Raw genomic sequence first — 47,556 nt, 5'->3', positions numbered from 1 at the left:
TGCCACTTGTTTTCCTGAGGCGCTGAAGGGTGTATGGGCCGAGGGTATAGAGGTAAACAGCATAACGAAAGGAGGAGCCGCTCCCAATCGGGGCGGCTCTTCCTCATTTTTATCATGTTGTTCTGGGTTTCCGTGTGTGCATCAATACCGTTCTCCTCGTCCGATGAAGAGTCAAACGGATCTCATTAAAATTTAAGAAATGGCAAGGCCGCCGTCTCCTTCTGGTTTTTTCATTAGGTCGATGGACAACAGCTCTCTGGGGTTCTCCCTGAGTCCACAGATATTATCTCAGCCATGATGGATACCGCGATTTCCTGGGGTGAGCCGGCCCCGATGCTGAGACCGATGGGGGTATGGATCCTCTTCAGATGGGTTTCCGAGACCCCTTCCCGCCGAAGCCGTCCCCACAAGGTGGCGCCCTTGGTTTTTGAGGAGAGCATGCCGATGTATGATGGGTTCGTCCCCTCCAGAAGCCGGACAACGTCGCCGTCTTTACCGTGGGCCCATGTGCAGATCACAACAGACACGCCCTGTTCCAGACGGAGCTCCTGTATCGCCTGGGGAAGGGGTATGGAGATGAATTTGGCCCCTTCCAGAGGTGGTGATGTGATGTCTTCTCGATCATCCCAGAAGGTCACCCCATATCCGCAGAAAGACGCCAGGGTCCCTACGGAGTGCCCCACGTGCCCAGCCCCAAAGATCACCACCTCCCGCCGACGTCCCATGACCTCCAGAAACAGGGACGTTGCTCCGCCGCAGATCAGGCCCTCCGGGTGTTCTGTATCGGGCTCCATATGGTATGACAAAAGGTCATGAGGGATTCCTTTTCTGAGAAGCTCCAGAGCCCGGGCGATGGTCTGGCGTTCTAGGTCGCCGCCTCCTACCGTGCCGGTGATGGAACCGTCGGGAGCCACCCACATTTTTGAACCCACCCGGCACGGGGTTGAGCCGTTTTTCCCGACGACGGTACACAGGACCCCGGTATTTTCGCCGTTCAGAGCGAGGCGCATATTGTGAAGGATGTTTTTGTCCATGAACTATGCCTCCGTTTCTTTTTCGTTGCAGCGTATGGCTGGGTCGTTAGATGACCGAGGGACGCCAGTTGACCCGGATGAGGTGTACTCCCGCCTTCCCGTATTCTAGGACGTGGATACCGCAGTGGTCCTGTGCTATGGAGAACGTGGTCTTCAGAGGAATGTTCAGTTCTCTCCAGAGGACGGCTCGAAAGACTCCCAGGTGACCGAAGACGACCAGAACTCCATCCGAAGAACTCACCAATTGCCTCAGGGCTGGGATGGTTCTATCGGCCAGGTCCTGAAAACTCTCGCCACCGGGGGGGCGGAAGGTCTCCAGATGCTTCCATCGATCCTGGAAAGCCTGGGGATCGTGTTGCTTCAGGTCCTGAGACGATATCATCTCCCACGTTCCCAGATGAATCTCCCGAAAACCGGGGATCGTCTCGGGAGGCAGTCCTGTGGCCTCGGCGGTACTTCTGGCACGACGTAGAGGGCTTGATAAAACCTGATGTACGTCGAGGTTCCCCAGGATTGGTGCCAGATTTTTGGCCTCCTGAACGCCCTCGGGGCTCAGGGGAATGTCGGTGCTCCCATAGAGGATCCCGGAGGCGACTGCGGGCTTAGCATGGCGGATGAGCAGGACGAAGGTATTCATCGAAGGAATTTCATTGGATCGTTCCCAATCAGGTCGGCCATGTCGTTCAGTATGCTCCGGGCCTTTGCCAGTCGTCTTTTGGCGCTTTCCCGAGCCGTTGGACGGTCTTGAAACTTGGACAGCATCCTCTGAAGGCGTTCGTCCAACGAGCAAAGCCTGTCGTCGCAGGTGAGCTTGTCGGCCAGGTAGAGGATGGCCCCTTCGTCCAGTACTCCTCGGTAGGGGTAGTCCATGTGGTGGGCCACGATGTTTGCCAGAAGCTCGAAACCGTGTTCACGGAGCATGGAGGCCCCGGCAGCGCCGTGGTCTTTCTCGATACGACACAGATCGTGGAGGAGCCCCGCTGCGATGAGAGCCTCCTGGTCTATGGGGAGTCCCGCCCGTTTTGCGGCATTCCCCAGGATAGCGGCTGTTTCGGCCACTTTCGCCTCGTGGCGCCTCACCCGTTCGGGGGTACCCGCCAGTGACTCCAGCGCCCAACGCTCGTCTGAGGTGGGGATATCCCTCCGTCTGGCCATCTCTCGAATCTTCTTCAGGTCGTCCTGGTCGTCCATGTCAAGGATCGTCCCCTGGTCGGACACGGGAACCTGGATCGCTCGGCTTTCGAAGCTTCTCAGAGCACCCCGAAGCCCGTCCTCTCCGTACCAGTCCAGGACGACGGAGGTAATGTCCCGATGGAGCAGGGGAGGGTGTCCCCTCTGTCCGTTAAAGGTGGGGTAGATCACGGAGCCCTCCTGTCTGGTCAATCGTCGCAAGGTCGCAGGACGGACGAGAGGAATGTCAGCTGGGAGGAGAAAGATGCGATCCCAGTGGAGCGGCATGGCTTTGAAGCCGGTCACCACCGACGAGAACATCCCCTGACGGTAGTTGGGATTGTGGACCATCTGGCATCCCATAGAACGAGCCAGGGGGGCCACCTCGTCCCGCCAGTGACCGGTGACGACCAGGCACTGGATTCCTGCCGTATGGAGGGATCCCACGACCCAGGTCAGAGTCGGTCGTCCCAGGAGGTCCATTGAGGTTTTACACAGGCCCATCCGGGAAGAGAGGCCGGCTGCTGGGATCAGGGCGCCGATTGTCACTGTCAGCGTGCTCCCTGGTATGAGGTGATGTGAAGGGCATTCACGTTTTCCTCATCTTCTTTGATACACTCGCCGCAGAGGCCGTATCCCACACACTGTTTCCCCGTGACGGTCCATCCATCGGGAGCTTTGATTATTGGCAAAGGCTGGTCATCAAGGCAAATCATCTTGCCGCAGTTCGTGCAGACGAGATGTATGTGATCACCGGGGCAGCCTTTGGGGTGAGAATCGTGCCGACAATGACGCCAAACTCCATCCAACCCAAGAACCCGGTGTAGTAGTCCCCGTTCTTCAAGCACGTTCAGGGTCCTGTACAGGGTCACCCGATCAAAATCCTTCAGACTCTCGGCTCTCTCCAGGTCTCCATGGGTCACAGGGGTCTTCCGACGTTTCAGCTCCCGAAGCAAGGCGATTCGGCAAGATGTGGCTCGAAGGCCGGCCTTTTTGAGCGCTCGATTTTCGTCAGAGGCCATAACGATCTCTTTTCATAACTTTGATGATGCCCCAACACCGGGTATCGCCGAAGGACGGCGTTATCTTTGAGGAGAGAAGGTGTCTCGCAGCTTCATCAATGGATACAGAAATGACCTTCATGTCAAAGCCCCCTGTCTTGAAACGACACTTTGGTATTGATTCATATTGTACAACTTAATTATATTCTTTGTGAGTATAGCATCCATCCTGTAAAAAGGTAAAAATAGCGAGAGCCTGTATTTCTTCGTGCTTGTGTAAAAATAGTCTTACTTCTATCCTGTGGAGTGCTGTGATATAGTTTAAAAGTGGTCAGATGAGAGTTGGATCTTTGCTGACGATCGTCGAACGAGAGAGGAGAGGCAGCGGTGATGGAAAGAGTGCGGCAGTTGGAAAAAAAATACAGGAAACTGTATATGAGCTATCGGGAAACTATCCATCGCCATCCCGAGTTGAGCTATCATGAGGAGCGAACGGCGGCTTTGGTGGCCAATGTCTTGAAAGATATCCCCATAGAAGTCCGTACCGGAGTTGGAGGACACGGAGTTGTCGGGGTTCTCCGGGGACGGGGGGATGGACCTGTGGTCGGTCTTCGAGCCGACATGGACGCCCTGTCCATTCAGGAGAAAACCGATGTTCCCTGGCGATCCGAGGTCGACGGTGTCATGCACGCCTGTGGTCACGATACCCATACGGCAATGCTCCTGGGAGTAGCTCATGTTCTGGCAGACTTGGCCGAACAGTTCGACGGAACAGTGGTGTTCCTTTTTCAGCCTGCGGAGGAGTCGGCTCCCACCGGTGGAGCTCCCTACATGATCGCCGATGGGGCTCTGAATGATCCTAAGGTGGACGTGGTACTGGGGCTCCACGTCTGGCCTACCCTGAAAACCGGGACCATCGGCCTTCAGCCCGGGGCTGTCTCCGCCGCATCTGATCGTCTCAGGATAACGGTCCACGGTAAGGCCTCTCACGCCTCCATGCCCAACCTGGGTACGGATGCCGTGGTGGCGGGCTCGGCTATGGTGATGGCCCTGCAGACCATCGTTTCACGAAACATCAGTGGGACCCAGGCGGCCGTGCTCACCCTGGGGACGGTCTCCGGCGGTGATCGATATAATATCGTGGCCGATAAGGTGACCTACGACGGAACCGTCAGGACCTTCGACCCCGCCGTTCGAGCCGATATGGACCGGCTGATCCATCGGGTCGCTGAGGGAACGTGTCTGAGCCTGGGTGCCCGATGTGAGGTTGACTATCAGTACGGCTATCCCTCGACTATGAACGATCCTCAGGTGACTGCCCGCGCACAGGAAGTTGTCTCTGTCCTTTTGGGAGAAGAGAATCTCCTGAGTGGTTTGCCGGTCCATCCTGGCGGTGAGGATTTTGCCTTCTTTGCCGAGAAGGTCCCATCGGCTTTTGCCTGGCTGGGGTGTTGCCCTCGGGATGTCCCTTTGAGTGACATGCCCCCCATCCACAACGACCGCTTCCTGCCGGATCCCGAGGCCCTCCCCCTGGGTGTCGCGTACCTGTCTGCTGGAGCTCTGGAGTTTATGAAAGGAGCCGCCCCGTCATGAGAGAGGGGGTTGCAGGTACTATGGAGGAGATGATCCGAATTCGTCGGGAACTCCACCGTCATCCCGAGGCGGGATGGACCGAGTTCTGGACCACCGCCTACGTAGCCGGTGCCCTGGAAGCCATGGGCTACGATGTGGCTGTGGGGCGGTCGGTGGTGGATGAGAACTCGATCATGGGGCGTCCCGAGGATCTGGAGCCCTTTATCCAACGGGCGGTTAGCCAGGGTGCCGACCCCCGGTGGCTACGGGAGATGGATGGCTATACCGGCGCCGTCGCTATTGTGGAGACAGGGCGTCCTGGACCGACTGTGGCCCTGCGGTTTGATATAGACTCGGTGGAGACAACCGAGGCTGATGGGGGGGCTCATCTGCCGTTTCAGAAGGGGTTTGCGTCTCAAAACCCCGGATGTATGCACGCTTGTGGTCACGATGGCCACACCGCTATAGGGCTGGCTCTGGCACGATTCCTCATGGAGGAGAAAAATCGGCTCCGAGGTCGGATCAAGCTTCTCTTTCAGCCGGCCGAGGAGGGCGTTCGTGGCGGATACGCCATGACGGCCAGGGGGCTTCTGGACGACGTGGATTTCTTCGTGGCTGCCCATCTGGGCTTGGGCTTCCCCACCGGAACGATCGTTGCCGGTACCAGGGGGTTCCTGTGTACTACCAAGTTTGACGTGACCTATCGGGGGCAGGGAGCCCATGCCGGAGCCGAGCCCCACAAGGGGAAAAACGCTCTGTTGGCCGCCGCTACGGCTGCCGTCAACCTTCACGGCATTGCCCCTCATAAGGATGGTCTCAGTCGAGTCAATGTAGGTGTGCTTCAGGCTGGGGAGGGACGAAACGTGGTACCATCCCGGGCGTCCATGAAGGTGGAGACCCGGGGCGAAACCAACGACATTGCCCAGTACGTCTACGGTCGGGCCGAGACCATCGTTCGCTCGGCAGCAGAAATGTACGACGTGGGGTGGCACGTGACCAAGATGGGGGAGGCCATCACAGCCTCAAGTGATCCCGAGGCGGTGGAGGTGGTCGTTCGGGCGGCTCAAGACGCGGAGGGGGTGATGCATGTACTGGCTGAGGCTCTCATGAGCGGCAGCGACGACGCCACTTGGATGATGGATCGGGTGCAGCGTCGAGGAGGTGTGGCGACGTATGTCATCGTCGGGGCCGACTGTTCGGCGGGGCATCACAACGAGGCTTTTGATTTTGACGAACGAGCCATGGGGATAGGTCTTGATGTCCTGGCAGGTGTCGTCTCCGACGTTGCCAAGATCGATTAAGGAGGGTACATATGACTGAAAATGCACGGGCAAAAGAAGGAGTTCTCGTCAAGATTATCAAGGGGATTGAGGTCGCTGGGAACAAGCTGCCTCATCCGTTTTGGTTGTTCATAGGCCTATGGGCCCTGGTTCTGATCCTCTCGGCGCTCTTCGAGGGCGTGTCCGTGACCAAGCCTGGAACCGACACGTCGGTGGCGGTCGTGAATCTGCTGTCCCATAAGGGGTTCGATTGGACAGTACGTAACATGGTCAAGAACTTCGCTAAATTCCCCCCTCTGGGGTTGGTTCTGGTGATGATGATTGGGCTGGGGGTCACGACCAAGTCGGGGTTCCTGGAGAACCTCATGAAGAATATCTCGAACGTTCCGGAGAAATTCGTCATTTTTGCCGTGTTTCTCTTTGGAATCTGCGGTAACCTGGCCTCCGATGCGGCTATCGTCATCGTGCCGCCCCTGACAGCGTCTTTGTTCTTCTCCATGAAAAAGAACCCCATTTTCGGGCTGGTGGTGGGGTACGGTGCTGTCTGTGCCGGGTTCACCGCCAACTTGTTTATTGCCGGAACCGACCTCCTTCTTGCAGGGATCACGACAACGGCGTATCAGATCGTCAAGCCCGGCGCCGAGGTGTACCCCACGGCGAACTATTTCTTCATGATAGCTTCAACCGTGGTGATCTCGGCTCTGGCTGCGGTGTTCGTCAGCAAGTTCATGATGCCCACCTTCGGCCAGTGGGATGAGAAGTTCGAACACTGCGAGGCCGCCAGGGAGATGCGCCACGGCGGCGCCGGATTTGAGGTCTCCCCCGAGGAGGCCAAGGCCTTCCGGATGGCGATGTTCTTTACAGCTATCTACTGGATCGGCATTATCGGTTATGCTTTTGTACCGGGAAGCATCCTTCGGGACCCCGTGAAGGACGTGCTTATCCCCTCGCCCCTGATCAAAGGGTTGGTCCCCATCCTGCTTCTGTACTTTATCCTGGTAGGTCTCATCTACGGGAGGAAAGCGGGGACGATCACCTCGGCTAAGGAGCTGGTCGCTTCAATGGTCTCAGGGGTTGGCGGTATGGCCAGCTATATCGTCATCATCCTGCCCATCGCTAATTTCATCGCAGCCTTCACAAAATCCAACATGGCCATCGTCATGGCGGTGAAGTTGGCCGGTGCGCTTCAGTCCGCAGGGTTCACGGGGTTCAGTCTCTTGGTGATGATTATCCTGTTTTCTACTTTTGTTAACCTTTTTGTCACCAGCGGGTCCACCAAATGGGCTTTCATGGCCCCGGTCATCGTACCCATGTTGTACTACCTGGGCTACTCGCCTCAGCTGGCCCAATTGCTCTATCGTATCGGTGACTCGTGTACCAACTCTATCACGCCTATGATGCCCTACTTCCCCATTCTTCTGGGCTTTGCGGCGAAATACGACGATGAGGCAGGAATCGGTACCATCGTCTCTCGTGGGGTTCCTCTGTCCCTGTTCTTCATGGCCATTTGGATCGTGCTTTTAGCCGTATGGTATTTCCTGAACCTGCCTCTTGGGCCGGGTGCGTCCATTTTTATCGGGTGATCATGATTGACGTAGGAGTTGCTGTGCGGTTGGATCGATAGATCCCACCCAGATCGTGAATAGACCGCCCTGACGTTGAAACTGCACGTACACGTCGGGGCGATTTTTGTCTTCTGTGGCCTTCATGGTCTTTTGATTTTCATTCCTGGTATCACCATCGCCGACGTTGATGACGCCTAAAGCCTTTGGAGAAATCTCCCTGTACGCGTTTTCCGCATATCACTACAGGGCCCCTCTAAAAACCTGCATCCGACTCTCCCAGCCTCAGATCGTTTTGCCAGAGTCCTCTCTCGCCCCCAAACGTGTTTTTGACCTGCCTACTCCGTACCGTCGCCTCGAAGGGTATCTCCTGTGTCCTCTCGGCTTGGGACGATGTCTGCCTCGCTCACATAACGAAAGGAGGTACCCCCCTGAGCCAGAGTGGCACCTCCTTTCGTCTACGGTACGGTCAGGTGGTTCATACTGGATGTGTGCCTATCTATCTATCATGAATTTTTGGCACCTTCCCGATTATATTGATCGGTTTTTTTGCTCTTTGAAGGCTTTCGTGATTCGAAGACATCCATATGTTCCAAAGAGGATCGTGTATAAAGCCAGTTCAAGAGCTCTTTTTTTAAGGTCAAAAATGTACATAACCGCCACGTGGCAATATATACCTCCATAAAAAACGTACGCCCACCGTTGGAGTTTTTTCCAGCGTCGAGGCGTCATTGTGCGCCGAACGGAGGGAAACGAGGTGATGAAAAGAGGGATCATGATCGTGAGAAGGAGAAGCGTGATCAGGGTCGCGATCCCATATTGTATGGGGACTCCCTTAAACCCCGTCATCATGGCTTTGAAATAGACCTTCCCATATGTGATGTTATGACTCAAGGTTATAATGCACGCTGCGATGGAGAATTCCGTCCGGATTCTCATGAGTTTTTGAGTGATGCGGTTCTGTATGGGCAACGCACCGGCGTACATGACGCAGATGAAAAGCGCTGTGGGAAAAGTCCCACGGAGCATTGAATCGAGCACGAGCTTGTCGCACCAGTCAGGGAACAACGAGCTCCACTTCAGGGGATAATAGAACAGACTCAGCAGAGCCACCAGAAGAGCTCCGGCATAAAAAACCCAGGGGTGTCTTTTGATGGGGGTGTTTAAAATTACAGCTATCACGAGGCACACAAGTAGAGAAAATAGAATTTTTAATTTAGCAAGAGTGTGAACGACGACATCGGCGCTCAGCGTCTCGTTCTGTATCTCGGGGGAAGCTTGCTCTGATGCCTTCTCAAGGGCTTGGGCAACGGCCTTTAAAATTCCCTTGCTGCTGCTGGTTGCCCCCCCCACCGTGTCCACATCCGTGCTTTGCTTATCGATCACGTCCTCCAGCAGAGAGAGGGCCATGTCCATATATTCGATATCCTCTGCGTCTTCAATGATTTTTAATTGAGTGATTTTTCCTTCGGAGACGGTCACCTCTACGACGATTCTGTCGACATATCCAATGGCTGATCCCGTGTAGATCCCGTCTTTCAGTTCCTGAGTTTTCTCCTTCGGAGATGAGGTGTCTGTGCTGCCGTGGCCCGCCAGGGCCGTTGAGCTTTGACAGCACAGACACAAAACAAGAGCGAGGAGGATCAGATACATCCGTGATGCCATAAGAGATGGAAAATTTTTCTTCATGATATCGGTGTTCCCTTTCCCCTCCTCGTGCCGGCAAAGCCGCCAGGACGTTTATTTCGATTGGAGAAGCACTAGAAGTTAAATTTCTATTGGTCTCATGGGCGGCTTTGCCGGGAGAAGAGGTCTTGTAATAAGCCCCAGTCGGCTTGATTACGTGATTAGCCGGTCCGTCTTAACAGGACGCTTATACCTCGCTATTTTTCGGAACCATCTTCAAAGATATCGATCCCAAAGACGTTCTTCGCTTGTCTTGCGGTAGTTCCACAGGGGTCGTGGCCCTCTTCCAGCGCGATCTTGCCTTTATTTTCAGGGGTTTCCACGACAGGGTATTCCTTTGCCTCTTTATCGTATGCTGTGACGTTGACGACGGGGTCATCGTCCAGTGCAAGTCCGTAGAGAAAACGGAAAGCCCTTTCATCTGCCGTCAGATCGTAGAATTTATCCTGGAAGGTACGGATATCCGCTGAGTTCGAATTATATTGAAGCTCTGTATATTTTATGGCGATGATGGGGTGCACGGGGATCAGATATTTGGGATTGGAGGCCAGGGACTCTCTGGCGCTGAAGCTGAATTTTCTACCGTCGTCCTTCAGAATTTGTCCGATTGTTGTATCATCCCAGGGAGCGGAGACAAAGTATCGTTTTCTCCCCAGAAGTTCCTCGTACGTATGCTTGTATTTATTTGTGGATCTAGGCTTTATCCAATATTTTTGAGGGTTTTGCATCACCTCACCAGTACGGGTGCTCGAGTTGACCTTCGTGGCTTTGATCTCGGTGGGAGCATCCGTCGTTCTGCATGCCAGCGACATGCCCTTGGAGAATTCAAAGCCAGCATCGGCCAATAAATCCTTCAGGAGTACACCCTGAGCGCGGAAACTGATAAGCCCATGCATGACACAGCCCGAACTGTAGTATCCCTCTGTCTTTGCAAGTTTTTTCATCTCATCAAAGGTATATGATTTTACTTTTTTCAATTTGCCATTTTTGTCGAACATTCTTAACGTGAAGGTGAGGGGTCTGTAGTTTGTGACCTTGAGAGTCATCAATACGGGGTCTGCGCCTTTGGACGTGATACAAATTTCGTACTCAGCGACTTCTTCAGGTTTTAAAGAGAATAAATCGCTGTCCATGGTTATCCGTACGGTGTTTATTGCGTATTTTCCCTTATCCACGAGATTTTTTTCCGACACGAGGTCCATTTTCTGGTTTGCAGGAGAGCCTGTCTTTTTTCTTAGGTATAGTCCCGTTATGTTGTCGACCCATTCTTTGTCGTGCTCGGTATGTACGTTGAACGAGATCGAGCCTCTCGCTTTGAGGGAGACCTCGTACCGGTCCTCCGCCTCAGGTTTTTTGGTCTCAGCTCCGATGGCCATATTTCCTCTGCCGCCTGCGACAAGAGTTACGATCAGCAATACTCCAAACAGAAGTGTCGTTTTTTTCATCGTTCTTCCTCCTTCTTAAGGTCATTAAAGCTGCATGTAAAATAAGTTGCGCCGCAGTTTTGCCTCGTACAAAAGCATACTGAGTTATTTTAATTCTTTTTATATATATGAATACTATATCATGTTTTTTGTCCTAGGCAACAAAAGAGAGGTCCCGTCAGATGGAATGACGGAACCTCTTATGCATTTTATGCCGCTTTTTAGGGTAAAATATCAGTCTTTTCTCCTCTTCCAGGCCTTATCAACCACGGAGGTGACGAGATCTTCTTTCGGCACGAAGGGGAGGGTGATGTGATACTCGCCTCTGTAGTTCTCATTGACATCTCGGCTGACTTCGACAGCATGGTCGCATCGTGCCCATGCCCGGCGGGCGACTCCACCCAGGACGTCCCACATCATGGCTGATTTGACGATCTCATCGGCTTGTTCTGAGCCGTCCAGGAGCATGCCGAAGCCTCCGTTTGTGACTTTGCCGATACCGACCCCACCTCCGTTGTGGAGTGCGCAGAGGGTCATGCCTCGAGCGGCGTTTCCTGCAAAGCACTGTGTGGCCATGTCGGCGCAGATGTTGCTTCCGTCCTTTACGCTGGATGTCTCCCGGTAGGGTGAGTCGGTGCCCGAGACGTCGTGATGGTCTCGTCCCAGCATGACGGGGCCGATCTCGCCTTTGCGGACCATGTCGTTGAATTTCAGGGCGATCTTGGTTCGCCCTTCGGCGTCCTGGTAGAGAATACGGCACTGGGTTCCGACGACCAGCTTGTTTTTCTCGGCATCTCGAATCCAGACCCAGTTGTCGTAATCCTGGCTCCGACGATCGGGGTCGATACAGTTCATGGCGGCTTTGTCCGTCTTTCTGAGGTCCTCGGGATCACCGCTCAGGCAGCACCAGCGGAAGGGACCGTAGCCATAGTCGAAGAGCACTGGGCCCATGATGTCCTCAACGTAGGATGGCCAGATGAAGCCGTCGTAGGTGTTCTCGCCGTTTTTGCAGATCTCGGTGACCCCGGCATCGTAGACGGCTCTCATGAAGGAGTTGCCGTAATCGAAGAAGTAGGTCCCCCTGGTCGTCAGTTTTTTGATGACGGCATAATGACGCCGGAGGGTTTCGTCAACTTTTTTTCGGAACTGAGACGGATCGTCGTGGAGCATGGTGGTTCTCTCCTCAAACGTCATGTCCACCGGACAGTAGCCGCCGTCGTACGGTGCATGACAGGATGTTTGATCCGACAGCAGGGGAATCTCGACGTCGTTGCTCTCGGCGTACTCCAGCAGGTCCACCACGTTGCCGTGGTACGCGATGGAGAGGGGCTCTTTCCTGTCCATCGCGTCTTGAGCCATGGCGAATGCGTCTTTGCAGCTGTCGGTGACTTTGGATACCCAGCCCTGACTGTAACGGGTCTCGATCCGGGAAGCGTCGACTTCGGCTACGATCCCCACGCCGCCGGCGATCTCAATGGCTTTGGGCTGAGCACCGCTCATGCCCCCCAGTCCAGAGGAGACAAAAAGAATCCCTGCCAAGTTATCCTTGGCACCAACGCCCAGGCGTTGCCGTGCAGCGTTCAGAACCGTGTTGAAGGTCCCATGGACGATGCCCTGAGGGCCGATGTACATCCACCCACCAGCGGTCATCTGACCGTAGTTGGTAACTCCCAACTGCATGCCTCGATGCCACTCGTTCTGGTTGTCAAAAATGCCGATAAGCAGCCCGTTGGTGATGATGACCCGAGGCGCATCTGGTTTGGACTTGAAGAGCCCTAGAGGGTGGCCGCTCTCGACCACGAGAGTCGTCTCGTCGGTAAGCTCCTCCAGGTATTTTTTGATAAGCCGGTACTGAAGCCAGTTCTGGCACACCTGTCCGGTCTCGCCGTAGGTGACGAGCTCATACGGGTAGAGGGCGATCTCGAAATCCAGGTTGTTGTCTATCATGACCTGAAAAGCCTTGCCTGCGGTGCATTTGCCCCTGTATTCGTCGATGGGCTTGCCGTAGATCCGCCCAGCCGGGCGGTAGCGATAAGCGTAGATTCGTCCGGTGGTTCGAAGTTCCTCCATAAACTCGGGAGCCAGGGCCTCGTGGAGCTCTTCCGGGACGTATCTCAGGGCGTTTTTCAGTGCCAGCTCGGTCTCGGACTTGTTGAGTGTCCATCCTCGGTCGGGAGCTCGGCGGATGCCCTCGACGAAGGCAGCCCGTTCGGGAAGGTCAGTTCCCAGTTTGATGGTCATAGCGTTGCCGGAGACGATATTGTCGTTCATGGTCGTCACACCGTTCATCTTCTCAGCTGATGGCGTTTTGAACGAGCTTTTCTACAGAGACGACGCTTGTTTCCAGTTCTTTCAGGATGGTCTTTGTATCGGACGCCGTTTTTGCGGCGAAATCCTTGTCTTTGAGTCCCATCAGGTTGATCTTCACGTTATACGACGCCGCTACGGCGGCGGCCCGGGCCAGGACTGCGGCGGAACCTGCGTCGGTGATCGCGTTGGGGTTGCCCTTGTCACAGGCGATCTCGGCCAGACGAACCACGTTCGAACACTGACGCATGGTCTCGAAAGGAACCTCGATGGCCTTTTTCGTAGCGGCCTGGATGGCCTCGGATCGAGCGGTTTTTTGTCCATCGGTCTCCTTGGGCATCTTCAGTGCTGCCATGAAGATGTTGAAGGCTTCCGTGTCTGCCTCCATGAGCTCCAGGAATCGATCACACAAAGCTTGGGCTTCCAGACGGACTTTCTCCATGGCGTCCCAGTTTCCCTTGTATTTTTCCTTGCCGACGGTGAGGTTCGCCACCATGGAGTTGAGGGCCGCACCCAGGGCCGCTCCCAGTGCAGCGACGCTCCCCCCTCCGGGAGCGGGAGAATCGGACGCCAGTTCCTGAACGAAGCCTTTGACGGTCAGTTCTGATAGTTTCATTTTCATACCCCTTTCTCTTCTCTCATGATAGTGATCTTTATTACGCTACGTGAACGCCTTTCTTGTACACTTCTGTGACCGGTGAGACGCCGGCGTGGTAGGCCAATACAGCCGGGGTTTCCCCGTCAAGCAGAAGAAAGTCGGCTTGTTTGCCTGCTTCAAGGCTTCCTACCTTGTCCTGAAGGCCGACAGACCAGGCCGAATTCAACGTGACGGCGACGAGTGCTTCCTCTATGGTCATGTTCATGTTCATAACGCCAAGGCCGAAGATGAAAGGCATCGACTCGGTGAAGCATGATCCCGGGTTACAGTCCGTGGCCAGGGCGACAGGTACCGACAGGTCGATCATGGTACGGACCGGGGCATAGGGTTTTTTGAGGCTGTAGGCGGTCGCGGGAAGCACGTTAGCTATCACGCCCTGATCGGCCATGGCTCTGAGATTCGCCTCGTTAGCGGCCAGGAGATGCTCCGCCGAGATGGTTCTCATCTGGGCAGCCAGACCTGCCCCTCCAAGGTCGTGAACCTCGTCGGCGTGAATTCGGAGTAAAAAACCCAGCCTACGAGCTTCCTCAAGGATCCGTTGGCTCTGAGCTACCGAGAAGACTCCCTCCTCGCAAAAGACATCGCAGTATCGGGCGATCCCCTGTTGGGCCACTGCCGGAAGCATCTCGTCCACGAGGATATCCACGAAATCGTCGGGATTGTCCTTGTACTCGGAGGGCACGGCATGGGCTCCCATGAAGGTCGGAACGATGTCCAAAGGGGTCTCCCGGGCGATCCTGTCGATGACCGAGAGCATCTTGAGCTCCGACTCGGTGGTCAGTCCGTAGCCGCTTTTGATCTCCATGGTTGTGGTGCCGAAGTTCAGCGCTGAAAGGACGTTGTCCAGGGTCGTCTCGAAGAGATCGTCCTCGGAGGCCTCGTGGACGGAGCGGACCGATGATAAAATACCGCCGCCGGCCTTGAGGATCTCAAGGTACGAAGTCCCCGCCAAACGCATGGAAAACTCCCTCTCTCGTCGTTTAGCGAAGCAGATGTGAGTGTGGGGATCGACGAATCCCGGTATCATGCATGCACCCTCGCAGTCCACCTCCATGTCCACGTCGGCGCTGTCGGCAACGGCGAACACCGAGTCACGATTTCCCACGGCGGCGATGAATCCGTTCTCACAGAGCAGGGCGCCTTCCTCGAAGGTCGTGACTTGCCCCTGCTCAGGGCCGGCGAGGGGTGAGTTTCCACTGATAGGCGTCGTAATGGACGCGTTGTGAAAGAGTGTGGCTGTCATGGTCAGTCCTCTTCTCGCATGAGCTCCAGAAGCTTCAGTTCCAGAACCTGGTTGGGGTTGAAATCGTCGATCTGCATGTAGTAGGCTGCGCTGTCCAATATGGCGGCAGCGGGGATCATCCCGTATACCTCGGTTCCGTTGATCGTGACGCCCCATCGGGCGACCTCCATACGGATGAACTCCAGAGCCCGGTAGATCGCTGTTTTGTCGTAATCCACGATGTTCATGCTTACCTGGACCATGCCCTTGTCCTCAAGGGCCAGACCGATTCCCTTGACAGCGGTGAACCCGCCGCCCGAGGCTCGAACTCGCTTACCTATGGCCTTGGCGATGTCCACGTCGGTGGTGTTCAGGTTGACGTTGAAGGCGACGAGGAACTTCCTGGCGCCGATGACCGTGGCTCCTGCTGTGGGGTGAAGAGCTGGCTCTCCCAGGTCGGGATGGCGCTCCGGTTGCGTGATCTCCTCCTTGAGGCCCTCGAACTGACCCTTGCGGATGACCTCAAGCCTCCTTCGATCAGGACGGAGTGCGGCTTCCTCGTAGTAATATACAGGCACGTTCAGCTCCCGATGAAAGCGCTCGCCGAAGTTTCGGGCCAGGTCGATGCATTCTTCCATCGAGATGCCGTTGATGGGGGTAAAGGGGATGACGTCGATCGCTCCCATGCGGGGATGGGCGCCCTGATGTGTGTTCAGGTCTATCGACTCCACGGCAACCCTGGAGGCTGCCATGACGGCGTCGCAGATGGGTTGAGGTTCTCCGGCCAGACTCACCACGAGCCTGTTGTGATCCTCGTCGGCCCGATAATCAAAAAGGTAGCATCCCCTTTGGTTCTTGAAGGGGTGAACGATGGCCTCGATAACGTCTTTTCTTCGCCCTTCGCTGAAATTGGGCACGCACTCAATGAGCTGTTTTGCCATGGTTTCCTCCTCCTGATATCTCTGTTGTGACTGATTTTTCAGGTTTGATAGAGCTGTACCGGAATTACAGGGCCTGCCCGATCTCTCCTGCGGCCTCCTTGACCTGTTGAGTAAGCTCTTGTTCTCTGTCGTCGAAGCTGGACACGAGTCCGGCGATGCCCAGTTGTGCGACGAAAGCGCCGTTCGTGTTCCAGATGGGGACGCTGATATCCCCGGCATGGGATATCCATTCTTCCCTGCTGAAGGCGTACCCCTGTTCACGGATCTCATCAAGTTCGGTTTTGAGAGATCTACGACGCTCAGCCCTCAAGGAGTTCAAAAAGTCGTTTCGAATCCTTTCCGGAGCGAAGGCCAGAAGGACCTTGCCGGTGGCACCTACGTCCAGAGGTATCTTCATCCCCTTGTGAGCTACGAATTTCATGGACATGGGCGGCTCCACGCTGTGAAGACACAGCCCGACATCTCTCTCAAGGACGCTCATGATTGCCGTTTTCTTCGTGGATTTCGTGAGGCGTTCCATGATCGGATGGGCTATTCGAACGAGTTCCTCGTAGAACGAGTCATTACGCTGAAGGAGAAAAAAACGGATGCCGGGTCGATATCGATCGCTCTCGCCGTCCCGGTGAATCCACTCCCGGCGCTCCAGAGAGGCGATAAACCGGTGAGCGGTGCTTCTTGGAACCCCGGTTTTCCTCTCGATCTCTCGAATGCTCAGGGGGCCGGACGAGGCACAGAGCTCGTCCATGATGGTCACCACCTTGTCCACCGCATCCAGTTTTGTCCGTCTATCAACCACAGACTCTTCCTCCAAAATGGGATGTCTTGTCTCACATATGGTTCGACTAAACCATACTTTATTCTGGGACGAAAGTCAACGGAGATACGTCACGAGAGAATATGCAAATTCAGAAGGGAACCGAATTTGAAGGACCTGAAGAAGGACTCGGTTATGGAGGATATTTCGCTCTCAACGGCAGCGCTTTGTGTTATGCTTTGTATGGTATAGACTTCCATCGGATTGCGTTTTTGTATACATCGATGTATCAAAGAGGTTTTCATGCCACTTCTTTTTCGTGCTCCTTGTTCTGCTTTCAGGCCTCAGATCTTTTTCTAACGTCGAAGTTTGAAGATGAAGGACTTTTGTGTAATAATTTAATTACTTAGTTATTTAATCATTGTCGACGCAATTCGTCTTTGAGGTTCCAGATCAAGAAGAAAGCGGGGTTGAGAGTAATGGCGTTGCTTATTTTTTTTGCGGTCTTGTGGCTGGTCCTATCGCCGATCTTGGTCATGGTGAAAACAGGCGACCTGGGAGATCATCTGAATCGCCGACTTGATGACCTGGAGAAGAAAATCAGCGAGCTAAGACGGGATACCGCTTCTCCAGAGCTCCCGGAGGAGTTGCTCTCCTCCTCCCGAACAATGCCGCTCGACCTTCAGTTTCCGAAGGAGCAGGAGGTCTTGTCCGTTGCGCCGGAACCCTCCGAACCTCCGAGCAGCGCTATCCAGGAGAACTCCGAAAGCCCGATCGTTCTCGCTGGGACATCGGCCGAAACTGCGGCCGATGCCGACTTTCCTCCCGAGGTCTCCGAGCCAGAGGCAATGGAGAAACCCGTTGTCGAGGATTTCGTTCCCGCTGACGTGGCAACACCCCCCCCGGCCGGAGTCCCATTGCTCCGCAAACGCGAACCTGGCCCTGTCGCCGTCGCCTGTTCCCGCTTCCTTGCTTGGTTGCTTTCGGAGGGGAACATCTGGGTCTGTACGGGGGTGCTCCTCTTCCTCGTGGGCTTCGGCTTGCTTTTCAATTACGCAATCCAGGCCGGTCTGCTGACCTTGGAGATGCGCCTGGCGGCGGCTGCCGTTACAGGAATCCTTATGCTGGCTTTCGGTTTTCGCATGCGGTTGAGGCGCCGTACCTACGCTCTCGTCCTCCAGGGGGGTGGCATGGGCGTGCTCTACCTCGTCGTTCTGGCCGCTGCGAAATTCCATTCTCTTCCCGTCAATATGCCCATCCTCTCGGAAGGACCGGCTGTTGGCGCAATGCTCTTCCTCTCCGTTGTCACCGTTATCTTGGCGTTGGTACAGGACTACGAGCCCTTGGCGCTTTTCGCGATCCTCGGTGGCTTCGCTGCCCCGCTCCTGATTCAGGTGGGAACCCGAAACCTCGTGATGCTGTTCTCTGTCTGCACCCTGTTGAACCTCGAAATTCTGGTCATCACGTTCCGGCGCCGTTGGCGTCTCCTGACCCGTATGGGCTTCCTCCTCTCTTTCGCCGTCTCCCTGTTCTGGGGCCGGTACAACTGGAGGCCGGAGCTTTTCTCCTTGGTGGAGCCCTTCCTGCTTCTATTCTTCGTAACCTACACGTTGATCGTGCTCCGATTCGCTCTCCTCTCAGTTAAAAACGGCCCCTTCGATGGCGCGGATGGCGGACTGCGTTACGAAACCGACATGCCCCTGGCCATCCTGCTCCCCTTCGTATTCTTCTTCCTGCAGGCCCGTATAGCGGGACATTTCGTCTACGGCATAGCCTTGACCTGCCTTGGTCTGGGAGTGTGGTATCTGTTCCTCGGGGTTGGGCTGCGTCGAAAGGGGGAGCGGTGTCATCCCATGCTATGGCGTCTCTTCACCGCGCTGAGCATCCTCTTCTCGAACCTGGTTTTTCCCTACGCCTTTGAACGCGTCCTCTCGTCCGCCGTATGGGCGGCCGAGGGGGCGTTCTTGGTCGTCGTTGCCTGCCGTTACGGAAGCCTCAAAACTCTCCTGGGGGGGATCGTCCTGCAGGTGGGAGCCCTCATCCTCTATGTCCCCGAACTGACCCGGGTCGATTTGAAGGCCGTTTCAAGGCTGAGCCCGATCCTTGCCAGCGGTATCTTGTTCTCCGTTGCCCTCTGGTGTAGCGGTTTCTGGATCGCTCGCTTCAGGCCACGTGAGGGATCTCCGCTGCTCGGCAATAAATAGGAACGCTGGCTGACGGGACTTCTCGATGCCAATCTACGTCCGGCTTGTGCTGTTTTTTCCTGGCTCCTGACCGGTGTGGGAACCCTCTGGTGGTGGTGGACTCTTGTCGACCAAGTGTCGCGTATCGGCCTTCCCTGGCTCTCTGCCTTTTCGATTGCTTGTCTGACCGCTCTGGCCGGGTGTTGGGCCTCTCTACGTTTCGACTGGCCGGCGGCTCGTCTCCTTCTGTTCGGGCCCCTGGTTGCCGGACTCCTCTGGACTCTGGGGACGTTGTTTCTCGACTTATCACCCGTAGTCCCCGACATTTTCGGTATCGAGCGCAGTTTGACGGCAAACGCCCTCATCTACACGGTTACGATCGGACTGTCGCTCCGCCTGCTGTATAAAACGGAGACGAGCTTTCATGGATTCAAATTCTTTCATTTTGCCGCTCTTTTTGTTGGGCTGACGCTTGTCGGTGAGACTCTGGGCCGATGGGGTGCGCCGTTTGGTTCGGATTGGGTACGCCTCCTCTCCCTCCTGCCCCTGACGACATTGCTGCTCCACGTATCACGGATACGCGAGCGTTCATTTTTAGCGGGGCCCCCAGAGTCCTTGGCTGCGGCTGCACTGCTTCCTCTGTTATTGAAGCTCCCCGCTTTTATCGGCAGTTTTGCCTGGAAAGGAACATCCGTCCAAGGAATATTTGTCCCCTTTTTGAATCCCCTCGAACTCTGGCAGGCAGGTTTCATCCTGTCGTTCGTTCTCTTGTTCCGCTACTTCTTTGCCGATGTCCCCCGTCTGTTCGGGCTCTTTCGGAAGGTGGTCTGCGCGTTCCTCTTCGTTTGGGGCAACCAAATTGCAGCGCGGGTGGCATGGTGGTACTCGGACGAGTCGTATTCCTCGATTTTGGCGGTGCTGAAGGCGCCTCATTTCCAGGGGATTATAGCCATCCTGTGGGGCGTTTGGGGCCTCGCGGGAATCCTGCAGGGGAAGCGGACCGGAAATCGTCAGCTTTGGCACGCGGGTGCGGGACTGCTGGTAGTGGACATGCTCAAACTGCTGTTCGTCGACCTGAACCACAGCACCACTTTGACCCGTATCCTCGCCTTTCTGGTGTTGGGCGGGCTCTTCCTGCTCATCGGCTGGGCCGCACCGCTGCCTCCCAAGGAGACGGCTGCCGAAGACGCACACGGTACGGCTAAACATAGCTCAGGAGAGTGAAGGCATGGTTGGGAGAAAACGCTCAGGGAGTTGGGCGACAGGACTTGTGTTGGTGTTGATCCTTTTGATGCCTTGCAGGACTTGGGGAAAGGCCTCGGAAAAACCGGTTTCACGCATGGATTTCATTCACGAATGCGAAATTACAGGGACGGGGCTAGATGGAGCATTCCACAGGTTTTCGATTCCGATCGAAGTTTATGGCGGGCTGATTCAATTCCAGAACCACGATCTCGCCATCTTCGATTCGAATGGAGAGATCGTTCCTTTTACTGTGGTTTCGGATGTTACGGATTCAGAGGCGATTCCGGTTCGATCCGAGGTGTCCCTGCCGTTCTTTGAACTTCCCAGAGAGAATCGGGACGGCGAGGTGGGGGGGACGCCTACGGACATCTCCGTGCGGATCGATGCGGATGTCCGAGTTGTCGAGCTTCGGGAGGGGAGGGTGCATGACAGGAGTTTTTCCGACCGCCGTTACCTTCTGGATCTTGCCTCCATCTTCCCGGGCGGAGATCCGAACTCGTATCGGCTGGACCTCCGGGGCTCGGGAGATGTGGAGCTGAATGCAAAAGTCGACGTTTTTCGAAGCGATAACCTTCGCGACTGGAGTACGGTGTGCCGAGGCATACCCCTGATCCGGCTCCGGAGGGGAGATGCGCGCCTGGACAGCGGCGAGATCGAACTGCTGAGCGCTCCGGGTCGTTATCTTGTGCTGGGAGTGAGAGGCGCAGGTTCGGCCTTCTCGCTCACGGAGGTGCGCTGTTCCTTTTTGGTGCGACAAGGGGTTTCCGAAGATGAGTTCGCCGAGTTCGATGGCGTACTGGCACCCGACCATCGCGTCGTAGAGTACGATCTCGGGGGAGCGTTTCCCGTTACGCGACTCGACTTTGTCCTGAGGGAGCCTGGGCTCTATCGAGCGAGCTGTTCCTCTCGTTCCGAACCGGGAATGCCATGGCGTGCTGCGGGTGAGGCGGTGCTCTTCAGGGTCCGCGAATCGAACTCGGACGGAACGTTTCGGGCGAACTCCGCCATAAGCATCGGTCGGCGCGAGGATCGTTACTGGCGCTTAGACTTCGGAAAAAAATTCTCCGCACCACCGCCTCGCTTGAGGATAGGATGGCATTCTGGAACCGTGTATTTTTTGACCCAGGGCCGAGCCCCATGGATACTCGCTTTCGGGAGCACCCGAAAGGACTTGATGTTGCAAACTCCTCATCTTCTTCGAAACCTGCACTCAAGTGCGACAATGGAAACGGTGATCAGTGCTTCCCTAGCTCCCAAGCCAGACAAAGAAGGGAGAAGAGTCGAGCATGGTCGCTTGAATGGAGCCGAATGGCAGCGTTGGCTGGTCTGGTCCCTTTTGATTCTGGGGGCTCTGTTGCTCTCTGGAATTGCCTGGAGATTGCTGCGTTCTGGTTCGGGGTCGAAGAATTAGCCCCCAAGGCGATAAAGAACGGTATGGAGACGAGAAGAAGCGCTGAGTGACAGGAGAAAGATGCTGACGACGTTGTTCAACCCTACACAAAAAAACCAGGCTTCTTTGTGAAAGCCTGGTTCAGGAAGAGGCGTGTTGAGGCGGTGTTTAAAACATCACCAGAGCGCCGATCATACCAAAGACGATCAAAATGATGTTATAGTGCAAAAAGGTGGGAACGCACGTATCCCATATGTGATTGTGCTGTCCGTCAGCGTTGAGTCCCGATGTGGGGCCCAGTGTCGAGTCGGATGCCGGGGAACCTGCGTCACCCAGGGCCGCAGCTGCCGCCAGAATACAGACCGTGGCAGCTGGCGAAAACCCCAGTTTTATGGCCAGAGGACAGTAGATAGCTGCCAGGACCGGGATGGTCCCGAAGGACGTTCCGATACCCATGGTCACCAGAAGACCGACCATGAGCATGAGCAGGGCGCCGTAGGTTTGACTGCCGCCCACCATGCCGACGACGCTTTCGACGAGGACATCCACTGCCTTGGTCTCTCTGATGACCGAGCCATACCCTGCAGCTACGAGCATGACGATGGCTATCATGCCCATGATGCCGATACCACCCGACATCGATGTATCCAGGTTCTTCCATTTTAACGCTCCTGTGAGAACCATGATGGCTAAAGCAGCGGTCGCCCCCAGAGGCAGAGAGCTGGTTTTGAGCTGAACCACGAAAGCCACGATGACCGACAGGAGGGTTAGCCAGTGGGTGCTGGTCATGTGTTCCGGTGCCTCTCCGACGGTATCCAGCCCGACGACCGGCTTGTCCTCGTAGGTTCGCTCTTTGTTATAGCTTACAAAGATAGCCAGTAAGAGGCCGATGATCATGCCGGCCCCCAGAATCCAGGTGGAGTGCCAGATCTCGCCTTTCGTGACGGCGATGCCGTTGGCGGTCATCTGATCGGCCAATATGCCGTGGAAGATCAGTCCAAAGCCGGCTGGAATGGCGATATACGGTGCCTTCAAACTAAAGGTCAGAGCACACGCCACCGCCCGACGGTCCTGTTTCAGCTTGTTGAACAGAGCCAACAGGGGGGGGATGAGAATGGGGATGTAGGCGATATGGACCGGGATGAGGTTCTGAGAAAAGCATCCCACGCCGGCGATGACAAGGAGCAGAAGATGTCGCTTGCTCCCCACGACCCTGGAGAGCTTGACGCTGAGCAGTGTGGCCAAGCCCGTTTGGCTGATGGCCACGGCCAAAGCCCCCAGAAGAACGTAGCTGAGAGCTGTCTCCGAGTTGCCCCCCATACCGCCGATCAGCACGCTCATGGTTTGCCCGATAGGGATACCGGCGGTCAAGCCTGCAACCAGGGCAGAGACGATAAGAGCGAGGATGACGTTGAGGTTGAGGAGGCACAGAACCATCATCGTTGTAACTGATAGAACTACCGGATTAAGTAAAAGCATATATTCTCCTCCTTTTCTTGCTTCCACACACGTGAAAGTAAGTCTCCTTCCTCTCAGGGTTCTTTTTGTATTGTATCAGCTCATTGACGTGATGTCTCGTTGTTACAGTAAAACTCCGAGATTCTCCTCTACGGCCCGGACGATCTCACCGGATCGCACAAGCTGGATGGCCTGTTCCATAAGAGGGTGGAGGAAAATATCCTTTTCCAGGAAAGGTATATCCTGACGGATACGATCGTAGGCCGCTTTGGTTCCCTTGCCGGGTTGAAGCGGTTTGGAGAAGTCGATTCCCTGACAGGCACACAGCACCTCGATGCCCAGCACCTTCTGAACGTTTCTCAGGATTCTGGTTCCCTTCAGAGATGCCCAGTATCCCATGGATACGTGGTCTTCCTGGTTGGCAGAGGTGGGGATGGAGTCCACCGAGGCGGGGTGGGCCAGCGTTTTGTTCTCAGAGACGATGGCTGCAGCCGTGTACTGAGATATCATGAATCCACTGTTAACGCCGCTGTCCCTGATGAGGAAGGGGGGAAGGCCGTTAGAGAGGTTTTTATCCACCATACGGGCCACCCTGCGTTCTGAGATGCTTCCCAGCTCTGCTACTGCAATGCCGAAAAAGTCCATCGGAAGGGCGATAGGCTGGCCGTGGAAGTTTCCCCCGCTGATGACGTCCTCCGAATCGGGAAAGATGAGAGGGTTATCTGTGACGGAGTTCATCTCCAGCTCGATGGAGCTTCTGACGAAGGCGAGAGCGTTTCTGGTGGCACCATGGACCATTGGCATACACCGAAGGGAGTAGGCATCCTGAACCCGTTCGTGCTTGAATGCCTCGATGATGGCACTGCCGTCGATGAGGTTGCGGATGTTAGCGGCGACGTCCAGCTGCCCCTGATGGGGCCGGAGGGCGTGGGTTCGCTGGTCGAATGCGTAGGGAACGCCGTGGAGCGCCTCCAGAGAGAGGGCACCAGCGATGTCGGCGGTTTTGATCAGATTAACTGCCTCCCAGAAGGCCATGACTCCCAGGCCAGTTAAAGCTGCCGTACCGTTGTTCAGGGCAAGCCCTTCTTTGGGGTGAAGGTGAATAGGCCCCAGCCCTTCTTCGGACATGGCTTCCATGGCCGACTTTCGGACGCCCTTGTGGATGACATCGCCTTCACCGAGCATAGCGACTGCGATGTGAGAAAGGGGACAGAGGTCACCACTGGCACCGACGGAGCCCTGGGATGGAACCACAGGTATGATGTCCAGATTGAGAAAGTTGACCATCTGAGTAAGAGTCTCCAGCGTTATACCTGAATGGCCAGCTGTGAGGCCGTTGATTCGGAGGAGCATGATGGCTCGGACGGTCTCCGGTAGCAGGGGAGTACCGACACCCACGGCGTGGCTCCGGAGAAGATTTTCTTGGAGCAGAACACATTTGTCTCTGTCCACGTTCACCGTGGATAGATCTCCGAAGCCTGTGGTCACACCATAGATGATCCGGTTTTCGTCCACCCATTTCTGTATGAGCGACGAGGCGGTACGTACCACCTCAATAGCGGACGGGCTCAACTCGATAGCGTATCCCCCTCGTGCTACGTTAAGTACGTCCTGAAGGGTAAGAGAATGTCCGTCGATAACCACCGTATTCCTCATTTCGTTTGCCCCCCTTAGAGATGTGTTGTTTTTTAAAAAACTATAATCATGCAGGACCTGTGATGAATTCTATCAAGGTACGCTCTGAATTGTCAAGTTGATTCTAGATTTATCCAAAAATTACATCTCATCGGCGCTTATGTGATTCGTGATCTCTACGTCGCGGTGTTGTAATAAGTTATATCGTGATAATGAGCTTCCCTCGTATATAATATATATAAGGGAGGAGAGAGCATTGTCGTGGAAGGTGAGGCTTCTGGGAAAACCGTGTTTTTCTGTGAATGGTCGAGAGGTCTTTTTCTCGTTTCAAAAGGTAATGGTTTTGGCCTGTTTCCTCACTGTGGAGGGACGGTCGTCCAGAGAACTTCTGGCGGATATGTTCTGGGGAGATCGTCCGGGGCCTCTGGCTTTTAGAAATTTGAGAAACGCCTTGTACCAGCTTCGGTGTGTTTTTCCAGATAGGGCTGTGCTGGCTGATCGGCATTGGGTCGATCTGGACTTGGGCGATGTGGATGTGGATTTGAAAAAACTGGACGAGTTGGAATCCGTCTCCGATCTTGAGCTTAAGGAGCTTTCCCGGCCTTTTATGGAGAGTGTCTCTTTACCTCAGTGTCCCCGATTCGAACGGTGGCTCGAATCGATGAGGCGAAACGTATCTCAACGCTATCGTGAGGGGACGAGGCAGAGGGTTCGATCTCTGATGGCGTGTGGAGATCATCGAAACGCTCTCTCTGTCCTCGATTTTGTCATCGACCTCGACGATCTGAACGAAGAACTCTATCAACGACGATTTCTCTGTCTCTCAGCTCTGGGACTCAAGAGTCGGATTGTCGAATCCTACAGGTATTTAGAGCGGAAGCTCGATGACGAGTTGGGACTTGCTCCGTCCCAGGAAACTCAGGAGACCTATCGAGCTGCGATCTCGTTGAATGTGTGCTCATCTCCTGAGAAAAGACAGAATAATGGGGGCTCGTCCTTGGTCCCGTTTTTCGGTCGAGGTCGTGAATTGGAGCAGATCAGGATATTTTTACAGAGGAACTGTGACGGACCTCGATGTGTCTACGTTTCTGGAGAGGCAGGGGTAGGAAAGAGCAGGCTTGTCGCCAAGGCTGTCGAGTCTCTGAGATTTGAGGGGCCGGTGATCATTGGTCGTGCTTTGAGAGATGCAACCCATCCTTTGCTACCTTGGGATGGAATTATGGAAAGCCTTGCCCAGCAGGTTGATCTGGAGGATCTGGATTTGCCTGTCTCTGTCTTGTGTCTTCTTGGAGAAGTTTTCCCATCCCTGAAGATTCAGTGTATGGCCTCTCAGCATGTCCCTCTGGCCAGGATTGGGGCATTGGTTGCCCTGGTGTTGGACCGCTTCGGGGCGGGAAGACGGGTATCCCTCGTCATTGAGGATCTTCAATGGCTTGACGAGGGCTCGTGGAAGGTGATGGAGGGCGTGTTGCTCCATAGTCCCTCGAACGTCGATTTTTTCTTCACGACCCGAAGCTATGGCTCTCCGTTTTCGGTCAGATTTTTTCGTGATGTTGAAAAGAACGGAAGCGTATCCCTGTTCGATTTGAACCTGAAGTGTTTCTCCAGGGAAGAAACCCGGGAATTTTGCCGTGCTGCGCTGCTTGGCCGAAGCCCGTCTCTTGAGGCTTTGGATCGCATCTATGCTCAGACCGAGGGGCTTCCGTTGTTTCTCGTGGAATCCATCCGTCTTCTCGCTTCTGGACGGTCTGTGGACGAGATCCCTGTGCGTCTTTCCGAGGCTCTTGAGGTGCATCTCATGGATCTGGCCGATGACGGGCTGTCGCTTATCGAGTGGCTTTCGGCGTTTTCCGTCCCTGCCGATCTGGGTATCCTTCAGCAGGTGTCTGAGCTCCCGATGCGGCGATTGGTTGACCTTGTCGAGGAACTTGTAGCCCAGTCCATCGTCCTGGAGCGGAACGTCGGTGGGAGATCATGCCTTGATTTCAGTCACGGTACATTGAAGGAGTACGTGTATCGGCGGATGTCTCACGCTCGACGTCAGTTGATCCACGGATCTTTAGCCACGATTCTGAAAGCCGACCTGGCTGGGCGATTCTGGAACGACCTGGCCTGTTCCAGGGTGATCCATCATTGTCACAGAGCCGGGGAGCCACTGGATGAGCTTGAGTATACGTTGATGCGGCTGAGACGTCACATTACCTTAAACTACGAGCTTTTTCCTCTTTTGAACGACGACGTTTTGCGGCGATCTTCCTCCTCTTTCGAGACGATGGAACAGACTATTGAGCTTCTGAACGGAGCGAAGAGTCTTATACGCAGTCTGAAGAACGGTCCCTGTTCCGATATTGACCGGCTTCGCCGTATGGAGGTTCTCTTTCTGGCCCTGAGCGGTGGGTACCGCCTCTGGTGGGGTGAGTACGACCCTGGCAAGGTATTGGTCCGATCGGCTCTGGATCAGGCGACGACCATGGGGGAGTGGGAGTTGGCGCTTGAGTCGCTTCAGCATCTCTGCTACTACGGAATTCAGATTGAGGATAGCCGATTTTTGTCGGCTTACGCCAAGCGTCTGAGCGGCGTAGCCGGTCGCTGTGGTAACGCACCTGCCAAGGCCATGGCGTTCCGATTTCTGGGCATGTCCAGGATGTTCGCCAGAGAATACGATCTAGCCGAACGGCTCCTTCGATCATCAATTGAGCGTTTTGAGACCATCGAGGCTTTGGACGCACCCTACACGCTGCAGATCATAGCAGCTAATAGCTATCTGGGAGACATCGCTCACCGTACCGGTCGACTTTCCGATGCCTTGAACATATACGAGGCGTGTATCGATGCCTGTGAGGCTGAGGGGTTTTTCCGAGGGCTCTGTCTCTTTCGCAGCAACGCAGCTCACGTTGCCCTTGATCTGAATGAGGGCGATGTTATGGATCACCATCTTAGAGCCGCCCATTCCTTTTTGGAAAGGCGTCGGGGCAACTCAATTCTCTTCAGCCTTTCAGCCCTTCGAGCCTGGCAGGAGGGCGACAGAGATCGGTGTCGCTGGATGCTCGAGCAGGGAGATCGGCTCTGTGTGCCACTTCATAAGAGATTTTGGCTGGCCCTTCACTTGTGGGTCAAGGGGGTTATCGCCGCCCAGTCAGGTGTGGAGCGAGCGGGGGATATGGGTCTGTCCCGTTCGGCGAGAGAGTACCTTGAGGACTCTCTCGCCTTGTACAGGGATATGGAGATCGACCACAAGGTTCAACTGTTGAGGAGGCTCATTTAAAAAGATGCAGGTATCGGCCGTATCCCTCTTTTTCGAGGTCGGCCAGGGGGATAAAACGCAACGAGGCCCCGTTGATGCAGTATCGTAGGCCTCCCTTATCCCGGGGGCCATCTGGAAAGACGTGCCCCAGGTGGCTGTCACCGGCGGTGCTTCGAACCTCGATACGAGTCATGCCGAGGCTCGTATCAACCAATTTCTTGAGTACTCCGGCGTCGATGGGTTCCCAAAAGGCGGGCCAACCGCACCCGGAGTCGAACTTGGCTGTGGAGGAGAATAGGGGTTCTCCCGTGACGATGTCCACGTAGATGCCTGGCTCATCCTTGTGGTTCAGGGGACTGGAGAAAGCCGGTTCGGTGGCAGATTGCTGGGTGACCCTGTATTGGAGATCGGTGAGCCTCTTTTTCAGCTCCTCGCCAGGAGGGCGTACGTACGTTCGCTTTTCGTCGCTGGTGGAGATGTTGTCGAGATGACCGAAGTCGACATGGCAATAGCCTCCTGGGTTTTTCTCGAGATATTTCTGGTGGTATTCCTCGGCGGTGTAAAAGTTCTTCAGGGGTTCGAGCTCTACCGCCAAAGGCTTGGTGTATTTCTGGGCCTGCTTATCAAAGACCATTTTGCTCACGAACCGATCCTGATCTGCCGTGGGGCCAGTCAGATAGACTCCGGTTCTGTACTGATACCCGGAATCCCCACCCTGACGGTTGATGGTCGTCGGATCGATGATGGCGAAAAAAGCCTCAAGAAGCTTTTGCAGGGGTAGTCTCGATATGTCGTACCGTACCATGACCGCCTCGGCGTATCCCGTATCGCCTCGACAGACCGCCTGATAGGTAGGTGTCTCGGTCACCCCGTTGGCGTACCCCACCTTGGTCGATACGACTCCTGGCACTCGATCCATAAAGGCCTGGACGCCCCAAAAACACCCACCGGCCAGCACAACTTCTCTGATGTTTTTCTCGTCAAAGGTGGTGCCATTGTTGGGGTTCGACGGGAGTGTCCCAGTTTCTCCGGCCTGAGTGCCCCTGATCGGGAACATCCCGAGACATAGAGCTCCCGCCACGATCAGCAAAACTCCGAATCGCATGATATGTACCTCTCTTTCATATCTCTCCTGCATCTTGCTTTTGTAGTATGACCTTTTTGAGAGGTTTTCGCGTCCGTCGTTTTGACTATGTTGTACTGAGCTGTTCATTCCAGGTCAGAGAGATTGGTTTCAGACGGCAGATGGCATAGACGAACGCCCCGACCGTTTAGCGGTCGGGGCGTTCGTGTTTATTCCACAATTTTCTCGATGAAGAACGTTTTGATAAAGGCGAGGATCTGCAGGGCGAAGATGAAAAGGACCACAAAACCTGCGGCGGCAGCCAGGGCCTTGACACCGTCCACACCTTGAGTTCCTCTGCCGAAAGCCGCCATGATGATGGCCACGATGCCCACGGAGATACCCCACAATGCCTTTAATTTTGCAGGAGGCTCGGTTCCGATTGGAACGTCTTTTACACACATAGATCCGATGTTAGTCAAAGTAGCGTCGGCGTTCGTGATGAAGGAGATCAGGATCACGAAGATGTTGACCGGTACCACGATAGCTCCGAGTCCGAAAGGCAGGTGCTTGAGGAATTCCCAGAGGGCCATGATGGCTCCGCCGCTGTTGATCGCCCCGATCAGATCAGCGCCCCCCGTGGCCTGCATGTGGAGCGCGCTGCCTCCCCAGATGCTGAACCAGATCAGCCCGAATATGGACGGAAGAATCCAGTTGACCACCATGTACTCTCGGACCGTTCTGCCATAGGAGATCATGGCCAGGAAAATCCCCGTAACGGGGGCATAACCGACCCAGAAAGCCCAGTCAAAGAGGGTCCAGGATCGAACCAGGGCTTCGCCTCCGATATCGATGGGATCCAGGCCCCAAAGCCAGAAGTTATTCAGCCACTGCGCCAAGCCGGCCGTGGAGGTCCTGACGATGTACGTCAGGGGGCCCGTGAGGAGAAGAAGAGCCAAGAGACCGTAATAGAACCAGGCGTTCAGGTTCCCGAGGGCCTTCAGGCCTCTGTCCATACCTATGTAGGAGGAAAAGGTGAAAGAGACGATAAGAAAGATACCGATTACCATGAAGATAGCCAGGTCTCCCTCGATGCCGTATCCGCTTTTGAGTCCTCCCATGACGAGTGTAATGCACATGGTCAGTCCGGTGGTCAGACCGATAGCCAGGGCCAGCATGGACAGGGTGTCGATGATGGAGGAGAAAGCGCCTCGGGTGACCCGTTCTCCAAAGATCGGTTTGAGGGTTGTCGTCACGTTCAGTTTGTCCCTTTTGTTGTAGTAGATATAGGCAACGAGAAGACCGCACAGTGCGTAGATGGCGTAGGGGACGAAGGTCCAGTTGTAAAAACTGCGGGCCATGGCGAAGATGGCGGCCTTATGGGTGTTGGGCTCGATACCCAATTGATTCAGTTCACCCCATACGTTTCCATAGTAGATCAGAGGTTCGTTGACCCCCCATGTAACGATGCCAGTCGCTACACCGCCGGTGAGGGTCATGGCAAACCAGGTCCAGAAACTGTATTTCGGTTTGGCGTCTTTGCCACCCAAGCGCATACTCCCGATTTTTGACAGGAATACGATGGCGACCAGGACGACTGCTGCCATGATCGAGAGCTGATAGAGCCAGCCGAAACTGTCCAGTGACCAGAAAAAGAAAGCGTTGGTTCCTTTGGTGAGGGCCTCCTTGCTCAGGAGTCCCAGCAGGGCGGCTCCGCCTACGACGAGGTAGGCTGGCAGGAAGACGGACCAGCGTATCCGTTTTGTTACGTTTCCCTCCGTGTTGGGTATCTTATTGTTTCCGTCTTGTTCGTTCCGTTGATTTCCCATGTTAACCATAACCTCCCTGAGTTTGGATTTTGCACTCCTGTCCATTTATGTCAGAAGCAGAACGTTTTTTGATATTATTGGGATGCTCCCGCCTTTTCAGATACCTGTTGTCGTGTCTGTCGCGCCGCTTTCAACATCTGTCCACTTCTCACCACCTCATAGGCCATCTGGATGTCCGTAGAGAGGTTGCGATCCCGGTCATACCAGGAGACCTTTTTGCGAAATTCATCGAAAGCCGCTTCTGTCCCACACCCCAGAGGCAGATCAGGATTCTTCTGGCGGCGCAGGGTTATGGCCTGGGCACCGTGGATCATCTCCATACCCAGGATGTATTTGAGGTTGTCGATGATCCTGCGAAGGCGTTGTGCCACGTGAGGAAGGTTCGATGCGTGGTCCTCCATGCCTCCCGCAAGGGAGAAGAAATCCGCTGTGGATGGGTTTGAGAGATGGCGGATTTCGGTGTCAAGCAGGGTGAAGCTCTTTTGCAGAGCGCCAAAGGCGTGTACGTGAGTTTCCTCGGGTGTGAGGAATCTGGGAAGTTTTGTCAGAACGGGGTTACTCAGTCGGATGGAACGATAGCAGGAGGCCTTCGATACATGGCTGAGCATGATGGCCAACATCTCAAATCCGACGGCGAGGGTGGTGACCTCGAAGTTAGAGCAGGATATGATACGTCGTTCATCCAGCAGGATACACGGGTTGTCGTCTGATGTATTCATCTGCACGAGAAGATAACGAAGCACGTACTCCATGGCGTCCCTCAGAGAACCATGTATGTAGGCTCCGCCCCGGAAACTCAAAGGATCCTGTACAGGGCGTTGGGGGTCAGGTGTCTCGATATAGCTGCCAGAAAGGAAGCGTCGTACGTTACCTGTGCTGACGATCTGACCAGGCATCCTGCGAAGGGCATTGGTTTTTTCGTTGAGAGGAGAGACGTTGCCGTTCAAACCCTCCAGTGAAACGGCGTAGATCAGGTCGGCCTGATCCACGAGATCGAGGAGATCTGCCAGGACAAGAGCTCCCTGAGCTGCTCCAAAGGCGTTGCTGCTGACGATGGCTAGGCCGTCTTTCGGGCCCAGAATGACCGTATCGAGTCCCGCTTTCTGGTGAGCTTCCTTAGAGGAGATTCGCTCTCCACGATAGATGACCTCGCCCTCGCCGATCATGGCCAGACCGATGTGAGAGAGTTCGGTAATATCGGCTTCACCTATGGATCCTCGTTCGGGTACTACCGGATGGATGCGATGGTTTAGAAAGTCGACGTAGCGGTGTGCGATTGCCGCTTGGACGCCCGTATTTCCGCTCAGCAGACAGTTCAGTCGGATGGTCATAGCTGCCCGGACCTCGGCCTCGGAGGCCTCGGGGTCCATGCCCAGTGTGTGGGAATGGACGAGATTTTCATTGTATGCTTTGAAATAGTCCGAGGCGATATGACGATCCTTGTTCCAGCCTACACCGGTGTTGAATCCGTAGACGGGAACATCGCTTTCGACAAGGTCGTTCACAAGCTGGCGAGAGGCGTTGAGCCGCTCAAGACCGTCGGGGGCAATCTCCACTTCGACTTCTTCACAGGCAATTTTTCGAAGAAGATCGAGGGTCAAGTTTGTGCCGTCCAAAACTACCTTTATCATCAGCCTCATTCCTCTCTTCGCGTATGTTCGATGGCCTGAAGAACTCGCTCTGGAGTCAAAGGCAGATCCGTCATGGATGTTCCCAGGGCTCTGTTGACCGCGTTAACCACAGCTGCTGCTGTGGGAACCGTGCTGATCTCTCCGATACTTTTGGCACCGAAGGGCCCCCCAGGCTCGTATTCTTCCACGAGCATGACCTGAATCGGAGGCATGTCTGGGGCATTAATCATGTGATATCGACTGAGAGAGTCGCTTTTGGGATGGCCCTGTTTATCGTAAACAAGCTCCTCTGTGAGGGCCATGCCTATGCCCATCTGAATGCCTCCGTAGATCTGTCCTCTGACCATAGCTGGGTTGATAGCCTTACCCACATCGTGAACCGCTAAAAAATCGGTCACCTGAATCAGCCCCGTCAAGGTGTCCACCTGCACCTCGGCGAAGTTCACGCCGTAGGATGCCGGGTTCATCCTGGGAGCGTACTGATGGTATTCACCCACCTCCTCTCTGAGTTCTTTAGCGATCCTGCAGACCATCTCTCCGTATCCCCATTCACCCAACTCGGGAACGATCACTCGACCAGCATTCATCTGTACAGATTGTTGCTCGACCTGGAGTACCCGGGAAATTTGTCCGATGAACCGCTCCCGCAGTTTTTCAGCCAGGTCGAGAGCGCAGGGGCCGCAGACATATGTCACCCGGCTGGCGACACATCCCACGTCGAAAGGTGTTGTCTGAGTGTCTCCTTCTGTGACGTGAATCATCGTGGGATCGATGCTCAGTATCTCTCCGACAATCTGTCCTATGACGGTCAGCGTACCGTTGCCCAGCTCGTGAAGGCTTGCGTTTACAAGAACCGTCCCGTCCTCACAGAATCGCATCGCCATGGAGAGAAAATCGGGGAAGGGGGACCCGTAATAGCCGTTACCGTGCGTGCAGCACGCCAGACCGACGCCTTGTCGATATCGATCCGTTACCAGTGAGAGGTCACGGCGTTCGGTCCATTGAAAGGCTTCAGCCCCAAGGCGCAGGCAGTCCCGTATTCGGGCATTGCCCAGGGGGGTACCTCCGGCCGGGTCGGGGTCGCCGGGGTGAACGAGATTCTTCATGCGAATTTCTACCGGATCCATGCCAATGTGTCGCGCCAGAAGGTCGATGTGAATTTCGGTTATCGTGTGGATCTGAGGAGAGCCATATCCTCGACAGGCCCCGTTGGGGGTCGTGTTGGTGAACGTTGTCTTGCCGACAAATTTTTGGGACGGAAGAGTATAGAGGCGAGAGGCTTTTTTCCCCATCGCCATAGTGACTCTGTGTCCCCCCGAGGTATATGCGCCGGCGTCCGTGATGGATCGTATATCCCGGTGGAGGAAGTTCCCCTCTTTGTCGACGAACGTGGTGACGGTTCCTCGTGTGGCGGCTCTGGTTCGGGTACCGATGATGGTTTCTCTGCGATCCATGGAGAGGCGGACTGGGCGGGCAAGGTCCATTGCTATCAGGGCACAGGCCGGTTCAAGCAAGACCTCCTGCTTCGCTCCAAATGTCCCGCCCATAGGAGACTTGACTACCCGTATCCGGTTGATCGGTCTGTGAAACAGCTCGGAGAGGACGTAGCGAATCGTGAAGATCATCTGACAGGGAGATTCGACCAGTAGGACATCTCCATACTCTAGGGAAGCCTGACAGATGTGGTTTTCCATGGCGCTGTGGTGGATCTTGGGAGTGGTCACGGTGCTTTCAAAGTGAATTGCGTTTTTGGGTGGTCCGTCACCATAAGAGATGCAGCCCTCAAGGACCTGGGGGAAGCCTTCCCGGAACGACGGAGCCTCGAGAGCTGCTACCATATCGATCACGGGGTCGTAGGTTTCATACTGAATCTGCACCAGAGAAGCTGCAACTCGAGCAGCGTGGTCGGTCTCAGCGACCACAGCGCCGATGACATCTCCAACAAAAATCGGTCGGTCTGTAAAGACGCGCTCGTCTCGAAGGTCAACCTGGTCGGGCAGGAAGATGGCGCTGTTGTATGTCTCGCCGGGATCATCCGCTGGGGTGTAAACCTTGATGACGCCCGGGACTTTCAACGCTTCGGTCGGATCTATCGATATGACTCTGCCGTTGGCAACGGAGCTGAGGATATGTCGCGCATGAACGACGCCCCCATCTGGCCGGTCGGCCAGGTATCGGAGACGTCCGGTGCATTTCTCAACGATGTCGTTTCTCTGTACATCGTGCCCTACGTATTTGCACTCATCGGTCATGGAGGGGAAGTTCACCGGGAATGTAGGGAGTTGTTCGGTTTCGACGTTCCTGCACGTACTGGTCATAGCAAAACCTCCTCGAGACGAATCCATATATCGTCGCCCAGACCTCGGATTGCGGTTCTCTTATATTTCATGGAAGATCGTGTAGGAATGGTCCGCTCGACCGTTTCGGAGAGAGCGTCCAGAAAGTCTCGTTTGTTTCCCGATCCCCTGAGCAGGGCCGATATCTCTTTTTCTCCTTCAGGAGAGCGGGTGGGGCTTGGGGCAATGGCACCAACGTACAATCTGACCGGAGAGGATATATTTCTCGGATCGTCAATACTGAGGGCCAGGTTGATTTTGGATATCGTCACGGCCCGACGACTCCCCACCTTTGCAAAATCCGAGTAGCCGTGAGGCCGAAGAGGAACTTGAAACGATCGTATGTATTGATCCGGCCGAAGGATCGTCTTATTTCGTCCTGCGATACATTCGCAAACGGGGTGGAGCGATGTGTTTCCTCGAACGTCCTCGATCACGACCCTTGCCTCAAGGCAGGACAAAGCTGGGACAGTATCGGCCGCTCCCGAAGCATGAGCCAGGTTCCCTCCGATGGTGCCTCTGTTGCGTATCTGTGGTGAACCCACTGATGCAGCGGCCAATGATAAGGCTCTGGCGTGATGGTACACAATTTCAGATAGCTCAAGCTGTGCGTGGAGAGTCGTTGCACCGATTGACAGCACATCCCCTTCCTCTTTCATTATTGAGAGCTCAGGGATCCCCATAAGATTCACCAGATAAAAATTCAGCGCGGGGTGTTGCCTCAGGTACAGAACCAGATCGGTTCCACCGGCGATGAGTCTGGTGTCATCGTCGGCATTCGATAGGATTTTTGTGAGCTGCTCAATCGACGTGGGAGACTCAGCCTGCATGGCGGAGCCTCTCTGCTGCGTCCATGATGGCCTGGACGATGGGGACGTAGCCTGTACAGCGGCAGATATTCCCCTCAATGGCCCGACGTGCTTGCTCTTCCGTGGGGTTGGACTTCTCCATGAGAAGAGCCTTGATGGACATGATCATACCGGGGCTGCAGAAGCCACATTGGAGGGCGTCGTTGTCCACAAAGGCCTGCTGGATCGTGTCCAGCTCTCCTGACGGTGCCAGCCCCTCTAAAGTTATGATCTCTGAGTCCTGAGCCTGAAAAGCCATGACCGTGCAGGAGGTTACAGCTCGACCGTCCATGATCACGGTGCATGCGCCGCACTCCCCTTCAGAGCATCCCTCCTTGACGCTGGTAAGCCCCATATTTCGAAGGAGATCCAGGAGTCGGTCGGCTGGAGATATTTCCACTGATCTGAAGTGGTCGTTCACGGTCAGTTGTATGTTCATCCTACATGCTCCCCTCTTCTTGAAGTCTGTTGATTCAAGATCATGAGATATTCTAGAATGAAAGGGTCAAAAAAACGTCAAAAGAGCCTGAAGACTGGTCTTCAAACTCAACGTATTGTTTGTATCCTTCTCCCTTTAGGATAGAACGGTATAATACTGGTTATAATGATATATCTGAAAAGGAATGGGTTTCTTCTGAAGACTGTGGTGTGGTCTCTCTTTAAACCGTCATGGAAGGAAATTCGTAAAAGCAGCAGGAAGAAGGATTTGCAGGGGAAAGAAGCCCCTTCTTCCTCTCCTTATTTATGGAAAAAACCGCAGGTAGGACAGAGGACGTACAGTGTTTACAGGTATTTAAAATAACGCCAGGGAGGGGCATGGTATGGGCTCCAAAATAACTCTTTCGAAAAAAGTTGAGGTTTATCTCAGAAATAAAATTCTGAATGGTGAGTTGCAGCCCAATGACAAAATAGTGGAGCTTGAAGTCGCCAAAGAGATGGACGTCAGTCGGGGACCGGTGCGTGATGCACTGAAAACACTGATGTTTGAGGGGCTTGTCGACTACAAAACGAACAAGGGGTGCTCCGTCAGGACTCTATCGCCCAAGGACGCCTATGAGATTTTTTTTATACGGGGCAGCCTTGAGAAGATCGCTCTGGAGCGTTGCGGCGGGCACTTCAGCGGCGAGGCGATCTTTAAGATGGACATTGCTCTAGAACGGATGAAAAAAGCATGTGAGGAAAACTCTCTCACAGCCATTATCGCCGCAGATGAGATGTTTCACTACCAGATTGTGAACATGGGGGGAATATCTCTTTTAACAAAAATGTGGCAAATGCTCAGTCCTCTCAATGGAGCTATGTTTCTGACTGTGAAGAGAGCGCAGAAACTGGGTGCCGACGTCTTTCAGGCACCGTGCGACAATAAATACGCTGTCAGCCACAAGAACAACTACGAGGCTCATAAAGCCATTTTCAACGTCCTCAAGGAAGGCGGTCTGGAGAACTCATGTCTCTGTTTGGACGCACACTACGCAATCATGGGTGAAAAGATCTACCGTGTCAATTTGCGTGAAGAGGCCAGCAAAAATTCTATGAACAGCTATTCAATACCTCAGCTATAGTTCTCATGTCCTCCAGGGAGCGGTGCTGATCGCATGGCAGGCTCATGACGTGACTGTAGAGATATGCAGTGTCCTGCTGATCGGTCAAATCGATGTAGGGCCCCTGAGGCCAAAAAATTTTGCATTTGATGTCCAGAGCTTCCAGATGGGCCTGGACATTTTTTCTTTCTTTGGCGTAGACGGTAAAGTGGCTGGGAACGGTCTTCTCGTCGAGGACGGGAAAGACGATCCTGATATTTTCACTCTCTTTGACATGCTCCAGAAGACACTGGTAGTTCTCGCGTCTTTTGCGGCAGATGGTTGGAATGTCGGCGTATTTCATGATATACACGGATTTCTCATCACTGCCGTAGTCGTCGAAAATACGCCTCAAGAGCATCTCTCCTTCCCAGAAGAGATCGGCGCTGTCCTGTTCTATGGCTTCATATCTCAACAGTAAATGTTGTTCGTGAGGCTTCATGGGTGTATTTGAGAAGTTGCTGTTTTTTTTCATCGCAAAGCCGCCGCAGGCGACTCCCATCCACTTACGCAGGCTTCCGGCTGCGTAGTCGCAGTTTTCATCGATAGCGTCTGCGGAGAGCACTGAATGGGTTATATCCTCCATGACAGTAATGCCGCGTGTTTTGCATTTTCTCACGAAGTCCCTGTCGTAATTGGAGAAACCGTAGTAGCCGCAGATGGAGATCAGGCTTATTTCGTCCAGGATATCTTCAGAAAAGAGCGGTCGCATATTTCTGTCGAAGGGGTAAAAACGAAGCGAGTATCCTGCTTTCACGAAGGGTGCCACCACCGTCTCGCAGGTATATAAAGGCAGGTAGGCGACCTTTTTCTTGTCGTTTTTTACGATATCGAGAAGGCAATGATAGATGCCGCATCTTCCTGACAGAAAAAAATCCCAATTGGCGTTGGGGCACAGCTTTTCGAAGAGTTTATTCTCTTTCTCGACCGTCGCTTCCAGTGGAAACAAGCCGCTTGAGTAATTCATATATTTCACCTATTTCGTTATTTAAAGTTGAGTCACGCAGCGCGAGGAATTCCGCCTGTGGCGATGTTTTTTTCAGTCTTGTAGTATTCTTTGTGTATATGAGCTATTGAGGTCGTTTTTGATCGAGATCGAGTTTGCGGAACTCTTCCATGAAGTCGACGACGTAGTCGGCGCAGGTTTGCAGCATTTCAACCCCCCATTCCTCTGTGGCAGTATTGGGGTGATCTGGGCCGATCCAGCCGCCCGTGGAGGTTACCTGATCGACGGAACGCATGATCTCGATGTTGACGCCCTTGTATTTGACGGATCTGAAGCCGGTGGTCTCGAGCTCATCGGAGAGGTCGATGAATTTCAACGGCCCCCCGATCTCGCTTTTGTCGATCAAATCGGGGTTCACTGCCATGATGGCGGCGGTTTCCTCACCACCGCCGTGTCCGCCTTTCCATGCGGGGTTCATGTCCCACGCCATAAGCCACCAGTTAAGCAGTGCCACAAGGCAGCCTTTTTTCTCGAAATCGAAGCCGGCACTCTCAATAGGCTTGATGTTGCCGCCATGGCCGTTGAGAATTACGAATTTCCGGACGCCCTGGCGATAGAGGTTATCCATGACGGCCTTTAAGAGATCGTAGAGCAGCTGATTGCCGATGTCGATCGTGCCGGGATAGCACGCCAGCGCTTGCGTCGCGCCGTAGGGTATTGTGGGGGCGATCATCACATCGCTTTTTTCTTCAATCAACTCTAAAATCCTGTTGGGAATCAATGTGTCCGTGCCCAAGGGCATATGCCTGCCGTGGCACTCGCAGCTTCCGACTGTGATGAGCACGATGTCATTTTTCTTGAAATATCTCTCCGCCTGCGGCCAGGTGACGTTCTCCAGTCTCATTCCAATCACTCCTTTGTTCTATGTCAAAGGTCAATTGACCTTTGAATGCGGAATAAAAATCCATAGCGATTCACTCCTGCAGGATTCGCGTTACTGTTTACCGAACAAGAGGCAATCGCTATGGACTTTTTTTACGGGATACTCATTTATTTTTTCGTTTTACCCTTGCAGGCCCTTTGTTTCAAGGAGTACCAGTTGAATTACTTAGGGATCCTTACGGTATCGAGGTTGTGATACCCGACGGGATCGATCACGAACCCTTCAATGCCTGTACGTGCTCCAACGTTGATACTGGAGTAGTAGAGAGGGGCATTGTTGTTGATCTTCCTCAACAGTATGGCAAGGTCCTTGTAGATGTCTTTTCTCTTGTCAGGATCGGAGATGGTTCTGCCAGCCTCCACAAGTTTGTCAACTTCAGGGTCATGGATAAAGGAGCGGTTTCCTGAAGCGCCTTGCTTGCTGGAGTGCTCAAGCGAATAGTAGGTGTAGTCGCCGTCTCTGGATGACGTGGTCCAGCCGAAGAATCCCATATCGTGCTTTCCGGCAGTGGTCTTCTGGATGAAGGAACCGAATTCCATCACCTCGACGGAGCATTCGATGCCGATGTCCAGAAGCATGGCCTGAACAGCCTGGCAGATTTCGATTCTGGATTGATTGTCGTTCACCCACAGGGTGGTCTTGAAACCATTTTCATAGCCGGCTTCCTTCAGAAGAGCCTTAGCCTTTTCAGGATCGTATTCGTATACGCCGGAAGGGTGGTAGCCGAACACCGCCGGAGCGATGATGGCGTCAGCCGCCTGGCCGTTGCCGGACATGATGGTCTCAACGATAAGTTTACGGTCAATTGCGTAGTTTATCGCCTCTCTGACCTTGGGATTGTCGTAAGGCTTCTTGTTCATGTTCATGGAGATATACCAGCAGGAAAGACTGGGAGCCTCGAGGACGACGATCTCATCGTTTTCGCGGGCTCTTTTGACGTCGTTGGGGCCGAGCTCGTAGGAGATATCCAGGTCGCCGGTCTCAAGGGCGATCAGTCTCTGAGCCGTTTCGGGGACGACCTTCATGATGAGATTGGGCGTCGCAGGTGTACCGTCCATGTAATCGTCAAAGGCCGTGAGCTTGACCATCTCGCCTGGTTTCCACTCCACAAACTTGTAGGGGCCGGAACCTACGGGATGAAGTTTGAAGGCTTCCTCATCTTTTTCGACAACCTTCTGAGGAATGATCGCGGCGAACGGCACGGCGAGGTTCCTCAACGTGGGAGCGTATGGAGCGTGAAGGACGATTTCAACCGTGTAGTCGTCTTTGACCTTGACCTCCTTGATGAAGTCGACAATATACGACACGGAGGAGGAGGCGATCGCTCTGTCGAGCGAGAATTTGACGTCCGAGGCCTTTAAGGCGCTGCCGTCGTGGAATTTGACGTCGTCCCTCAAATGGAAAATATAGGTGACTTCGTCGACTTGTTCCCAGCTTTTGGCGATTTGAGGTTGTACTTTACCGGTCGCGGAATCGACAGCCGTCAAAGTGTCGAAAATCTGACAGGTAACTGTTACAGCGGGGGTTTCCTTCCCCTGATGCGGATCAAGCGATGTTACATCCGCACCCTGTCCCCAGACAATTGTGTCCTTGTACTCCTTCCCCACCGCACAGCCGCAGGCTGCGATAGATATGGTGAGCAGCGATGCAAGGACAGTACACCAAAAACTCTTGCTGAAACTCTTCATCTCTTCTGTCTCCCTTCGACTTCGTTGAATTCGGACCTCGAAGAGGTCCGTTGTTAAAAATTAAAAGCTATTCAGCTTTTAATTTAAATATGGAGAACCCTGAGCCATAACGCAGCTGATAAAGTGGTCTTTTTCAATCTCAACCAGCTTCATATCCTGGGCGGTACACTTGTCACAGACGTAAGGACAGCGCTTGGCAAAACGACAGCCCGGCACTGGGTTTATGGGCGAAGTAATCTCTCCTGAGAGGGTAATACGCTGCATGGGCAAATCGGGATCGGGCACGGGAATAGCCGAAAGAAGTGCCCTGGTGTAAGGATGGCGCGGGTTTTTAAAGAGCAGGCTGGAAGGCGCTTTTTCCACCATCTGTCCCAGATACATGACGATTATATCGTCGGAGAAAAACTTCACCACGGAAAGGTCGTGAGTGATGAATATGTACGTCAAGCCTAGTTGATCCTGCAGGTCCTGCATCAGATTGAGGATCTGAGCCTGAATGGAGACGTCCAGTGCGGAGACCGGTTCGTCACATATGATGAACTTAGGACTAAGGGCCAGAGCTCTGGCGATGCCGATTCTCTGCCTTCTGCCACCGTCGAGCTCGTGCGGATAGGTGTTGATGAGCCGGGGAGCCAGACCGACGAGATCCATAAACTCGGTGACCTTCTTGTGAAGTCCGACCTTGTCCCTGCGGCTGTACAGATTCTGCACGATCAGAGGGGCAGCGATGGCCTCCGCGACGGTCATCCTGGGATTAAGCGAGGCGAAAGGGTCCTGGAAGATAATCTGCATGTTTTTTCTGAGGGCCTTGAGTTTTTTTTTATCGTAGGTGAGGATATTCTCGCCTTCGAAATAAAGCTTCCCTGAGGTAGGTTCATGCAGCCTCAGAATGGCTCGTCCCATGGTTGATTTGCCACAACCTGACTCGCCCACGACGCCCAGAGTCTTTCCCTCGTTCAGGGTGAAAGAGATATCGTCTACCGCATGAAGCGTGCCGGCAGGGGTGTCAAAGTATTTCTTGAGATGTTCGACTCGTAAGATCTCATTCGTCTTTGCCAATATTCATTTCCCCCTGTCATAATATTTGAAACAGCGCACTCTGTGTCCGGATTTATATTCAACTAACTCTGGAAGGTTGAGTTTACAGCGTTCCATAACATATGGGCATCTTTCACCGAACTTGCAGCCACTGGGCAGACTGGTAGGATCCGGTATCATGCCGTCAATGGCCTGAAGCCGTTTTTCGTTTGAGGTCAGCGAGGGAACGGAGCCAAACAGCCCGTTAGTGTAAGGGTGCAGTTTATCCCTGTACACGTTTTTGATGTGTCCCACCTCGACGATCTCACCGGCGTAGATGATTGCCACGTCGTCGCAGTTCTGGGCGACGACGCCCAGATCGTGCGTGATCAGCAACATCGAGGTGTTGTCCTTTCTCTTGAGTTGATTGATCATGTCAAGTATCTGCGCCTGAATTGTCACGTCAAGAGCTGTCGTCGGTTCGTCTGCGATCAGTAGTTTCGGCTTGCAGGACAGGGCAATGGCGATGACGACCCTCTGCTTCATGCCTCCGGAGAACTGGTGGGGATAGTCTGCGTATCGTTGTTTGCTGATTCCCACCATCTCCAGCATGTCCTTGGCCTTTTTGACCGTCTCTTCGTGCGTCATCTCATGATGGTGAGTCTCGATAACCTCGAGAATCTGATCACCGACGGTCAGCACTGGATTGAGGGAGGTCATAGGATCCTGGAAGATCATCGAGATATCCCTTCCTCGTGCCTCCATCATCTCCTCCCTGGAGATCTTGAGAAGATCACGCCCCTCGAAGAGCACTTCACCGTTGATAATTTTACCTGGTGGGTTAGGGACCAGACGCAGGATGCCTCTGGCAAGGGTCGTTTTTCCTGCGCCCGTCTCGCCCACGAGACCGAGCGTTCTGCCCTCTTCGACTTCGATAGAGACTCCGTTTAACGCTTTTACAAGGCCGTCATCTGTTATGTAATGTATGTGTAAATTTTTTACTTCCAGCAGCTTCTCTGACACGTTTTTCCCGCCTTCCTCATGATACCCGTTAATTTTTCAGCCTGGGATCGAGTGCATCGCGCAATCCGTCGCCCATCAAGTTGAGAGCGAGGATAGTAAACATGATGCCCATTCCGGGAATAATCGTAATATGCCACGCGTCTCTGATATACGTCCTTGCGTTGGAGAGCATCGCACCCCACTCCGGTGTGGGAGGCTGAATTCCCAGACCAAGGAAAGAAAGTCCCGCTATGGAAAGAATCGCACCGGCAATGCCTAACGTGATCTGAACGATTGTGGGAGCGAGAGAATTAGGTACGATGTACTGGAAGATGATAGTGAAATCGTTACAACCGATGCTGCGTGCTGCCTCGATAAACTCCTGTTCCCTCACCATCAGCACGGATGCTCTGACTGTTCTGGCGAAAATAGGAACATAGGCGACCCCTATTGCGATAAGAACATTGGTCAGACTTGTTCCCAAAGCGGCGACTATGGCAATAGCTAATAGCATTGACGGGATTGCCAACAGAATATCCATAAATCTCATAAGGACGTTGTCGAGCCGTTTACCGTAATACCCGGCGACGGCACCCAAAGCTCCGCCAACAACGCTGGAGAAAAGGATGGCGAGCGTTCCCATGAAAAGAGAGTACCTGGTACCCCAGAGCATCCTCAGCAGCATGTCGCGACCGAATTCGTCAAGTCCGAACGGATGCGACAGGCTGGGTTTCTGTAAACGAAGTCTCAAAGATTGTTTGATGACGTGATGGTTATAAAATGCCTTATCTGTGGCAATGTCAACAACTATGGTCACGATCGATGTCAGGACCAGGAAGAGGATAAAGTACAGCCCGAGCATAGCCATTTTGTTTTTTTTGAAGCGTCTCCAAGCCTCCTGCCACAACGAACGCTCCTCTGACGTCGTTACAACAGGTGAATAGTCATTTTCAAGTTCTTTTTTTCCTTTTTTTCTCTCTCTCATAAAACCCCACCTACTTCCCCTTGTATTGGGATTTGATACGTGGATCGACGAAGGCATAAATAATATCAACGATAAGGTTGACAATGGAGAATGTCGTTGCCATGAATATAATAGATCCCAAAACAAGAGGAATATCCTTTGACTTGATGGCATCGACCATCAGCCGTCCGAGACCAGGCCAGGAGAAAATAGTCTCTGTCAGCATCGCGCCTCCTAAGAGGGTGCCGAACTGCAAGCCTGTCGCAGTGATGATGGGAATTAATGCGTTCCTGAGCATATGGCGGTAGGTTACTGTCTTTTCGCTTAACCCCTTTGCTCTCGCCGTGTTGATATAATCCTGTCTGATAACCTCAAGCATAGAGGAACGCGTCATTCTCGTCACAGTTGCTGCGCATCCTGTCCCCAAGGTTAATGAGGGCAGAATAAGACTCTTTAGAAGGGGTATAAATCCCTCGCCCATTCCCTGAGACGGAAGCCATCCTAAGGTAAGAGAAAAAACGATGACCGCCAGGAGCCCGAACCAGAAGTTCGGCATGGCAACGCCGATCAGAGCGAAGACCATGGACACGTTGTCGATAAGCGAATATTGCTTTTTTGCCGAGATGATGCCGATGGGCACGCCGATCAGCAGCGCGACTGAAATCCCTGTCACTGCCAGGATGCCCGTGTTGGGGAATCTGCTGATGACCTGATCCCAGACGCTTATACTGTTCTTATATGAAACGCCAAGGTCGCCGTGGAGCATATCCCACATATAACGCCCGTAGCGCTTCAGAAGCGGATCGTTCAGGTGCAGTTCCTCACGCTTCATCTGCAGGGCTTCCTCTGTTGCCTGCTCACCCAGAATGATTGCTGCAGGGTCTCCAGGAGATAGGTTAAGAATAAAGAACACAATAAAAGTTACGCCGATAATCACAGGTATCATGGTTAGCAATCTTTTAATTAAAAATCTTGACATTCTCAGTCATCCTTTTGTTTTAACATTTAAATATTGTTTTTCTGATCAGGATGATTCTTTTCATCATTTTAGTATGAGATTATGTAACACCTGAGTTCATCATCAGAAACGAGAACCGATCAACGTTATAGATGAGGTTTCCGACGATGCAGGCTCTGTTTTTCTCGATGGTTTGAAGTATCAGATTGTCTGCTTTCATAGATGAAGTCCCATTGGATAGGTTGCTGTATCGGGTACTCTGTATGTACGGATACTCTTATCCTGAGAGTTGAGCTCTATGTGGTTCTTGTATTCCGAAGACGCTTTTGCCGTTTTTTCTTGTCACCTGACATCGGTGTCTTCCTGAGATCTCTCGTTGTCTGAGCATCTTTTTTATTTCCCTGTTCTGGGTAGGTGGGGGATCCTTCTCGGAAAAGAGGTGTTTTTTAGAGATATCACTCTGTTGAGTATAATGTTATTTTGACGATTGTCAACAAGATCTATTGATATTTTACAATTGTAATTTGATGTAATTTATTATTTTAAATAAATTTATTTAAAATAAACAGAGTTGTTTTGTTGGCATATCTTCTTGTAGGAAAGTAAGTTACACAGGTGTAGAGTGATTTAGCTCATCGTTATACTGGAGCGAGCAATAAACAATCCGCTCCGATGTTTATCTCGGGCATAAACATCGGAGCGGATTTGTCAACGATCTGCTAGAGGTCTATGCCTCGGGCTCTTTTGACATTTTTTAGGGTGGGTGGAACTTTCAGGCACTATCGATCCCGGTGACGGCGAGAAGGTGAGGTGGAACGATGGTCCTGACCATCCAGAAGCCCCCATTGGGTTAGTCGAACGGCACCGTCACCGTTGATTCGGTCCGACGCCAAGGGGCCGAGCTCGACCTCGGTGTGGCTGTCTCTCATGCGGATATTGCCCACTTCGCTTCGATCCACGTTCAGAGCCTGGCACAGGGTTGCCAAAATCCGCCCTACGGACCAATCCTCGTCCATACGTCCTTTAGAGAGCTTGATGGATCTGGCTCGTCCTCTAAAGGAGGACCGTCCTCTTGGATTATCGCTTCTTCTGGGGCGACGGTCCCTGTCTCTGGAGTTTCGGAAGGATCGCCGGTTTTCGATCTCGTCCTGGAGTGTTTTACGAAGGTCGTAGCCGTTGGGCAGTCCCTTGACGTAACTTCCCAAGAGGCGGGCCACCAGGTCTTGAGCGGGGAGCATATCCAACAACTCGTTGGCCCACGCCAAAGAATCGGTCGTAGGTTCTGGTCCGTCCACTAAGGCGCTTTCTTGAAGCCCTCTCTGGACCTTGGCGATCTCGGCCATATCTGGTACGTTGACCCAGTTCAGGTCCATGGACGATGCCCGGAGCATGGCCTTGAATCGGCCCCGTTCTCTCGGGGTGAGTACCAGGATGTTCTGTCCCTCCTGACCGGCCCGTCCAGTTCGACCGCTCCGATGGACGAAGGTCTCCAGGTTATCCGGTAGACCGATCTGGATAACGTGGGAGACTCCCTGGACATCCAGTCCCCTGGCTGCGACATTTGTGGCTACCAGGAATGGGATACGTCCCTGACGAAAGGCGTTCATCACGCTGTTGCGTTCGAGTTGGCTCATGTCGCCGTGGAGGGCGGATGCTGCAAAGCCTTCTGCCTGGAGACGCTCCATGGTCTCCACTGTGCCGGCTTTCGTGTGACAGAAGATCAGGCCCATCTCGGGATTCTCCCAGAGCAGGACGTTGACGAGGCCCTCAAGTCGTTTGCCCGATGGGACCAGGTAGACCCGATGTGTGATATCCTCGTGCTGGTCCTCGTCGTGGCAGAGGGTTATCCAGCTTGGATCGGTGAGGTAGCGCTTAGTCAGAGATGCCACCTCGCTAGGCATGGTGGCCGAGAAAAGCCAGATTCTTCGCTCTGATGGGATGGCCTCCAGGATGGCTTCTATCTCGTCCCGAAACCCCATATCCAGCATGGTGTCTCCTTCGTCCAGGACGATAGAGTGGATTGCATCGGTCCTCAGAGTTCTTCTCCGAATGTGGTCGAGGGTCCTACCAGGCGTCCCTACGACGAGAGCTGCTCCTCGACGAAGATCGGTGATTTGGCGTTCCATATTCATTCCTCCGACCAAGGATGCGGTCGATAGTCCCATGTATCGTCCAAGCCATTGAGCTTCTCCGGCGATCTGCTGGGCCAACTCCCGGGTAGGGGAGAGGACCAGGATCTGGGGGGTCGTCGTCTCGCGGGGAAGGTCGTTCAAAAGCGGAAGCAGGAACCCCAGAGTCTTTCCGCTCCCAGTTCTGGCCTGGACGATCAGATCCCCCTGTCGATCAGGAGAGGAGAGTACCTGCTCCTGAACAGGCATGGGGGTATCAAATCCCTTAGCAGCCAAGGCGTTCAGAAGCTCTTTCCTCAGGCCATACGCTTCAAACTCGGTTCGTGTCGCAATGTGATTCATAAAAATTCGTTCCTCCTCGGTGACCAGGGTCGAATGCGAAACGTCTTCGCCCTCACCACCGATGGCAACAACGTCTCGTCTCTATTTTCGATATATAAAAGCAAATTATCCTCGTTGTTCATGTTGTTGTCAAGTTTTTTCATGTGTTTTTTCGTCAGAGAAGGATTTCTACTATTTTTACAATTTGAAGAGAAACAGACTCCTGCTCTATTATATAGTGTACCTCTAAAAACTCAGAAACTCGCCTCAGGTCGTTTGGACGAGACAGGGCTCTGGCGGAACAAGCTGAGGCTGGGAGATTCGGATGTAGGTTTTTAGAGGTGCCCAATATTTACTCGTACTTCTCCTCCTGTCACAATCCTGGACTCCGATGGTTGACATGACGCTGTTTTCCTGTATAATACTTTTTTGTTGCGGGCCGGCGTAGCTCAGTTGGTAGAGCAGCTGATTTGTAATCAGCAGGTCACCAGTTCGAGTCTGGTTGCCGGCTCCAGAGATCAAAATGTGGTAGTGT

The 47,556-nt window shown here is 53.8% G+C and carries 35 protein-coding genes and 1 tRNA gene; 9 read left to right on the top strand and 27 right to left on the bottom strand.

Annotated elements, in window-relative coordinates:
• Window positions 1-233: 233 nt before the first annotated feature.
• From CSA35_08915 to CSA35_08900, 4 genes are read right to left on the bottom strand one after another with little or no spacing between them, the layout of a single operon-like run.
• Window positions 234-1,034 (bottom strand): xanthine dehydrogenase, encoded by an 801-nt coding sequence (locus CSA35_08915; GenBank protein ID PIE53916.1) that lies wholly within the window; start codon window positions 1,032-1,034, stop codon window positions 234-236.
• A gap of 46 nt (window positions 1,035-1,080) precedes the next feature.
• Window positions 1,081-1,671: a hypothetical protein gene (locus CSA35_08910; protein ID PIE53915.1), complete on the bottom strand. Its 591-nt coding sequence runs from the start codon at window positions 1,669-1,671 to the stop codon at window positions 1,081-1,083.
• Complete coding sequence (locus CSA35_08905) at window positions 1,668-2,753, bottom strand: phosphohydrolase (GenBank protein PIE53914.1); 1,086 nt, start codon at window positions 2,751-2,753, stop codon at window positions 1,668-1,670. The genes CSA35_08910 and CSA35_08905 overlap by 4 nt, the downstream gene beginning before the upstream one ends.
• A gap of 2 nt (window positions 2,754-2,755) precedes the next feature.
• Window positions 2,756-3,226, bottom strand: coding sequence for a transcriptional regulator (locus CSA35_08900; protein ID PIE53913.1), 471 nt, complete (start codon window positions 3,224-3,226; stop codon window positions 2,756-2,758).
• A gap of 369 nt (window positions 3,227-3,595) precedes the next feature.
• Here CSA35_08900 and CSA35_08895 point away from each other — a divergent pair, with 369 nt between their 5' ends.
• Genes CSA35_08895 through CSA35_08885 form a run of 3 tightly spaced genes read left to right on the top strand, consistent with a single transcriptional unit; the run spans window position 3,596 to window position 7,640 of the window.
• On the top strand, window positions 3,596-4,798 hold the full coding sequence (locus CSA35_08895; protein ID PIE53922.1) for a peptidase M20: 1,203 nt from the start codon (window positions 3,596-3,598) through the stop codon (window positions 4,796-4,798).
• Complete coding sequence (locus CSA35_08890) at window positions 4,795-6,078, top strand: peptidase M20 (protein PIE53912.1); 1,284 nt, start codon at window positions 4,795-4,797, stop codon at window positions 6,076-6,078. Before CSA35_08895 ends, CSA35_08890 begins: the two co-directional genes overlap by 4 nt.
• A gap of 11 nt (window positions 6,079-6,089) precedes the next feature.
• A complete protein-coding gene (locus CSA35_08885; protein ID PIE53911.1) occupies window positions 6,090-7,640 on the top strand; it encodes an ABC transporter in 1,551 nt (516 codons plus the stop codon).
• A 510-nt stretch (window positions 7,641-8,150) separates the two neighbouring features.
• Here CSA35_08885 and CSA35_08880 read toward each other — a convergent pair.
• The 7 genes from CSA35_08880 to CSA35_08850 all read right to left on the bottom strand — a co-directional run bounded on the left by CSA35_08880 (window position 8,151) and on the right by CSA35_08850 (window position 16,653).
• Window positions 8,151-9,308: a hypothetical protein gene (locus tag CSA35_08880; GenBank protein ID PIE53910.1), complete on the bottom strand. Its 1,158-nt coding sequence runs from the start codon at window positions 9,306-9,308 to the stop codon at window positions 8,151-8,153.
• A gap of 194 nt (window positions 9,309-9,502) precedes the next feature.
• Window positions 9,503-10,750: a hypothetical protein gene (locus CSA35_08875; GenBank protein ID PIE53909.1), complete on the bottom strand. Its 1,248-nt coding sequence runs from the start codon at window positions 10,748-10,750 to the stop codon at window positions 9,503-9,505.
• A gap of 213 nt (window positions 10,751-10,963) precedes the next feature.
• Complete coding sequence (locus tag CSA35_08870) at window positions 10,964-13,000, bottom strand: urocanate hydratase (protein PIE53921.1); 2,037 nt, start codon at window positions 12,998-13,000, stop codon at window positions 10,964-10,966.
• Between the two features lie 22 nt (window positions 13,001-13,022).
• Window positions 13,023-13,652 carry a methenyltetrahydrofolate cyclohydrolase gene (locus CSA35_08865; GenBank protein ID PIE53920.1) on the bottom strand — a complete coding sequence of 210 codons (630 nt, stop codon included), beginning with the start codon at window positions 13,650-13,652 and terminating at the stop codon, window positions 13,023-13,025.
• A gap of 40 nt (window positions 13,653-13,692) precedes the next feature.
• Window positions 13,693-14,937 carry an imidazolonepropionase gene (locus CSA35_08860; GenBank protein PIE53908.1) on the bottom strand — a complete coding sequence of 415 codons (1,245 nt, stop codon included), beginning with the start codon at window positions 14,935-14,937 and terminating at the stop codon, window positions 13,693-13,695.
• A 2-nt stretch (window positions 14,938-14,939) separates the two neighbouring features.
• Window positions 14,940-15,857 carry a glutamate formimidoyltransferase gene (ftcD, locus tag CSA35_08855; protein PIE53907.1) on the bottom strand — a complete coding sequence of 306 codons (918 nt, stop codon included), beginning with the start codon at window positions 15,855-15,857 and terminating at the stop codon, window positions 14,940-14,942.
• 64 nt (window positions 15,858-15,921) lie between these two features.
• A complete protein-coding gene (locus tag CSA35_08850) occupies window positions 15,922-16,653 on the bottom strand; it encodes an IclR family transcriptional regulator (GenBank protein PIE53906.1) in 732 nt (243 codons plus the stop codon).
• Between the two features lie 437 nt (window positions 16,654-17,090).
• Here CSA35_08850 and CSA35_08845 point away from each other — a divergent pair, with 437 nt between their 5' ends.
• Genes CSA35_08845 through CSA35_08835 form a run of 3 tightly spaced genes read left to right on the top strand, consistent with a single transcriptional unit; the run spans window position 17,091 to window position 21,450 of the window.
• Window positions 17,091-18,815: a hypothetical protein gene (locus CSA35_08845; protein ID PIE53905.1), complete on the top strand. Its 1,725-nt coding sequence runs from the start codon at window positions 17,091-17,093 to the stop codon at window positions 18,813-18,815.
• A 9-nt stretch (window positions 18,816-18,824) separates the two neighbouring features.
• The gene (locus CSA35_08840; protein PIE53904.1) at window positions 18,825-20,018 is read left to right on the top strand and encodes a hypothetical protein; all 1,194 of its coding nucleotides are present in this window, start codon (window positions 18,825-18,827) and stop codon (window positions 20,016-20,018) included.
• Between the two features lie 4 nt (window positions 20,019-20,022).
• Entirely contained in the window at window positions 20,023-21,450 is a 1,428-nt protein-coding gene (locus CSA35_08835) for a hypothetical protein (GenBank protein PIE53903.1), read from the top strand.
• A gap of 147 nt (window positions 21,451-21,597) precedes the next feature.
• Here CSA35_08835 and CSA35_08830 read toward each other — a convergent pair whose 3' ends face one another.
• Window positions 21,598-22,908, bottom strand: a complete 1,311-nt coding sequence (locus CSA35_08830) for a sodium:proton antiporter (protein PIE53902.1) — start codon at window positions 22,906-22,908, stop codon at window positions 21,598-21,600.
• A 102-nt stretch (window positions 22,909-23,010) separates the two neighbouring features.
• Complete coding sequence (hutH, locus tag CSA35_08825; GenBank protein ID PIE53901.1) at window positions 23,011-24,543, bottom strand: histidine ammonia-lyase; 1,533 nt, start codon at window positions 24,541-24,543, stop codon at window positions 23,011-23,013.
• 235 nt (window positions 24,544-24,778) lie between these two features.
• Here hutH and CSA35_08820 point away from each other — a divergent pair, with 235 nt between their 5' ends.
• Window positions 24,779-27,787, top strand: coding sequence for a hypothetical protein (locus CSA35_08820; protein PIE53900.1), 3,009 nt, complete (start codon window positions 24,779-24,781; stop codon window positions 27,785-27,787).
• Here the strand turns inward: CSA35_08820 and CSA35_08815 are convergent.
• The 6 genes from CSA35_08815 to CSA35_08790 all read right to left on the bottom strand — a co-directional run bounded on the left by CSA35_08815 (window position 27,780) and on the right by CSA35_08790 (window position 35,912).
• The gene (locus tag CSA35_08815) at window positions 27,780-28,823 is read right to left on the bottom strand and encodes a peptide methionine sulfoxide reductase (GenBank protein ID PIE53919.1); all 1,044 of its coding nucleotides are present in this window, start codon (window positions 28,821-28,823) and stop codon (window positions 27,780-27,782) included. The two genes, CSA35_08820 and CSA35_08815, sit on opposite strands and share 8 nt — an antisense overlap.
• A 236-nt stretch (window positions 28,824-29,059) precedes the next feature.
• A complete protein-coding gene (locus CSA35_08810; GenBank protein PIE53899.1) occupies window positions 29,060-30,658 on the bottom strand; it encodes a BCCT transporter in 1,599 nt (532 codons plus the stop codon).
• Between the two features lie 74 nt (window positions 30,659-30,732).
• Window positions 30,733-32,289 (bottom strand): phenylalanine ammonia-lyase, encoded by a 1,557-nt coding sequence (locus tag CSA35_08805; protein PIE53898.1) that lies wholly within the window; start codon window positions 32,287-32,289, stop codon window positions 30,733-30,735.
• 5 nt (window positions 32,290-32,294) lie between these two features.
• Window positions 32,295-34,541 carry an aldehyde oxidase gene (locus CSA35_08800; GenBank protein ID PIE53918.1) on the bottom strand — a complete coding sequence of 749 codons (2,247 nt, stop codon included), beginning with the start codon at window positions 34,539-34,541 and terminating at the stop codon, window positions 32,295-32,297.
• A 62-nt stretch (window positions 34,542-34,603) separates the two neighbouring features.
• Window positions 34,604-35,455: a hypothetical protein gene (locus CSA35_08795; protein PIE53897.1), complete on the bottom strand. Its 852-nt coding sequence runs from the start codon at window positions 35,453-35,455 to the stop codon at window positions 34,604-34,606.
• On the bottom strand, window positions 35,445-35,912 hold the full coding sequence (locus CSA35_08790) for a (2Fe-2S)-binding protein (protein PIE53896.1): 468 nt from the start codon (window positions 35,910-35,912) through the stop codon (window positions 35,445-35,447). Before CSA35_08790 ends, CSA35_08795 begins: the two co-directional genes overlap by 11 nt.
• Before the next feature lie 382 nt (window positions 35,913-36,294).
• Between CSA35_08790 and CSA35_08785 the strand changes: the two genes are divergently transcribed.
• Window positions 36,295-37,035, top strand: coding sequence for a GntR family transcriptional regulator (locus CSA35_08785; GenBank protein PIE53895.1), 741 nt, complete (start codon window positions 36,295-36,297; stop codon window positions 37,033-37,035).
• Here CSA35_08785 and CSA35_08780 read toward each other — a convergent pair.
• The 8 genes from CSA35_08780 to CSA35_08745 all read right to left on the bottom strand — a co-directional run bounded on the left by CSA35_08780 (window position 37,004) and on the right by CSA35_08745 (window position 47,042).
• Entirely contained in the window at window positions 37,004-38,020 is a 1,017-nt protein-coding gene (locus CSA35_08780) for a DegT/DnrJ/EryC1/StrS aminotransferase (protein PIE53894.1), read from the bottom strand. The two genes, CSA35_08785 and CSA35_08780, sit on opposite strands and share 32 nt — an antisense overlap.
• 103 nt (window positions 38,021-38,123) lie before the next feature.
• On the bottom strand, window positions 38,124-38,903 hold the full coding sequence (locus CSA35_08775) for a creatininase (GenBank protein PIE53893.1): 780 nt from the start codon (window positions 38,901-38,903) through the stop codon (window positions 38,124-38,126).
• A 200-nt stretch (window positions 38,904-39,103) separates the two neighbouring features.
• Window positions 39,104-40,630: a peptide-binding protein gene (locus tag CSA35_08770; GenBank protein ID PIE53892.1), complete on the bottom strand. Its 1,527-nt coding sequence runs from the start codon at window positions 40,628-40,630 to the stop codon at window positions 39,104-39,106.
• A 78-nt stretch (window positions 40,631-40,708) separates the two neighbouring features.
• Window positions 40,709-41,689, bottom strand: coding sequence for a peptide ABC transporter ATP-binding protein (locus tag CSA35_08765; protein PIE53891.1), 981 nt, complete (start codon window positions 41,687-41,689; stop codon window positions 40,709-40,711).
• A gap of 3 nt (window positions 41,690-41,692) precedes the next feature.
• Complete coding sequence (locus tag CSA35_08760) at window positions 41,693-42,670, bottom strand: dipeptide/oligopeptide/nickel ABC transporter ATP-binding protein (protein PIE53890.1); 978 nt, start codon at window positions 42,668-42,670, stop codon at window positions 41,693-41,695.
• 28 nt (window positions 42,671-42,698) lie between these two features.
• Window positions 42,699-43,556 carry a peptide ABC transporter permease gene (locus tag CSA35_08755; GenBank protein PIE53917.1) on the bottom strand — a complete coding sequence of 286 codons (858 nt, stop codon included), beginning with the start codon at window positions 43,554-43,556 and terminating at the stop codon, window positions 42,699-42,701.
• An 88-nt stretch (window positions 43,557-43,644) separates the two neighbouring features.
• A complete protein-coding gene (locus tag CSA35_08750; GenBank protein ID PIE53889.1) occupies window positions 43,645-44,592 on the bottom strand; it encodes a peptide ABC transporter permease in 948 nt (315 codons plus the stop codon).
• Between the two features lie 758 nt (window positions 44,593-45,350).
• Window positions 45,351-47,042 (bottom strand): DEAD/DEAH box helicase, encoded by a 1,692-nt coding sequence (locus CSA35_08745; protein PIE53888.1) that lies wholly within the window; start codon window positions 47,040-47,042, stop codon window positions 45,351-45,353.
• 417 nt (window positions 47,043-47,459) lie between these two features.
• Here CSA35_08745 and CSA35_08740 point away from each other — a divergent pair.
• Window positions 47,460-47,535: transfer RNA gene (locus tag CSA35_08740), tRNA-Thr, on the top strand.
• The last annotated feature ends 21 nt before the right edge of the window (window positions 47,536-47,556 follow it).

Source organism: Dethiosulfovibrio peptidovorans (assembly GCA_002748665.1).
Taxonomy (GTDB): Bacteria; Synergistota; Synergistia; order Synergistales; family Dethiosulfovibrionaceae; genus Dethiosulfovibrio; species Dethiosulfovibrio peptidovorans_A.
This window is presented reverse-complemented; position numbering and strand designations above follow the sequence as displayed.

Excerpts from the sequence above, each read along its gene's own strand:
- CSA35_08860 (PIE53908.1), bottom strand. The coding sequence starts at position 14,937 with ATGACAGCCACACTCTTTCACAACGCGTCCATTACGACGCCTATCAGT.
- CSA35_08870 (PIE53921.1), bottom strand. The coding sequence starts at position 13,000 with ATGAACGACAATATCGTCTCCGGCAACGCTATGACCATCAAACTGGGA.
- CSA35_08775 (PIE53893.1), bottom strand. The coding sequence starts at position 38,903 with ATGAGACTGGAGAACGTCACCTGGCCGCAGGCGGAGAGATATTTCAAG.
- CSA35_08815 (PIE53919.1), bottom strand. The coding sequence starts at position 28,823 with ATGTTCCCGATCAGGGGCACTCAGGCCGGAGAAACTGGGACACTCCCG.
- ftcD (PIE53907.1), bottom strand. The coding sequence starts at position 15,857 with ATGGCAAAACAGCTCATTGAGTGCGTGCCCAATTTCAGCGAAGGGCGA.
- CSA35_08810 (PIE53899.1), bottom strand. The coding sequence starts at position 30,658 with ATGGGAAATCAACGGAACGAACAAGACGGAAACAATAAGATACCCAAC.
- CSA35_08900 (PIE53913.1), bottom strand. The coding sequence starts at position 3,226 with ATGGCCTCTGACGAAAATCGAGCGCTCAAAAAGGCCGGCCTTCGAGCC.
- CSA35_08890 (PIE53912.1), top strand. The coding sequence starts at position 4,795 with ATGAGAGAGGGGGTTGCAGGTACTATGGAGGAGATGATCCGAATTCGT.
- CSA35_08875 (PIE53909.1), bottom strand. The coding sequence starts at position 10,750 with ATGAAAAAAACGACACTTCTGTTTGGAGTATTGCTGATCGTAACTCTT.
- CSA35_08800 (PIE53918.1), bottom strand. The coding sequence starts at position 34,541 with ATGACCGATGAGTGCAAATACGTAGGGCACGATGTACAGAGAAACGAC.
- CSA35_08835 (PIE53903.1), top strand. The coding sequence starts at position 20,023 with ATGGTTGGGAGAAAACGCTCAGGGAGTTGGGCGACAGGACTTGTGTTG.
- CSA35_08865 (PIE53920.1), bottom strand. The coding sequence starts at position 13,652 with ATGAAACTATCAGAACTGACCGTCAAAGGCTTCGTTCAGGAACTGGCG.
- CSA35_08785 (PIE53895.1), top strand. The coding sequence starts at position 36,295 with ATGGGCTCCAAAATAACTCTTTCGAAAAAAGTTGAGGTTTATCTCAGA.
- CSA35_08745 (PIE53888.1), bottom strand. The coding sequence starts at position 47,042 with ATGAATCACATTGCGACACGAACCGAGTTTGAAGCGTATGGCCTGAGG.
- CSA35_08780 (PIE53894.1), bottom strand. The coding sequence starts at position 38,020 with ATGAATTACTCAAGCGGCTTGTTTCCACTGGAAGCGACGGTCGAGAAA.
- CSA35_08885 (PIE53911.1), top strand. The coding sequence starts at position 6,090 with ATGACTGAAAATGCACGGGCAAAAGAAGGAGTTCTCGTCAAGATTATC.
- CSA35_08915 (PIE53916.1), bottom strand. The coding sequence starts at position 1,034 with ATGGACAAAAACATCCTTCACAATATGCGCCTCGCTCTGAACGGCGAA.
- CSA35_08910 (PIE53915.1), bottom strand. The coding sequence starts at position 1,671 with ATGAATACCTTCGTCCTGCTCATCCGCCATGCTAAGCCCGCAGTCGCC.
- CSA35_08795 (PIE53897.1), bottom strand. The coding sequence starts at position 35,455 with ATGCAGGCTGAGTCTCCCACGTCGATTGAGCAGCTCACAAAAATCCTA.
- CSA35_08770 (PIE53892.1), bottom strand. The coding sequence starts at position 40,630 with ATGAAGAGTTTCAGCAAGAGTTTTTGGTGTACTGTCCTTGCATCGCTG.
- CSA35_08750 (PIE53889.1), bottom strand. The coding sequence starts at position 44,592 with ATGTCAAGATTTTTAATTAAAAGATTGCTAACCATGATACCTGTGATT.
- CSA35_08790 (PIE53896.1), bottom strand. The coding sequence starts at position 35,912 with ATGAACATACAACTGACCGTGAACGACCACTTCAGATCAGTGGAAATA.
- hutH (PIE53901.1), bottom strand. The coding sequence starts at position 24,543 with ATGAGGAATACGGTGGTTATCGACGGACATTCTCTTACCCTTCAGGAC.
- CSA35_08845 (PIE53905.1), top strand. The coding sequence starts at position 17,091 with ATGGCGTTGCTTATTTTTTTTGCGGTCTTGTGGCTGGTCCTATCGCCG.
- CSA35_08880 (PIE53910.1), bottom strand. The coding sequence starts at position 9,308 with ATGAAGAAAAATTTTCCATCTCTTATGGCATCACGGATGTATCTGATC.
- CSA35_08895 (PIE53922.1), top strand. The coding sequence starts at position 3,596 with ATGGAAAGAGTGCGGCAGTTGGAAAAAAAATACAGGAAACTGTATATG.
- CSA35_08830 (PIE53902.1), bottom strand. The coding sequence starts at position 22,908 with ATGCTTTTACTTAATCCGGTAGTTCTATCAGTTACAACGATGATGGTT.
- CSA35_08805 (PIE53898.1), bottom strand. The coding sequence starts at position 32,289 with ATGATAAAGGTAGTTTTGGACGGCACAAACTTGACCCTCGATCTTCTT.